The sequence below is a fragment of the Pseudochryseolinea flava genome (assembly GCF_003286915.1).
Classification (GTDB): domain Bacteria; phylum Bacteroidota; class Bacteroidia; order Cytophagales; family Cyclobacteriaceae; genus Ohtaekwangia; species Ohtaekwangia flava.
Map to the genome: position 1 here is coordinate 1 of NZ_QMFY01000015.1, position 57,671 is coordinate 57,671.

Annotated in this window: 57 protein-coding genes (1 of these 57 running past the window's edge); 39 read left to right on the forward strand and 18 right to left on the reverse strand. The window is 43.5% G+C overall.

Going from position 1 to position 57,671, the window contains the following annotated elements; all coding sequences use genetic code 11:
• Positions 1-314: 314 nt before the first annotated feature.
• The 6 genes from DQQ10_RS21950 (at position 315) to DQQ10_RS21975 (ending at position 6,991) form a co-directional block, all read left to right on the forward strand.
• Positions 315-1,151 (forward strand): sigma-70 family RNA polymerase sigma factor, encoded by an 837-nt coding sequence (locus DQQ10_RS21950; RefSeq protein WP_112749083.1) that lies wholly within the window; start codon positions 315-317, stop codon positions 1,149-1,151.
• A 48-nt stretch (positions 1,152-1,199) separates the two neighbouring features.
• Positions 1,200-1,664: a carboxymuconolactone decarboxylase family protein gene (locus tag DQQ10_RS21955; RefSeq protein ID WP_112749084.1), complete on the forward strand. Its 465-nt coding sequence runs from the start codon at positions 1,200-1,202 to the stop codon at positions 1,662-1,664.
• Between the two features lie 186 nt (positions 1,665-1,850).
• Positions 1,851-2,183, forward strand: coding sequence for a PadR family transcriptional regulator (locus DQQ10_RS21960; protein WP_112749085.1), 333 nt, complete (start codon positions 1,851-1,853; stop codon positions 2,181-2,183).
• 2 nt (positions 2,184-2,185) lie between these two features.
• Complete coding sequence (locus DQQ10_RS21965) at positions 2,186-4,873, forward strand: ABC transporter permease (RefSeq protein WP_245970502.1); 2,688 nt, start codon at positions 2,186-2,188, stop codon at positions 4,871-4,873.
• Positions 4,874-4,993: 120 nt separating this feature from the next.
• Positions 4,994-5,827 carry an endonuclease/exonuclease/phosphatase family protein gene (locus DQQ10_RS21970; protein ID WP_112749086.1) on the forward strand — a complete coding sequence of 278 codons (834 nt, stop codon included), beginning with the start codon at positions 4,994-4,996 and terminating at the stop codon, positions 5,825-5,827.
• A 231-nt stretch (positions 5,828-6,058) separates the two neighbouring features.
• A complete protein-coding gene (locus DQQ10_RS21975; protein ID WP_112749087.1) occupies positions 6,059-6,991 on the forward strand; it encodes a hypothetical protein in 933 nt (310 codons plus the stop codon).
• A gap of 9 nt (positions 6,992-7,000) precedes the next feature.
• Here DQQ10_RS21975 and DQQ10_RS21980 read toward each other — a convergent pair whose 3' ends face one another.
• On the reverse strand, positions 7,001-7,387 hold the full coding sequence (locus tag DQQ10_RS21980) for a RidA family protein (RefSeq protein ID WP_112749088.1): 387 nt from the start codon (positions 7,385-7,387) through the stop codon (positions 7,001-7,003).
• Positions 7,388-7,441: 54 nt separating this feature from the next.
• A complete protein-coding gene (locus DQQ10_RS21985) occupies positions 7,442-7,921 on the reverse strand; it encodes a DinB family protein (RefSeq protein ID WP_112749089.1) in 480 nt (159 codons plus the stop codon).
• A gap of 151 nt (positions 7,922-8,072) precedes the next feature.
• Between DQQ10_RS21985 and DQQ10_RS21990 the strand changes: the two genes are divergently transcribed.
• Entirely contained in the window at positions 8,073-9,977 is a 1,905-nt protein-coding gene (locus DQQ10_RS21990) for an adenylate/guanylate cyclase domain-containing protein (protein WP_262511777.1), read from the forward strand.
• Positions 9,978-9,983: 6 nt separating this feature from the next.
• Here the strand turns inward: DQQ10_RS21990 and DQQ10_RS21995 are convergent, their stop codons facing one another.
• Both DQQ10_RS21995 and DQQ10_RS22000 read right to left on the reverse strand, forming a co-directional pair.
• On the reverse strand, positions 9,984-10,262 hold the full coding sequence (locus tag DQQ10_RS21995; protein WP_133259724.1) for a hypothetical protein: 279 nt from the start codon (positions 10,260-10,262) through the stop codon (positions 9,984-9,986).
• An 8-nt stretch (positions 10,263-10,270) separates the two neighbouring features.
• Complete coding sequence (locus DQQ10_RS22000; RefSeq protein WP_112749092.1) at positions 10,271-10,765, reverse strand: anthrone oxygenase family protein; 495 nt, start codon at positions 10,763-10,765, stop codon at positions 10,271-10,273.
• Positions 10,766-10,898: 133 nt separating this feature from the next.
• Between DQQ10_RS22000 and DQQ10_RS22005 the strand changes: the two genes are divergently transcribed.
• A complete protein-coding gene (locus DQQ10_RS22005) occupies positions 10,899-11,222 on the forward strand; it encodes a hypothetical protein (protein ID WP_112749093.1) in 324 nt (107 codons plus the stop codon).
• Positions 11,223-11,376: 154 nt separating this feature from the next.
• Positions 11,377-11,826 carry a response regulator gene (locus tag DQQ10_RS22010; RefSeq protein WP_112749094.1) on the forward strand — a complete coding sequence of 150 codons (450 nt, stop codon included), beginning with the start codon at positions 11,377-11,379 and terminating at the stop codon, positions 11,824-11,826.
• A gap of 1 nt (position 11,827) precedes the next feature.
• Here DQQ10_RS22010 and DQQ10_RS22015 read toward each other — a convergent pair whose 3' ends face one another.
• Entirely contained in the window at positions 11,828-12,556 is a 729-nt protein-coding gene (locus DQQ10_RS22015; RefSeq protein ID WP_112749095.1) for an acetolactate decarboxylase, read from the reverse strand.
• Positions 12,557-12,633: 77 nt separating this feature from the next.
• Positions 12,634-12,984 carry a hypothetical protein gene (locus DQQ10_RS22020; RefSeq protein WP_112749096.1) on the reverse strand — a complete coding sequence of 117 codons (351 nt, stop codon included), beginning with the start codon at positions 12,982-12,984 and terminating at the stop codon, positions 12,634-12,636.
• 327 nt (positions 12,985-13,311) lie between these two features.
• Here DQQ10_RS22020 and DQQ10_RS22030 point away from each other — a divergent pair, with 327 nt between their 5' ends.
• The 15 genes from DQQ10_RS22030 (at position 13,312) to DQQ10_RS22100 (ending at position 29,101) form a co-directional block, all read left to right on the forward strand.
• Positions 13,312-14,757 carry an alpha-L-fucosidase gene (locus DQQ10_RS22030; protein ID WP_112749098.1) on the forward strand — a complete coding sequence of 482 codons (1,446 nt, stop codon included), beginning with the start codon at positions 13,312-13,314 and terminating at the stop codon, positions 14,755-14,757.
• 291 nt (positions 14,758-15,048) lie between these two features.
• The gene (locus tag DQQ10_RS22035) at positions 15,049-15,393 is read left to right on the forward strand and encodes a DUF6686 family protein (protein ID WP_112749099.1); all 345 of its coding nucleotides are present in this window, start codon (positions 15,049-15,051) and stop codon (positions 15,391-15,393) included.
• 120 nt (positions 15,394-15,513) lie between these two features.
• Positions 15,514-15,792: a VOC family protein gene (locus tag DQQ10_RS22040; RefSeq protein ID WP_112749100.1), complete on the forward strand. Its 279-nt coding sequence runs from the start codon at positions 15,514-15,516 to the stop codon at positions 15,790-15,792.
• A 68-nt stretch (positions 15,793-15,860) separates the two neighbouring features.
• Positions 15,861-16,499 (forward strand): response regulator transcription factor, encoded by a 639-nt coding sequence (locus tag DQQ10_RS22045; RefSeq protein ID WP_133259725.1) that lies wholly within the window; start codon positions 15,861-15,863, stop codon positions 16,497-16,499.
• A 251-nt stretch (positions 16,500-16,750) separates the two neighbouring features.
• A complete protein-coding gene (locus tag DQQ10_RS22050; protein WP_112749102.1) occupies positions 16,751-17,617 on the forward strand; it encodes an STAS domain-containing protein in 867 nt (288 codons plus the stop codon).
• Between the two features lie 4 nt (positions 17,618-17,621).
• The gene (locus DQQ10_RS22055; RefSeq protein WP_112749103.1) at positions 17,622-18,023 is read left to right on the forward strand and encodes an STAS domain-containing protein; all 402 of its coding nucleotides are present in this window, start codon (positions 17,622-17,624) and stop codon (positions 18,021-18,023) included.
• 7 nt (positions 18,024-18,030) lie between these two features.
• Positions 18,031-18,417 carry an anti-sigma regulatory factor gene (locus DQQ10_RS22060; RefSeq protein ID WP_112749224.1) on the forward strand — a complete coding sequence of 129 codons (387 nt, stop codon included), beginning with the start codon at positions 18,031-18,033 and terminating at the stop codon, positions 18,415-18,417.
• A complete protein-coding gene (locus DQQ10_RS22065; RefSeq protein WP_112749104.1) occupies positions 18,410-19,426 on the forward strand; it encodes an anti-sigma regulatory factor in 1,017 nt (338 codons plus the stop codon). Before DQQ10_RS22060 ends, DQQ10_RS22065 begins: the two co-directional genes overlap by 8 nt.
• A 1-nt stretch (position 19,427) precedes the next feature.
• A complete protein-coding gene (locus DQQ10_RS22070) occupies positions 19,428-21,086 on the forward strand; it encodes an ATP-binding protein (protein WP_112749105.1) in 1,659 nt (552 codons plus the stop codon).
• Positions 21,079-21,477 carry a response regulator gene (locus DQQ10_RS22075; protein WP_112749106.1) on the forward strand — a complete coding sequence of 133 codons (399 nt, stop codon included), beginning with the start codon at positions 21,079-21,081 and terminating at the stop codon, positions 21,475-21,477. Before DQQ10_RS22070 ends, DQQ10_RS22075 begins: the two co-directional genes overlap by 8 nt.
• A gap of 148 nt (positions 21,478-21,625) precedes the next feature.
• The gene (locus tag DQQ10_RS22080) at positions 21,626-22,195 is read left to right on the forward strand and encodes a biliverdin-producing heme oxygenase (protein ID WP_112749107.1); all 570 of its coding nucleotides are present in this window, start codon (positions 21,626-21,628) and stop codon (positions 22,193-22,195) included.
• A complete protein-coding gene (locus DQQ10_RS22085; protein WP_112749108.1) occupies positions 22,179-23,693 on the forward strand; it encodes a GAF domain-containing protein in 1,515 nt (504 codons plus the stop codon). Before DQQ10_RS22080 ends, DQQ10_RS22085 begins: the two co-directional genes overlap by 17 nt.
• A gap of 3 nt (positions 23,694-23,696) precedes the next feature.
• Positions 23,697-28,169 (forward strand): chemotaxis protein CheB, encoded by a 4,473-nt coding sequence (locus DQQ10_RS22090; protein WP_112749109.1) that lies wholly within the window; start codon positions 23,697-23,699, stop codon positions 28,167-28,169.
• A 2-nt stretch (positions 28,170-28,171) separates the two neighbouring features.
• Entirely contained in the window at positions 28,172-28,561 is a 390-nt protein-coding gene (locus tag DQQ10_RS22095) for a response regulator (protein WP_112749110.1), read from the forward strand.
• A 51-nt stretch (positions 28,562-28,612) separates the two neighbouring features.
• Positions 28,613-29,101, forward strand: coding sequence for a CinA family protein (locus DQQ10_RS22100; protein WP_112749111.1), 489 nt, complete (start codon positions 28,613-28,615; stop codon positions 29,099-29,101).
• Here DQQ10_RS22100 and DQQ10_RS22105 read toward each other — a convergent pair.
• Complete coding sequence (locus tag DQQ10_RS22105) at positions 29,095-29,490, reverse strand: response regulator (protein ID WP_112749112.1); 396 nt, start codon at positions 29,488-29,490, stop codon at positions 29,095-29,097. The two genes, DQQ10_RS22100 and DQQ10_RS22105, sit on opposite strands and share 7 nt — an antisense overlap.
• A gap of 497 nt (positions 29,491-29,987) precedes the next feature.
• Between DQQ10_RS22105 and DQQ10_RS22115 the strand changes: the two genes are divergently transcribed.
• A complete protein-coding gene (locus DQQ10_RS22115) occupies positions 29,988-30,266 on the forward strand; it encodes a hypothetical protein (RefSeq protein ID WP_112749114.1) in 279 nt (92 codons plus the stop codon).
• A 71-nt stretch (positions 30,267-30,337) separates the two neighbouring features.
• Here DQQ10_RS22115 and DQQ10_RS22120 read toward each other — a convergent pair whose 3' ends face one another.
• Positions 30,338-33,055 carry an ATP-binding protein gene (locus DQQ10_RS22120; protein ID WP_112749115.1) on the reverse strand — a complete coding sequence of 906 codons (2,718 nt, stop codon included), beginning with the start codon at positions 33,053-33,055 and terminating at the stop codon, positions 30,338-30,340.
• Between the two features lie 355 nt (positions 33,056-33,410).
• Here DQQ10_RS22120 and DQQ10_RS22125 point away from each other — a divergent pair, with 355 nt between their 5' ends.
• Positions 33,411-34,868, forward strand: a complete 1,458-nt coding sequence (locus DQQ10_RS22125; RefSeq protein ID WP_112749116.1) for a glycoside hydrolase family 30 protein — start codon at positions 33,411-33,413, stop codon at positions 34,866-34,868.
• Positions 34,869-34,951: 83 nt separating this feature from the next.
• On the forward strand, positions 34,952-35,713 hold the full coding sequence (locus DQQ10_RS22130; protein WP_112749117.1) for an SDR family NAD(P)-dependent oxidoreductase: 762 nt from the start codon (positions 34,952-34,954) through the stop codon (positions 35,711-35,713).
• Here the strand turns inward: DQQ10_RS22130 and DQQ10_RS22135 are convergent.
• A complete protein-coding gene (locus tag DQQ10_RS22135) occupies positions 35,710-36,603 on the reverse strand; it encodes an alpha/beta hydrolase (RefSeq protein ID WP_165824053.1) in 894 nt (297 codons plus the stop codon). The two genes, DQQ10_RS22130 and DQQ10_RS22135, sit on opposite strands and share 4 nt — an antisense overlap.
• 303 nt (positions 36,604-36,906) lie before the next feature.
• Here DQQ10_RS22135 and DQQ10_RS22140 point away from each other — a divergent pair, with 303 nt between their 5' ends.
• Both DQQ10_RS22140 and DQQ10_RS22145 read left to right on the forward strand, forming a co-directional pair.
• On the forward strand, positions 36,907-37,317 hold the full coding sequence (locus tag DQQ10_RS22140; RefSeq protein ID WP_133259726.1) for a helix-turn-helix transcriptional regulator: 411 nt from the start codon (positions 36,907-36,909) through the stop codon (positions 37,315-37,317).
• A gap of 86 nt (positions 37,318-37,403) precedes the next feature.
• On the forward strand, positions 37,404-38,240 hold the full coding sequence (locus DQQ10_RS22145) for an HAD family hydrolase (protein WP_112749120.1): 837 nt from the start codon (positions 37,404-37,406) through the stop codon (positions 38,238-38,240).
• Here DQQ10_RS22145 and DQQ10_RS22150 read toward each other — a convergent pair.
• The 5 genes from DQQ10_RS22150 to DQQ10_RS22170 all read right to left on the reverse strand — a co-directional run bounded on the left by DQQ10_RS22150 (position 38,230) and on the right by DQQ10_RS22170 (position 44,427).
• Positions 38,230-38,997, reverse strand: a complete 768-nt coding sequence (locus DQQ10_RS22150) for a metallophosphoesterase family protein (protein ID WP_112749121.1) — start codon at positions 38,995-38,997, stop codon at positions 38,230-38,232. The two genes, DQQ10_RS22145 and DQQ10_RS22150, sit on opposite strands and share 11 nt — an antisense overlap.
• 2 nt (positions 38,998-38,999) lie before the next feature.
• Complete coding sequence (locus DQQ10_RS22155) at positions 39,000-39,746, reverse strand: nucleotidyltransferase (protein WP_112749122.1); 747 nt, start codon at positions 39,744-39,746, stop codon at positions 39,000-39,002.
• 173 nt (positions 39,747-39,919) lie between these two features.
• Positions 39,920-40,342, reverse strand: a complete 423-nt coding sequence (locus tag DQQ10_RS22160; RefSeq protein ID WP_112749123.1) for a response regulator — start codon at positions 40,340-40,342, stop codon at positions 39,920-39,922.
• A gap of 818 nt (positions 40,343-41,160) precedes the next feature.
• A complete protein-coding gene (locus tag DQQ10_RS22165; RefSeq protein WP_112749124.1) occupies positions 41,161-42,813 on the reverse strand; it encodes a sensor histidine kinase in 1,653 nt (550 codons plus the stop codon).
• A 123-nt stretch (positions 42,814-42,936) separates the two neighbouring features.
• Positions 42,937-44,427 carry a PAS domain-containing sensor histidine kinase gene (locus DQQ10_RS22170; RefSeq protein ID WP_112749125.1) on the reverse strand — a complete coding sequence of 497 codons (1,491 nt, stop codon included), beginning with the start codon at positions 44,425-44,427 and terminating at the stop codon, positions 42,937-42,939.
• Positions 44,428-44,578: 151 nt separating this feature from the next.
• Between DQQ10_RS22170 and DQQ10_RS22175 the strand changes: the two genes are divergently transcribed.
• Positions 44,579-45,901: a DUF418 domain-containing protein gene (locus DQQ10_RS22175; RefSeq protein ID WP_133259727.1), complete on the forward strand. Its 1,323-nt coding sequence runs from the start codon at positions 44,579-44,581 to the stop codon at positions 45,899-45,901.
• Here DQQ10_RS22175 and DQQ10_RS28020 read toward each other — a convergent pair.
• A complete protein-coding gene (locus tag DQQ10_RS28020) occupies positions 45,894-46,067 on the reverse strand; it encodes a hypothetical protein (RefSeq protein ID WP_165824054.1) in 174 nt (57 codons plus the stop codon). The two genes, DQQ10_RS22175 and DQQ10_RS28020, sit on opposite strands and share 8 nt — an antisense overlap.
• Positions 46,068-46,260: 193 nt before the next feature.
• Between DQQ10_RS28020 and DQQ10_RS22185 the strand changes: the two genes are divergently transcribed.
• The 6 genes from DQQ10_RS22185 to DQQ10_RS22215 all read left to right on the forward strand — a co-directional run bounded on the left by DQQ10_RS22185 (position 46,261) and on the right by DQQ10_RS22215 (position 52,526).
• Positions 46,261-48,009, forward strand: coding sequence for a cellulase family glycosylhydrolase (locus DQQ10_RS22185; RefSeq protein ID WP_112749128.1), 1,749 nt, complete (start codon positions 46,261-46,263; stop codon positions 48,007-48,009).
• A gap of 5 nt (positions 48,010-48,014) precedes the next feature.
• Entirely contained in the window at positions 48,015-49,646 is a 1,632-nt protein-coding gene (locus tag DQQ10_RS22190) for a M1 family metallopeptidase (protein ID WP_112749129.1), read from the forward strand.
• A gap of 565 nt (positions 49,647-50,211) precedes the next feature.
• A complete protein-coding gene (locus tag DQQ10_RS22200) occupies positions 50,212-50,580 on the forward strand; it encodes a hypothetical protein (protein ID WP_112749131.1) in 369 nt (122 codons plus the stop codon).
• A gap of 164 nt (positions 50,581-50,744) precedes the next feature.
• Positions 50,745-51,053: a hypothetical protein gene (locus DQQ10_RS22205; protein WP_112749132.1), complete on the forward strand. Its 309-nt coding sequence runs from the start codon at positions 50,745-50,747 to the stop codon at positions 51,051-51,053.
• Positions 51,054-51,569: 516 nt separating this feature from the next.
• Complete coding sequence (locus tag DQQ10_RS22210; RefSeq protein ID WP_112749133.1) at positions 51,570-52,016, forward strand: hypothetical protein; 447 nt, start codon at positions 51,570-51,572, stop codon at positions 52,014-52,016.
• 132 nt (positions 52,017-52,148) lie between these two features.
• A complete protein-coding gene (locus tag DQQ10_RS22215; protein WP_165824056.1) occupies positions 52,149-52,526 on the forward strand; it encodes a TerB family tellurite resistance protein in 378 nt (125 codons plus the stop codon).
• A gap of 2 nt (positions 52,527-52,528) precedes the next feature.
• On the opposite strand, the gene DQQ10_RS22220 is transcribed toward DQQ10_RS22215, so the two are convergent.
• Positions 52,529-53,233 carry an FRG domain-containing protein gene (locus DQQ10_RS22220; protein WP_112749135.1) on the reverse strand — a complete coding sequence of 235 codons (705 nt, stop codon included), beginning with the start codon at positions 53,231-53,233 and terminating at the stop codon, positions 52,529-52,531.
• Between the two features lie 14 nt (positions 53,234-53,247).
• A complete protein-coding gene (locus tag DQQ10_RS22225) occupies positions 53,248-53,640 on the reverse strand; it encodes a hypothetical protein (protein WP_112749136.1) in 393 nt (130 codons plus the stop codon).
• Between the two features lie 123 nt (positions 53,641-53,763).
• Here DQQ10_RS22225 and DQQ10_RS22230 point away from each other — a divergent pair, with 123 nt between their 5' ends.
• Positions 53,764-54,054, forward strand: a complete 291-nt coding sequence (locus DQQ10_RS22230) for a hypothetical protein (protein ID WP_112749137.1) — start codon at positions 53,764-53,766, stop codon at positions 54,052-54,054.
• Here the strand turns inward: DQQ10_RS22230 and DQQ10_RS22235 are convergent.
• A complete protein-coding gene (locus DQQ10_RS22235; protein WP_221409776.1) occupies positions 54,040-54,834 on the reverse strand; it encodes a mechanosensitive ion channel family protein in 795 nt (264 codons plus the stop codon). The genes DQQ10_RS22230 and DQQ10_RS22235 overlap by 15 nt on opposite strands.
• A 203-nt stretch (positions 54,835-55,037) precedes the next feature.
• Here DQQ10_RS22235 and DQQ10_RS22240 point away from each other — a divergent pair, with 203 nt between their 5' ends.
• Positions 55,038-56,117: a glycosyltransferase family 4 protein gene (locus tag DQQ10_RS22240; RefSeq protein WP_112749139.1), complete on the forward strand. Its 1,080-nt coding sequence runs from the start codon at positions 55,038-55,040 to the stop codon at positions 56,115-56,117.
• Positions 56,104-57,671, forward strand: the 5' portion of a protein-coding gene (locus tag DQQ10_RS22245) for an amylo-alpha-1,6-glucosidase (RefSeq protein WP_112749140.1). 616 nt of this gene lie beyond the right edge of the window; the window shows 1,568 of its 2,184 coding nt (coding positions 1-1,568); its start codon is at positions 56,104-56,106; its stop codon lies off the right edge, out of view. The genes DQQ10_RS22240 and DQQ10_RS22245 overlap by 14 nt, the downstream gene beginning before the upstream one ends.

Below are 57,671 nucleotides of genomic sequence, written 5' to 3' on the forward strand. Positions count from 1 at the left end.
TAGCGCACAATCTTGCAAAAGCGACCGCATGAGTGACGAAGATTTCACGCGCCTACATTTTTCAAACTAGATTAACCCAAAAAAAACAAAAAAAGCCGCCTCATGACTTTTGAGACGGCCTCTTTTTGTTATGCTATCCTATAACAACGACATCGCGTTATGGAGAAAGTTTTTCTTCATGCTCGCTACGCCCTCTCATTTCAACATCAGTTTTTTGAAAGCGATAACGTGTAGCGGGATTGGGCGATTTGGAAATCTATTGCCCGATTCTTTAGTTTGATATGAAAATGCCATAAGACGCATTCTTACAAGAGATGGAAGACTTACGACCGCTGCTTATCGTTTACGCCTATAACATCATCGGAACATACGATGAAGCAAAAGACATTGTGCAAGATGTCTATTTGAAATTTACGTCTGTTGATCAATCTTCTATTATCGACAAGAAGGCATACCTCGTGCGCATGGTAATAAACTTGGCCATCGACCAAAAGCGAAAGCAAAAGAAACTCCGTGAGCAATATCCCGGCGAGTGGTTGCCGGAACCAATCTATACGGATAGCGCAGAACACACCGTCTTCAAAGGACAAGTGCTTTCATATTCAGTAATGGTCTTACTCGAACGTTTGAGCAGTAGGCAGCGGGCTGTTTTTATTCTGAAAGAAGCGTTTGATTACGAGCATGAAGAAATTGCAGACGTGTTGGGCATTACAGTAGAAAACTCACGACAGCTTTTGAGTAGAGCAAAAAAGGATATTCATGCAACCACGGTACAACCTGGTAAAATGGAAACTGCCGTGTTAAACCGGTATCTGGCTGTTTTGCAGAATGGTGATGTAAAGGCGCTTGAAAAAATGTTGCATGATGAAATCACAATGATATCGGATGGCGGAGGAAAGGCTGCTGCGGTGGTCAATACATTGCATGGCGCTGCGACGGTCACGAAATTACTACAGGGTCTTCAGCAGAAAGTTTACGGTCGTTGGCAATTGAAACAAGTTACGCTCAACCATCAGCCTGCAGTGTGTTATTTCAATGAGGGCCATTTAGAATCGTGCCTAGTGTTTGCTATCGTTGGTGATTGCATCCAATCGATCTACACCATTCGAAATCCAGATAAATTAAAAATTCTAGAAAATTCTTTGCGATAGTGTCACGTTTTGCCGGAGCAGTTCGTCTTTAGCGAAATTTTAAGCAACATGGAAAGAATTTCATATCAAGAGTTGCCTAAGGGCTTCTACAATGTCCTCATGAAGGCACAAGAATATGTCGACAATGCTGGACTTGACCATTCCTTACTGGAACTTATTAGAATGCGCGTGTCGCTCATCAATGGATGTGCCTATTGTATCGACATGCACTACAAACTTGGTCTTCACCTTGGCGACACGGCACAGCGATTGACGTCGGTGAGTGTTTGGCGAGAAGCTCCATATTATTCTGAAAAAGAGAAAGCGGCTTTGGAGTTTGCGGAGCGTCTAACGAAAGTTGATAGCGATCATCATCCTGAGACGCTACACGATGCCATCAACAAATATTTTTCAAAGGAAGAAATAGCATATCTAACACTGGCCATTATTCAAATTAACGCGTGGAATCGCCTCGTGCGTTCTTTTGGAACCGTCGCGGGTAATTTCAAAGTTCCCGAAAAGGTCAATGCTTAATAATCTTTTTTAAGCTTATCCATCAGGGGCGCGTGGCATGAGGCTACGCGTCCTTCGCCCATTTAATTCCCGCGCTAACGGCATTCCCGTGTCATTTTGCAGGGATGAATAATTTTTTTGTAATTCCATGCAACTGTTATGGAGTTTTGCCGTCTTATACCTAAGATTGTTATGTATTAGACAATTATGCATTCACCAGAATTACTAAAGGGGACCCTTCAAATGATTATTCTTAAGGTATTGAAGGACCATGGAAAAATGTACGGCTATGAGATCACTCAGCGCGTAGCGGAACTTTCCGATGGGAGAATTCTACTTACAGAGGGAGCACTTTACCCATCACTTCATAAACTTGAAGCGGAGGGGTTTCTCAAAACGGAGGTTGTCAGTATTGGAAAACGCGTGCGAAAATATTATACGCTTACGGCTGAAGGCAAAACCATTGCCAAAGACCGTGTAAGTGAATTTATGGATTTTATCAAAACAATGTCGTCAGTGCTGCAGGTGCAAATGTCATAACAATGGCACAACTCACGAATGACCATATCGACTACATTTTAAAGGACATCAACTATCGAGGTGTAGTCCTTGATGGATTCCAAGATGAAGTTGTGGATCACATCTGTTCCCTGGTGGAGCAAGAGATGTCTAACGGTGTACGTTTTATCGATGCTTACCACCATGTGCTTCGAAAATTTGGCCATACGAATGGTCTTCGTCAAACACAAAAACAGGTTCTTCTATCTGAAAATAAAAATGCTCGGCTTATGTTTAGGAATTATCTCACCATCGCTTTTCGAAATCTAAATAAACACCGCTTCTTCAGTGCCATTAATATTGTTGGGCTTGCTATCGGTGTAGCAGCATGTTTGATTATTACGCTTTTTATTTTGCAAGAGTTATCCTACGATAGACATTTTGCCAATGCCGACCGTATTTACCGTTTGGATGCTGAAATAAAATTCAATGGTAATCATCACCGGTTGGCCGTGATGCCAGCGCCGACAGCAGCAGCAATGCAAAGTGATTTTCCTGAAGTCGAAGCGTCTATGCATTTTCGTCAATCACCGTGGAAACGTGTAAAAAGGACAACGGAAAATTTCAAAGAGCAATTTACAGGCTATGCAAGCAACGGAATATTTAAAGTTTTTTCTATTCCTCTTTTGAAGGGAAACACAGCAAATGCGTTAACAGAACCGAGAACACTTGTGATCAGCAAAAGCATGGCTGATAAATATTTTCCAAATGAAGAAGCCTTGGGACAAACATTGATTGTCGATAATCAAGACTTATACAAAATCACAGGTATATTCCAAGACTTGCCTACCAATACGCACTTTAAGCTCGACTTCATCCTTTCGATGGAAGGCCTTGAGGAATCGAAAGCGAATAATTGGCTGAGTAATAACTTCAATACTTACGTGCTCCTTCGTGAGGGAAACACTGAGGAAGCATTAGAAGCTAAATTTCCGAAATTCGTAAACACATATGTTGGTCCGCAAATAAAGGAGTTCCTGGGCGCGGACGTGACGATGGAGAAATTCTCGGCAAATGGTGATAAGCTTGAATACAGTTTAACACCGTTGTTAGATATTCATTTGCATTCAGATCTCACGGCGGAAATGGCTGCCAATAGCGATATCACATATGTATATCTTTTTGGCGCGATTGCATTATTCATCTTGGCAATTGCCTGCATTAATTTCATGAACCTTTCGACCGCGCGGTCTGCAAATCGAGCAAAAGAAGTCGGTGTGCGTAAAGCTTTGGGTTCGTTACGCGCGCACTTGGTTCGTCAATTCTTAATGGAGTCGATCATGCTTAGTGTCGTATCTTTTGTGATTGCGTTGATGTTAGCTTACGTCGCCTTGCCGGGATTCAATATCCTTGCTGAGCGAAATCTATCGATTCCGTTTAGCGAGCCTGTGTTCATCGCCACGTTCGTCGTGATGTCTTTGTTCGTGGGTGTACTTGCAGGATTGTATCCATCACTGTTCTTGTCGGCATTCAGGCCCGTAAACGTGTTGAAAGGAAAACTGTCTCTTGGTATGAAAAGTGGTGCCGTGCGAAGTTCTTTGGTTGTATTCCAATTTATGATCTCAATTTTTCTGGTTGTCGGAACGATCACCGTACAAAAGCAATTAAGTTTTATTCAGAATACGAAAATCGGTTTCAAAAAAGATCAAGTTGTTATTCTCCATAATACGGAGCTGTTGAGTAGTCACGACGTTCTGAAGAACGAGTTGTTAAAATATCCGGGCATTACAAATGTGTCTGCTTCGGGATATATTCCGATTTCAGGGTGGGGAAGAAGCAATACGAGTTTCTGGCCAGAAGGGAATCAGCCTTCGCAGGATAATATGGTCTCGATGGAGTATTGGCATGTAGACCACGATTATGTTCCTACGCTCGGAATGCAGATAAAAGTAGGAAGGAATTTTTCGAAAGATTTTCTGTCGGATTCTACGGCAATCATATTAAATGAAGAAGCTGTAAAACGATTTGGTTTTAAAAACCCGATCGGTGAAAAATTATCAACGTTCGCTGTGAGTAATGGTACGATTCAACAAGATAAAGTGGATATGTATACCGTTGTAGGTGTGGTTGAGAATTTTCATTTCGAGTCGCTTAAACAGAACATAACACCGCTTTGCTTACAGCTCGGTAAAAGTGGATGGAGTGTCCCGATTCGGTTTTCGAGTGCGGACACAAAAGCGGTTCTGGCACACATTGAAAAAAGTTGGAAAGCCGTTGCGCCAGGGCAACCGTTCGAATACACATTTCTCGATGATGCTTTTGGGAAGATGTATTCATCGGAGCAGCAGCTCGGACAAATATTTGCTGTCTTTGCTGGGCTCGCCATTATCATCGCTTGTTTAGGGCTGTTTGCGCTTACGGCATTTACAGCTGAGCAACGCACTAAGGAGATTGGTATCAGAAAGGTCCTCGGTGCATCTGTCGGAAGCATTGTGCTGTTACTCTCGAAAGAGTTTGGAAAGCTTATCATTTTTGCGTTTTTACTTGCAGCACCGCTTTCTTATTTGGCCGTTGGTAGGTGGCTTGAGAACTATCAATACAAAACAGAAATAGGTATCGCCGTATACATCTTGGCGGGCGTGTCTGCATTTGCCGTGGCGTGGTTAACGATGGGCTTCCAGTCGATCAAAGCCGCACGCGGTAATCCAGTATCGGCGTTACGCAGTGAATAATGGGTACGGCTCCCGTTATCGGCGCCAGAAAGCTTGTCATTTCACCGCACATCACTATTTGGGTGGTGATCATTCGGCAAATTGATTTCATTTATTGCGCAACAACTTAATCTGTGAGCTATGAAGCGCAATGTGTTATTCTTTTTTCTAGCGTCAATTGCAATTTCCGCCGTGGCGCAACCCGCAAAAATTGCTACGTACAATATGCGTTACGACAATGTACAAGATACTGTCAACGCTTGGGCTAAGCGCGTACCAATAATAGGGCAAGTGATACAGTTTCATGAAATAGAGTTGTTCGGTGCGCAAGAACTCCTGGATCACCAAGTGAAAGATGTCAAGAAGCAATTACCAATGTTTGATTGGATTGGTGTCGGCCGTGATGATGGCCAGGCGAAAGGTGAATACGCTCCAATATTTTATCATGCTGACAAATTTAAAGTGTTAGACAAGGGAAATTTTTGGCTCTCGGAAACCCCTGATCAGCCGACAAAAGGATGGGATGCCGCACTCCCGCGTATTTGTTCTTGGGGAAAGTTTCAAGACCTGAAAACGAAAAAGGTCTTTTTTATTTTCAACACACATTTCGATCACAAAGGGGAGTTAGCAAGAATTAACAGTGCCAAACTTATCCTCGACAAAATAAAAACAATTGCGGGTAACCAACCCGTTGTGTTGATGGGCGACTTCAATTTCGACCAGCGCCATGAAGGTTATCAGACGCTGCAATCGTCAACTTTAAAGGATGCGTTCGGCTTAGCTCTATTCAAGCTAGCCAATACCAGTACCTTTAATGGCTTTGATATCCGAACCGCTGGAGATGCACGCATCGACCATATTTTAGTTTCACCACAATTCAAAGTTTCGAAGTATGGTATTCTCACCGATAGTTATCAAGGGAAACTTCCATCCGATCATTTTCCTGTAACAATATCTCTTTCGCTGTCTAAGTAATTTCCGCTTTTCAATGGTTTTCGTTCCTAAAAGCTAAACGCCGTAGCTTTGAATGCATTCTTTTTTCACTTAAATCTTACAGCATAGTGAAAGAAGCGTTGGTGTGAAGACTTTTAATTTCCTGGCTTGTAATTTCGCGTAGGCATTAGTCGTTACTGGCCCCAAGGCGTCCATAGTAGTAATGTAAGTGATTTGTGCCGCTTAGAATTTCTTCGATGATACGCTAAAAACATGAAGAGCTTACATACCGACACGGCGGTAACCATTGCACAGGTTTCCGATGATGCATGGCGAAGCGCGCTTGCGGAAAATACACGACGATTCCATGTTGTGGCGGCTTGGGCTGCCATCATCTTCGACCCAATCTTTGCCATTACGGATTATTTCAACATTCCAGAGAGCTGGCAACTGCTCCTCTATACGCGCCTCAGTGTATCATTGATTTCGCTTATCACGTTGTTTGCTCAGAAACGATATCAATTTCCGGCCTATTGGATCGTGGTTGTACCGTTTATGCTCATCTCACTTCAGAATGCTTTCACCTTTAGCCTCATTGGTAGTGAAGATCTTTTAGGTCACAACTTGAACTACATGGCTTTGTTAATCGGCGCAGGTATGTTCTTAGCTTGGGACTGGCAATTTTCGGTTGGCGTACTTACGCTATCGGCTATCGCGACAGCAATTTTTATTCAATTGAATCCGGCGATTACTGTCGACGCCTTTTTCGTGAAAGGTGGATTGCTGCTGATGAGTGTTGCTGCTTTCATGTTTATTCTCATCAAGACAAGATATAATCTTACCGTGAAGGAAATCAAAGCGCGATTGGCACTGCAGATCAGCAACGAAGAGATTCAATCACAAAACGAAGAGATTTCGGCGCAAGCAGAAGAAATTCGTGGTATCAATGAAAATCTTGAGCAGATCGTCAACGCGCGAACGAAAGAACTCGAAATGAAGAACAAAGCGTTGCAAGAGTACGCCTTCATTAACGCGCACAAACTGAGAAGGCCGGTAGCGAGTATTCTCGGACTGGTAAACATAGCGTCGAAGATCGATCTTCCGGAAGAGGAACGTTCTATCATTTTCCATCTTGAAAAATCAACGCTTGAGCTAGACGAAATCGTTGCGTCCATCACGAAGACAATTGAAAAGGCTGACGTTTAATGGATAACGTTAACGCGCGGCAATAACTTCCACTTCTAGTTTCCACTTTTTCTCTAGCAACTGACAACAGATGACCGTGAGTGACGGCCGGTGATTGCCAAGATATTTCATTCGTAGTTTTACATTGACTTCATCAAAAGAAGGATCGGCGAGATAAGTACGGATCGAGACAATATGCTGATACGTTAAACCTGCCGAAGAAAGGATGCTGCCAATGTGTTTCCAAATTAGCTCACCCTGTTCTTCAAAAGATTCAGGCATCGTTTGTCCGTCGTGTTCATAACCGTTAAGCCCGCTGATGAAGAGTATTTGCGAATCGCCTTTTACTTCGACTGCATGGCTATAGTTTCGGTAAGGTGGAAATACATTTTCTGGATTGTGTAGTGTAATCGGCATAACGTTGCATTTATCAGCCCAAGATAACGTATCCAAATGCCAAGTCAACTCAGACTAGCTGCGATCATAAAACGCAGGAGGTTCAATGCCCAACGAGCGCAGATAAACGTAACCTTGTGCGCGGTGATGGATTTCATTGTCGATCCAGTAGAAAACGATCCAGTGAATAGGGCCGCCCCATTGTCCGAATGCCAAGTCTTCTTCTTGAAAGCGATCTGCAGGAATCTGTGACCATAACTTGGTGATTTCTTCCGTTGCGCGATCCCACGCTTTGAGGAGGTTTTCTTTTGTATTGAGTGCATCACTTGCCGGCTCATAGTTATTCCACTTGCGCGTTACAACGCCCTGCATACCTGGCACGCCCATGCCCAGCATCTCGAAAACCAATTCAGCAAACGGCCTCATGCCGCCGACGGAGTAACTAAATAGTTTGTCTTCTGGGAATGCTTCAATTGCACGACGTGTAACGCGACGGTGTCCCAGCCAATGTTCGAGTAGTTGCGCTGGTGTAATGACAATGGATGCTGATTTCATAAACAATTAATTTTTGATGATGCAGCAAAGTAAAAATGGCGTTATGACAACAGTATGTCAGCAGTGTCAAAGAATTTTAAAAAAGTTTCTCGCCAATGCGTTGCATTGCAAAACGTAGTATTTTTACCCCATGCGTCAATTGGTTGCCATAATGTTTGCCGACATGGCTGGATACACTGCTATCATGCAGGAGAATGAACAGCTCGCTCGGGTTAAACGCAAACGGTTTAAAGAGGTGTTGGATGAATCCGTACTGGCTTTTCAAGGAAGGATACACCAAAACTATGGCGATGGTTCGTTGATTATTTTTAACAGTGCTATTCAAGCTGTTCTTTGCAGCATTGCCATTCAAACCCGGCTGCAGGAATCACCTCGCGTTGATGTTCGTATTGGTGTGCACACGGGCGAGGTAATCATTGAAGATGAAACTATTTACGGCGACGGTGTAAACATCGCCGCACGTGTCGAGTCTACCGCGGTTCCTGGAAGTATTTTGGTTTCTGAGAAAGTTTTTGATGAAATCAAAAATCAAGAAGCTATTAAAACACATGAGCTTGGCTACTTTGAATACAAGAATGTAAAGCACCCTGTGCGCGTATTTGCGATAGCCAATAGGGGTATCGTTGTACCAGGCCGCGACTTACTTCAAGGGAAGCTGAAAGCAGGTGGTAATCGGATTGCGGTACTTCCATTCGTCAATATGAGTGCTGATCCAGAGAATGAATATTTCAGCGATGGCATTACGGAAGAACTACTTAATGCATTGGTGAAGATCGATAATATACAAGTTACGTCACGCACTTCGTCATTCTACTTTAAAGGAAAAAATATCGACATCCGCGACATCGGCATCCAATTGAACGTGGATAAAATTCTTGAAGGGAGTGTTCGGAAAGCAGGCAACAGGGTACGCGTGACAGCGCAGTTGATTAATGCCGCCGATGGATATCATATTTGGAGTGAAAACTATGACCGTGATTTGCACGACATTTTCGCTTTGCAAGATGAAATCAGTATGATGATTGCCAATAAATGCAGGGAAAATCTCTCAACCATCGACCAAGTTAAAGTTCGCCCGGCGTCACCTGTGCATGGCGTCGAGGCTTATACCGCTTATCTACGTGGATTACACTATTGGAATAAGGTTAACCCTGCAGATGCACGACAAGCCATTGTTTGTTTTCAAGATGCCGTTAGACTCGAACCCGACTATGCGCAGGCTCATGCCATGATCGCCATTGTGTTCGGTTACCTGGGCTCGACTGGGCAAATGCAATCAGCAGATGCGTTCAATCATGTGCATCGTCATGCAGACCTCGCGTTGCGTATAGATCCACAACTTCCAGATGGCCACATCGCAAAAGGAACAGCTTATCTCATGTACGATTGGCATTGGAAAGCAGCCCACGATGCGTTGCACAAAGCGATCGCACTGAATCCTGCAGCGATCACGGCTTATAATCAACTCGCATTCTATTATGTGATCATTGGCGACAAACAAAAGGCCTTGGAGGTCATGGAAACTGCATCGCAGCTAGACCCGCTTTCGCCGTTTGTAAACCATCAGCTCGCCAATATGTATGTACTGGTCGAACGTTACGACGAGGCTATAGAACGCGCTGAGAAGTTGCTTGAAATTAATCCAACGATGCGGGCTGCACTCGATCTGAAAGGATGGGCGCTGGTCATGAAAGGACAATTTGATAAAGCGTTGCCGATCTTTCAAGAAGTACATCGCCTCGTCAATCATCCATTGAAAGCATTGATGGGCCTCGGTTACTGTTACGCGCTGATGGGCGAGCGCGATAAAGCGATGGACTGCGTCCATAAAATAGAACAGCGACAACGCGAAGAACCAGATGCTGTTTTAGATGGTGACCTGATCGGGATTTGGTACGGTCTTGGCGACTATGATAAAGTGTTTCACTACATCAATGAATGCATTCGAAAAAGGATATCACCGCCAACTTTTTTCTTAGAGTATCCACCTTTTAAGTCCCTGAAAAATGATCCGCGTTACGAAGAAGTAAAGCGCAAAATCATGGGGCCGAATTGACGACTATCATTGTCGTTCGTCAATCCATGTCTTCAAGATTTTTCGCTCCGTTTCATTTAAAGTAATTTCATCTCCCTTCGGCATTCGCTTCAATGTAAAAACTTGAAACTTAATTTTTCTCGCGTGGCGCGCCATGTTCTCAGTCGTGAATACCATGCGTGGATTCTGTTTCCGATGACACACATTGCATTTCTGTTGAAGAATGACAAATGCTTTCTCTTTCATGTCTTTGTCGGGCGTGTAAATGATCGATAGCACTACCGTTGCGACGACTAGTATTTTCATAGCTGATGTTAATTTTTGTCTCGTAAACATGCGATGATCACCAAAGCAAGCGTGGCAATGCTGCAATAGGTACGGATGGTGTTCAGAAAATTCCAGCGTGACTCGAACGAGATACGTTGTTCCGCAATTTGTGATAAGCTAGCCGAATCGACATCGAAAGCAGCAAGGGATTCGTTCATCGGAACATTGCCGGCAACCGTTGTCCCAAATACGCCAAGAAAATAGAGCACTGTAGCACCAACAAGCAAGTAGAATTTTGGGATGTCATTTCCATAGTTAGTCCATGTTGCCAATGGAAGCAATACGAGTGAACCCATGAATGAAATAAAGAACATGGGGTTCAGGATTGCCTTATTCATCGCTTGAAAAGCCAGAACATATTCTCTGTCAGCCAACTTATGAAGTCCGGGCGTCACCGATATTGTCCAACTGTAGAACAATCCGGCAACAAGTCCTGTAGCAAGTGCTGTGGCAAAGAGGAATGCTTGCGATAATTTGATCATGCTGTTAATTTTACTCAAAGCTATCGCGGAGTAAGCTTGTGTAATTGGATAAAACCGACAGCAGGGAAGAAAGGGTGATGTAGGTTTGGTCCGCAGTTATGATTATTTTCGCCAGTCGATAGTTTGTTTGTATATGCCCTCTACCCAAGAATTATACCTGGTAATTCTTTATGACCACTCAACGTCTTTGCCCGCTGCGCAAATTCCATTTCAGGATTTTCAGAAATTGAGTATCGATTTTGTAGATGATGTAGCGTTACTACTGCCCTTGATAAGGCAGCGTGTACCCAATGCTTTCGTCATCTATAAGCGGCCTGAAGATGATGAGGTCATGACGCGGGTGAAATATCTTCGAAGTTTGCTCCACATTGATGAAGTACCAATTATGGTACTCGACGCGAATCCGAGTCGCGAAGATGTTGAAAACTTGTTGAGCGTACTAACAACCAACAGCTGAGTGGTTTGCTTTGGGGATTTTATACCACAATACATTTTATCTTATAAGGTTATTAAAGGAATTTCGAATTGTTTACTTTGCGGGTTTAAACATCATAATTACAGTTGGTGTTTAATGAGATAGGGAACGTAATCAATTCAGAAAATTAAGTGGCATGCAGACGCTGAACCAAGAAGCAACACATGTGATGTTAGCTGATGATGATGAAGATGACTATTACGTGTTTTCGCTAGCGGTAGCGGAGGTACCGGTAAAAGTATTGCTTACTCGTGCAGAGGATGGCGAAAAGCTTATGCGCTTGTTAGACGAAAAGCTCCCTGACATTTTGTTTCTCGATCTGCAAATGCCGATTAAAGATGGGCACGCATGTCTTCGCGAAATCCGTGCTGATAAACGATTTGACAAGTTGCCAATCGTCATCTACAGCTCTTTGGAAGATCTTAAAAATATAGAGATGTGTTATCGCGAAGGCGCTAACCTGTATTCGATAAAGCCATCATCGCTGGGCGATCTTACCGCTATTCTCGAACGCATCTTGCTCGTCGACTGGAAGAAGATGTTGTATTTTCCGACGTTCTCCCAGTTTGTCGTCCGAGCATCTTGACCTACTTTTTAGTTGTATTAAGATCGATATGCTTAATGCTTTCGCGTGATGGTAAATGAATTGTCGCAGCTTGTGCGTAGTCGATTTGAATTTCCATCATGCGTAGTACAGCTGCCTTCAAATGACCCCCGGTTTCTCGCGCTTCATCAATGAAATGAAAGTGGTAAGCAGGGCTGTTCAACACTTCCGCCGACTTTGGTGTAAAAAATCCCACAATGGTACCGCGAATGTTCTCTTTTGTAAAAACCGTCTCAGTAATATCTGTAATTGGTTTGTATGGCTTTTGTTGTTCTTCGAACGACCGGAATATCGCGTGGTCGAACGTGGCATCCACGCGAATGGCCGAGAACGCATTTACATCGATAATTTTGCTAAGGTAATTTTGTAATTCTTCCAGTGTGATAGGCTTGTCGAATCGAACAGTCGTGTCGGGAACAAACTGCTTGAGGGCGGCAAAGGCAAGTTGATCGTCACTCTTTAGTTGTTCTACTTTTCCACTCGCAGGAATCTTGTAAAACTTCCCGTCAAGCACCACAACTTCACTCTTCAGTTTCTCTTCGCTGCCGAGTCCAAAATTGGCAAGTCCCTTCACCCAAGATACAGGGCTAACACCATCGAATTGACCTTCATGAATGGCATGGTTGAGCGAAACGTAGTGTATAGCTTCGTCAGGTTGTCCTATTGTTCTGAATACGATAAAAATGAGCAGGGTGGTAAGAAATGTTTTCATAAAATTGGGTTGTTTAAAAACAATAAAAGAGGCTGGATTCAATCCAGCCTCCGTAATAATTATGCTTAGGCCTAACGTTACTTCTTATCTTTTTCTTTCACCACATTGCCCTGCGCATCAAACTTCACTTTCTTGGTTTCGTTACCTTTTTTCAATTCTACTGCGTAGAAAGTTTTTCCTTCTTTCTCTTTTCTCCAAGCTTTGTTAGCTGTCCAGCCCGAGTAGCTTGTACCTTGGAGTTGTGTTGAGATTGCTGCAGGAAGGTCACCAATTGCGATCACTTCTTTTTCGCCCCATTCATCGCCTTGTTGTGTATTGTATGATGAAGAAGGTTGTGTTGCTGGTGACTGTGTTGATGTTGTGTCTTGAGCGTTAACTGCTACGACTGCTCCAAACATGAAGCAAAATGCGACCAATAATTTTTTCATAACTGTAATCAATTTTTAAGGTTTATTAATTTCTACTCACATCCATATAATCAAATGCCCGCGTCTACAGCTGTTGGGTTTATCGGTTGTCGCGGCTTTACACGAATTAAGTTTCGATGATTTTGACAAATTTTAAAGCTGATGGGTTGTTGTAATGTCGATTACGTCAATAGCAATTGGGTAAAACTGTTGATGTGAGGTGTAGAAGAATTCAACAACTCTTGGTCTACACGCGCATGATCTCTTACCGTTCTTGATCGCGCTCGCCGTGATGTTTGTTTCGGATGTCCTGTTTTGAAGAACGATTTCAATCTTGTAATTTTTCACATGGTCAAGTCCCAGCTTACAATCGCCTCGATGGTGGTGTCGCTTTTCGCCTGCACAAAGGAAGTGTCGCCCCCTGCACCGGTTAATCCGATTCCCACCGCGGCGCAACTTGCGTGGCACGAAATGGAAACCAATGCGTTTATCCATTTTACCATTAATACATTCACAGACAAAGAGTGGGGCTATGGTGACGAATCGCCCGCGTTGTTCAATCCGTCTCAACTTAACGCGGACCAATGGGTTACGACGTTGAAGGAGGCAGGCTTTAAGGGTATCATCTTGACCACGAAACATCACGATGGCTTTTGTCTGTGGCCATCAAAATTCAACGAGCACAATGTAAAGAATAGTCCCTATAAGAATGGTGAAGGTGACTTGGTGAAAGAAGTTTCGGATGCGTGTAAACGTCATGACTTAAAATTTGGAATCTATATGTCACCGTGGGATCGGAATCACCCTCAGTATGGAACGCCAGCCTATGTTCAATACTACCGAAATCAGCTTCATGAATTGTTTACCCAGTACGGTCCCGTGTTTGAAATGTGGTTCGACGGTGCGAATGGTGGCGATGGTTTTTACGGTGGAACAAAGGAGACGCGTCGAATTCAAGGTGCGACCTATTATGATTGGCCTACGACACTCAGACAGGTTGAGAAACTCGAACCCAATGTTATTTTTTTTAGTGATGCTGGACCAGGAGTACGATGGGTTGGAAATGAAAGAGGCGTTGCTGGTGAAACAAATTGGAACACGATCACGCCAGATACCTTGTTCGCTGGCAAGGCGGGAATTGAAGACCTGTTACAGCGAGGACATCCCGATGGAACAACATGGATACCTGCAGAGGTAGACGTCTCTATCAGACCGGGATGGTTTTATCATGCGAAAGAAGATTCCCTTGTCAAGTCGGCTGAAAAACTCTTTGACATATACCTGACTTCTGTCGGTCGAGGGTCGACGTTGTTGTTAAACGTTCCGCCGGATAAACGTGGTTTAATTCATGAACGCGACATTGCAGTGTTGCGCGCATGGAGAAATATGATCGACAATGCTTTCAAAACGAATCACGCGCGTCATGCGAAAGCCTCTGCAACTAATGTGAGGGGACAGATGTCGGATTATAACGCCGACAAAATTGTAGATAACAATAAGGAAACATATTGGGCAACCGACGATAACGTGACCGCTGCCACTGTTGAATTGGAGTTAAATGAACCCGTCATTGTAAAGTTCATTGTGATGCAAGAATTTATTTCGTTAGGACAGCGGGTGAAGAAATTCAAGATTGAAGCACAACAAAATGGTAGCTGGCAAACGATCGGATCAGGAACTACTATTGGGTACAAGCGAATTTTAGAAGTTGATCATGCGAACACAAAGCATGTACGAATCACAATTGAAGCGTCGCGTGCCTGCCCGTTGTTAAGTAATGTGGAAATCTATTAATCTCCTATTGACACCCCTAGCGTAATTCATCATGCCCGACGTCGGCTACTTTCAATACCCTTGGGAGGCGATGCACTTAACTTGCTCGTGGTAATTTTTTCAAATTCTCACGGAAAACTTTTTTTCTCAACGGCATGCCGTTCATCTTTGATCACTTTCAAAACAAAGCGCGTATTTGTTGAGTGAGGTCAACGTACGTGTTCGGCAAAAATGGGGAGCGCTTGTCATCCAGTCGGGAAGGGAGCGACTCACCCACCAAGCCAATATTTTCAACCGTTAAAGTTTATTTTCATGGGACACGAAAATTCGCGATTCAAAATTCTAAGTGAGAATGTCGATGGTTACATTGGTGTATGTGAGTGTTGTCAACAATTTAATTTCGCATACAAAACCGTATTACTAACTTTTTCGGAGGATGAATTTCATCGATTCTTCGAATGGATCATTGCGAACCGTTACACGCCCCAGTATTACGCCCCGTTACACCACGGAAGAACGAGAATGTATTCGAGCCCACATTCCAATTTATTCTTGGTTTATTCCGACGAAGAGCTTGACGCTGTTACACATCTTTACCAAGAAACGTTGCTCATTTTGGAAGCACAAAAATTGTTACTGTCAAATCGAATGAATTAGTGCAGTTATGATTCTCAAACTTGTTCCGCAATTGCCATCGCTTGACTTCGATCGGACGATTCGGTCGTACACAGAAAAATTAAAGTTCACATTGAATCATCGCTATCATCGCTGTTAATCATGTCGAACGCCGATCTCGAGTTGCACTTTTGGCTTTGTCATGGTTCCGCCATCCCGCAGTCGTCAAGCATCTACATTCGTGTTGCAGATATTGAAACACACTACGAGGATCATGAGCGTTTTGGAATTGTGCACCCCAAGGCCACCTTAGAAGACAGGCCGTGGGGAATGAAGGAATTCGCATCGGTTGACCCTGACGGAAACCTTCTGAAATATGGGCAATCATCGTCAGTGCCTAGTTACTTTAGAATACTTCTAAATATAAGTTTGGCCATATAATCCAATTTCGCATATTTGTGATTATTTAGAATTTTTCTAAATAAATAATTGGATAAAGAGGCTAAAAGGTGGATATAGTTATAGCTGATAATCAGTCGCTTACTGCCGCAGGGATGCAATTTATATTGGGGCAGGATAAAACATTGCGAATTGCCGCCATGGTTTCGCCCGAGGATTCATTTCTTGAGCTGGTGCTTAGTCATCGACCTGCATTGCTCATCGCTGACTACAACTTACAGGGCTACATCAATAAGGAAGATATTGCAGAAGTTCACCGGAATGCACCCCATACACATGTGCTCATTGTTTCTTCGGATGATGACCGCGCCGAAATTCTCGACGTCTTGCGCCTCGGTGTCAAAGGTTATATCACGAAGGACTGTGGCGTTCAAGAGGTGATCAACGCGGTGAAAACTGTTGGCAGCGGCGGAAAATATTTCAGTCAAAAGATTCTCAACATCATTCTGGAAAGTAGCATTACGCCTGAGCCGGAACTTAAGAGAGGAAAGACAATGTTGTCGGAACGCGAACTGGAGTTACTGAAGCTTCTCGCAAAGGGTTATTCAACACACCGCGCAGCAGAGACGCTTAATCTGAGCCCGCACACCATCCATTCACATCGTAAGAACATTATCAAAAAGCTTAACATTAAGTCTCCAACGCAGTATGTGCTACACGCCATTGACTTGGGCTTAATTAAGGCTTAGGTGACTTTCTATCTTATTCCGTTAGGGAATAATTTCCCCAAATTTATTTTGATATTTTTCAATTCCCTGTAAATCTGCATTATATAACCAGACAGGCGAATATATGTGGTTTATATTCCCCACTGTGATAAAGGCATAGCTTTTTCTTTGGGAAAGGCTGACCGGCATCATCTACAAAAATATGGGAAGCACTCTCCCTGTTTCTACATGGCGCGAGGCACATTAAGCAAGAGCATATTTAATCCTCCCATATGAAAAATCAATCCATCAAAGTTCTCCAGGGTAAAAAGAAGCACGTTCTCGAGACCTGGATGAAATTCCAATTGTCCGACGAAAGTTTGCGTGAAGACTTGATGAGCAACGAAGAATTACGCATTCAATCAGAAGAACTACTCGATGCATTCCTCACAAATTTGAAAGATGACACAATCGATGATCCGAAAAGTTCGGCATTCGAAGCAGTCGTCGATATTCTAAGTGGCATTTCGATATCACGCGCAAAGCAAGGTTTTACACCGAGGGAAACTGGGATTTACATTTTCAGTTTAAAAGACGCGCTGCTTAATATCCTACAACAAGAAATAAAAGATCCTCAAGAGCTATATGTTCAGAGCCTTAAAATCAACAAACTGATAGACAGTTTTGGTGTAGTAACATTTGAAACTTTTATTAAAGGGCGTGAAGAAGTAATCCTCCGTCAGACAGATGAGATATCCGAAATTTCAACGCCTGTGATTCGCGTGTGGGATGGTATTCTTGCGCTGCCCATTATCGGAACGCTCGACAGTTCTCGTACTCAGGTGGTGATGGAAAGCTTGTTGCAAGAGATTGTAGAAACAGGAAGTAGTATTGCTATTCTCGACATCTCTGGTGTACCTGCAGTTGACTCGCTCGTTGCTCAACACTTGATCAAAACAGTAAGCGCGACACGTTTGATGGGAGCCGAGTGTATCATCAGTGGTATTCGCCCTGAAATTGCGCAGACCGTAGTTCATCTCGGGATCGACTTGTCGCAGGTTATCACAAAATCTTCATTGGCCAGCGCACTGCGAGCGGCATTCCAGATGCTTCAATTAACAGTCGTAAAAAAACAAAGAGTTCAATCTATAACGGAGTAATTCGATGGAGAAGATTCCTATCCTCCGAATGGGTGACCTGTTGTTGGTTACCATTCAAGTGGATTTATATGATCGACTGGCAGAAACGCTTGAGTCGGACCTTGTACTTATGATAAAAAAAACGGGGGCACAAGGCGTGCTTATAGACATATCAGCAGTCAGTATCATCGATTCGTTTATGGGACGCATCATTGGAAACATCGCGACGATGTCGAAAATTATGGATGCAGAAACGGTCGTCGTAGGGATGCAACCTGCAGTAGCCATCACGTTGGTGGAATTGGGATTGCCGCTGAATGGCGTTCTGAGTGCACTCAATGTAGAGCGCGGTATGGAGTTGCTTAAAGGTAAAATTGCGCTGAAAGGCGCTTCGTTCGAGGACGACGAAGATGGTTATCCTGAATAAAGAAAAGATGACCATCGTTCGCGAAATCGACGTTATTCCGTTTCGAAATCGCTTGAAAGAAATTGCGATCAAGATAGGAATGAGTTTGGTGAATCAAACGAAAATCATCACCGCTGCAAGTGAGCTTGCGCGAAATATGCTGAAATATGCGAACGGCGGAAATGTTACTATTGAGGTCGTGAGTAAAGGACGCGAAAATGGTGTAAGACTCGTGTTCGTCGATGAGGGACCAGGGATAAAAGATATTTCGTTGGCGATGAAAGATGGATATTCGACAGGGAAAAGTCTTGGCCTGGGGCTTCCAGGAACGAAGCGATTGGTAAGTGAATTTCAAATAGAATCGGAGGTTGGTAAGGGAACGAAAGTAACCGTGACCAAGTGGAAGAATGGGTAAACCTTTTGCGAGTTACATTATCGAAGACAGAAGTTATGTGTCTTATGTAAAACGGTCCATTCACCTGGAAGCATCGCTGATGACATTCTCTCCGCAGCAAATCGGTGAAATAGATATCATAGTCGCAGAGATCACATCCAATCTTATCAAACATGCCGGTGGTGGCGAATTACTCTATCGCATGAAGAAGGATGAAGATGATCACTCCACTTTTGAAATAATTTCTTTGGACAAGGGACCCGGAATGGCCGATGTAGCGCGCATGATGAAAGATGGTGTGTCGACGAAGGATACCTTGGGGCAAGGCCTCGGCGCGATTCAACGACTAAGTAATTTTCTTCAGCTATACTCTATTCCTGGTTGGGGAACCATTCTTTACGCGAAGGTGCAGACCAACGTCGACACCTACACGCGAAAACGAGATGTTGAACTGGAAATACGTGCGCTCTGTGTGAATAAACCACGTGAGACAGTATGTGGCGATGGATACCGAATAAAAAAAACAGAAACAGGTTTTCAAATATTTTTTGGGGACGGATTAGGTCATGGTGAATTCGCGAAAGCTGCTGTCGACAAGGCAGGAGATTTTTTCATGCAGTCGCCAGAAGAAGATCCTGTGGAAATCATCAGAGGGATTCATGAAAACGTCAGGAGAACCAGGGGACTGGTGGCTACCGTAGCCAATTGCAATTTGGAAACAAAAACATTTTCAATTTGTGGTGTTGGAAATATTCTAACAAGACTTTACCACGGCATCGTTTACAGGAATCATATGCCATATAATGGTACCGTCGGATTGAATATTCCCACCTCCATGAAAGCATCAGAATATAAATTAGAGAAGAATCAATCGCTAATCATGAGCAGCGATGGGATTAAAACACGCTGGGATATCAATAAATATCCGGCCGTACATCGGTTCGATCCCTTTGTTCTCGCCACCAGTATTTACAAAGATTTTACGCGTGGCAATGACGACTCCTCTATACTCATCGCAAAAGTAATTTGATATGAAGGAAATCGTGCGCGTTAAACTCGAGAATGAAATGGACCTGATCTTGGCCCACAAACGCGCCATGAAATTGTGTGAGCTAACAGGATTTTCGCTGATGGTTCAAACCTCGCTCGCAACGGCCGTGTCTGAAATTGCACGCTGCGCAATCGAACATGGTCAAAACGCCGTGTTAATACTCGGCATCGATGTGTTAACGGGGGGACGGAAAATTCTCAAGATTGTCGTACAAGATCCAAGCGACTTTAGTGGCCGCGCCACGGAGGCTATCTTCTACGCAAAGCGTTTGGTGGATGAAATCGAAACCATAAAGTCTTCGAAGGAAACTAAAATAATTCTCAAACAGCAACTCAACTTTGGCGGAACCATTACCGATACAAAGGTCGACACGTTCGTGAAGTATTTTCAAAATGAACCACCACTGTCACCTTACGATGAGCTGCGTCGGAAAAATTTATTACTACAAGACCTTGCCGATAAGCTCAAGGAAAGTGAATCTGATTATCAGGTTCTAACCGACACACTTCCAATCATGATGTTTTCGGTCAATAACCGCGGGGTGATATCGTATACAAATCGCTGGCTTCAGGATTACCTGGGCGCTACACCCAAAGAATTGACAAATGTAAGCTGGCAAAATTTTGTCCACACATCAGACTATTCGCAATTCTCAAAAGATTTGAGCAATGCTATTCAACGTCAGGTAGCGTTGAAAGGACAATACCGCTTCCGTGAAAAATCAACGGGCGAATTTTTGTGGCATATCCTGTCAGTGATTCCGCTGAAGAATGAAAAAGATATTGTAACACGCTGGATCGGTTTCATCGCTGATATCAACGCACAAAAATTGGTTGAGCAAACCCTCAAGGATAATCGTGGGTTGAAGGAAGCACAGGAGCAGTTATTTATCAATCAGCGTGAGTTACAGCAGAAGATCATTGAATTGAATAGAAGTAATTATGAGCTTGAGCAATTCGCGCATTTAGCGTCTCACGATCTGCAAGAACCATTGCGTAAGCTCTTCTTTTATTCTGACGTGCTACGGAAACGATATGCGACAATCATCGATGATGCTGGCGTGACCATGATCAACAATATGAACCTCGCCGCCAGTCGCATGAAGGAATTGATCAGCGACCTGCTGAGCTACTCGCAGCTACAACAACAAAAACTTGAGTTCGAGCCCGTTGATCTTAATGCCGTAATGGAAGAAATTATGCGAGATCTTGATTTCATAATTCGTGATAAGAACGCGAAGATCGAAGTCGATGCGCTACCGATAATCACGGGAAACAAATTGCGCCTCCGACAACTATTCACGAACCTGATTTCGAATGCGCTGAAGTATTCGAAGAAGGACGTGCACCCGATCATTAAAGTTTCGATTGTACTTCCAGAACCTGATCGTGTGTTAATCAACGTGCGCGACAATGGCATCGGGTTTGAAGATCAATATCGAGAAAGGATTTTTGGTCTGTTTGAACGCCTGCATACACGTGACCAATTTCCAGGAACAGGAATCGGACTATCAATTTGTAAACGTATTGCTGAACTACATCACGGAACGATTGCAGCTTCTTCGATCGTGAACGAATACGCGCTCTTTGAAGTGACTTTACCGGTGAACCAAAATTTAAACTTAGCGCTGAATGACTGATCATTGCCAAATCTTGGTGGTCGACGACGACGTAGAAGATCACCTTATACTCTCCGAATATTTTAGAGATATCGGCAAAGAACGCTGTGTCGGATTTATCGAGAATGGACAGAAGGCCCTTGATTTTTTGTCAACCATTCCTTCTGAAGAACCACTACCGAAGCTGATTGTCCTTGATCTTAACATGCCCATCATGAATGGATCACAGACATTGCTGAACCTCAAGCAAACGTCGCGGTTCAAAAATATTCCCGTCATCATCCTGTCAACATCACAGAACGAGAATGAAAAACGTAAGTGTCTTAGCTTCGGTGCGGTAGACTATATGGTAAAGCCATGTACGCTGGAGGAAGGCCGAACAATCGTAGACCATTTCGTTACCTTCATTTAATTTTAAACATACTGACGATCGCTGGCACGGAGTTTTTATAAATTCCTGTGGATTATTATGCTCACTTTTTAGCCTGGCTAAATAAACATCAGCGACATTCGTTTATGTGCGTGAAAACAAATAATTTGAAAGTTTAATTATTTCGTCGATGTTACATCAGCAGTTGAAGGAACAAACTAAAGAAGCTCACCAGGCATTGGAGCGAAGGATGGTGGGGCTTATCAAACAAATTCATAGCGAAGCACAATACGTTCATTTCCTTAAGCTGATGTATGGATACTATGCCTCACTTGAAGATAAACTAGGTGAGCAGTTGTCAACCAACGATGCACTCGATTTTAATCAGCGAAGAAAAGCATCGTGGATTCTTGATGATATGAATTATTTCGGTTCAAAGGAAAAACCTTCGCGCTGCCAAGCCTTGCCGCCCATTGATTCTTTTCATACCGCGTTGGGCGCAATGTATGTACTTGAAGGGTCGGCACTCGGTGGAAAGATTATCGCGAAAATGATCGCGTCACAAATCGGATTGGGTGATGCTCGCGGACTAACTTTCTTCAATGGCTACGGCGACGAAACAATGAAGATGTGGGAGTTGTTTAAAGAGAATCTCTCGCAGTCATTTGATCCGCCTACCACCGAGACAATTATAACATCAGCCAATCAAACGTTTGATACTTTTAAAAACTGGATTGAAAGCCATGCAGCAGCCTGTTAATTATGATTCTGACTTTTGTGGAAGTCTGCCAATTCACCTCACCAATTTGATTCAGTCCTATGGATTACTCTTAGTGATCGAACCTGTCAATTATACGATTGTTCAGGCGAGCGAAAATACAACAGTGGTTTTTGGAAGCCGTGCACAAGATTTGGTAGGCAATCCGATCGCCAGTTTTATTAGCGAGAAGAGTAATGCAGATTTTTTACAAAGGTTAACCGATGGTGCAAACACGGTGATACCGATGGTTTGGGAAGTAGGACAAAATAATTACGTTGTCCTCATCCACCGTAAGGAGAAGTTCCTTGTTATTGAATTGGAGTTGAAAGCGATCAACGAAAACTCGAATGAGCGTTTTATTGACGTGTACCAGGAAATGAAGTACGCGATGTCTGCGATAGAAGCCACACGCACTATTGAGGAAACGTGCACGCTTGTAGCCCGAGAGCTCAAGAGGATTTCTGGCTTTGATAAAGTGATGGTGTATCAATTCGATGAACAATGGAATGGACACGTATTGGCAGAAGCGAAGGAATCAGACATGGAGTCATACTTTGGATTTACTTTCCCAGCGTCTGACATCCCTAAGCCCGCGCGCGATTTGTATCTACGAAATTCCTTCCGGTTAATTCCCGATAGAAATTATACACCGGTTCGGCTACATCCCGTGATTAACCCGATTACAAATTCATTCATTGACCTTTCTGATTGCAACCTACGAAGTGTTGCCGCGGTGCATGTAGAGTACCTCGGAAACATGGGCGTTACAGCATCCATGTCGACTAGAATATTACACCACGACGCACTTTGGGGCTTGATCGCATGCCACCATAAAACACCGAAATATTTATCGTATGCCATGACGTCGATGTTCGAGATGATGTCTAGTATCATTTCGGTGAAGATCACATCGCTTCAAAATCAGACTTTACATGCCAGCCAAAGTACGCTAACTGCTGGATACGCTGAATTGATTGAAGCCATTTACAAGAAAGAAAAGTTGGACAGTACCATGTTGTCTGCTACGGGGCTGATGAATCTTTTTGAATGCTCTGGCATGACGATATCGCGTGGTGGAAAGTTTACATCAGTTGGTGAAGTTCCTGCTGTCGGAGATTTGGACGAACTCATCTTATGGCTTCACACGAGAGCGCTGAAAAAGGTTTACACCACAGACCGACTTTCGCAAGCATACGAATATGCCAAGCTCTTCGAAGATATTGCAAGTGGATTGATGGTGATCCCGATCAATGCAGCGATAGATGAGTATGTGCTGTTGTTCAGACCGGAAAAAGTACATGTGATCCAATGGGGCGGAAATCCGGAAGAGCGCATACAATTTGAGCAAGATCAGCGTACATACCATCCACGACATTCGTTTAAAGTATGGCAACAAACCGTTCGCGGTATTTCTTTGCCATGGCGCGCGGAGCAAACAGCGGCAGCGGAAGCGCTTCGAAGTTTTATCTATGAATACGAAACTACTTTGGTAAGATAATTCATGGCCGCCAAGTCTTTTCATCGAGATGAATTTGTAGTTGCGATCGGTGCCTCTGCGGGAGGCCTGGAAGCAATCCATGATTTTTTCGACAACATGCCCGAACAAAGCAACCTTTCGTTTGTCGTTATTCAACATCTGTCGCCCGATCACAAAAGTCTCCTTGTTGAATTAGTTGCTCGCCATACCAATATGAAGGTTTATGAAGCAGAACATAATCTTCAGATAAAAAAGAATTGTATTTACATTATTCCGAATAATAAGTTCATTACGATCAGTCAAAATCGGTTGATCCTTTCTGATAAGTCGCGACTCACGTTGCCCAACAATGCGATTGACGTTTTCATGTCGTCACTTGCGAAAGAACGACGCGAGAAAGCAATCGCCGTGGTGTTATCGGGCACGGGTACGGATGGAACAAAAGGGATTGCCGCCATAAAGGACGCAGGCGGACTTGTTATTGCGCAAGAACCTACTTCATCAAAGTTCGATGGTATGCCTAACAGTGCCATCAGTGGCGGCAACGTAGACTATATACTTCCTCCAGCAGAAATCCCACAGCAAATCGTTAACTACCTGGCCGATGTTAATTGGGAGGAAGATGTTTCGATCGATGACGATGTGTTACAAAGGATTTTTGTTGAGATTCAAACACATGCAGGATTTGACTTTCATTACTACAAGACGCCTACGATCGTACGACGCGTTATTCATCGTATGAAAAAAAGTGGCTTTGATAACATCGAAGCGTACTACAATTTTTTAAAGAATGATGCAGGGGAGGCCAAAAATCTAGGAAAAGAGTTTCTTATTAATGTCACCCGTTTTTTCCGTGATAAGGAACCTTTCGAAGTATTGAAGCGTGATGTGTTTCCCAATATCGTCGCCGCAAAATCTTCCGGTGACCAAGTCAAACTATGGATTTGCGCTTGTAGCACGGGCGAAGAAGTTTACTCACTTGCAATATTATTAGATGAAGTGTTGCAGGAACAAGGTATCGATAACCTTACCGTAAAAATTTTCGCAACGGATATTGAAAAGTCGAATATTGATATTGCGTCGAAAGGGGTGTATCCACAAAGTATTGAGGAAGACGTCGATGAAAACCGTTTAAAGAAATATTTTGTAAAAGGAGAGAAGGACTACACCATCATTACGCGGATTCGAAAGCAAGTTGTATTTGCAGTCCACAACGTTATCAAAGATCCTCCGCTTATAAAGAATGATCTGGTAAGCTGTCGCAACATGCTGATCTATATGAATACGGCATTACAACAGCGCGTTTATTCGGTGCTTCTATTCTCGATCGTGCGCGAAGGTTATTTGTTCTTAGGAACAACAGAAAATCCCAATCCGATACGTCCACACCTCGCAGATGTTAGCGCGCGCTGGAAAATATTCAAGAAAGTATCAGACGCAAAACTTACACCGTACCTCGTCGACGTAGGCGTACGTCTGGACAAAGGTAATGGTAAGGTGATCGCTGATAATAATGACAGGCTTAAGAAACGCCGCGGTATTGCTGAGGAATTTAAGGATGCACTATTCAGTGATTTTAATTTCGCCGCTTTTTATATCGACAGAAATTTTGAGATCAAAGAAGCTACAGGGAATTTTGATCGTCTGCTTACACTGCCGCGGAAAACGCTCAAGTTGAACTTGCTTCGAATGTTGCCGTCATCTTTGTCTACGCAGCTTATTACGGAGATAAAGAGCGTGTGGGCGAGCAATCAAAAACGTATGCTCAATAACATTCACTTGGCGCAAGAAAAGGGATCGCTTTCGCTTCAAGTGCTGATCAAGCCTGCAACCATCGATACAGATTACACCATGGTTGCGTTTCACTTTTTAGATATCGAAAAATCGGAACCACATGTTCTCGCGAAAGATGATGTCTCTGCAAATGACTATATCATCTCATTGGAAGAAGAGTTGAGCGATACCAAAGCGCATTTGCAGCATGCCGTAGAAGACTTAGAAACAGCCAATGAAGAATTGCAATCTACAAATGAAGAGCTTTTGTCGTCGAATGAAGAATTGCAAAGTTCCAATGAGGAATTACAATCTTTGAATGAAGAGCTCCATACGCTCAATACAGAACACCAGCTAAAGATTACGGAGCTCATCGAGCTTAACGATGACTTAAATAATTATTTCCGTAGCAGTAACATCGGTCAGATTTTCCTGGATAAAAATATGATCATCCGAAAATTTAACCCGGCATCTGCGCGGATGATCAATTTTATCGAATCAGACATTGGTCGCCCGATTACGCATATCTCCACCAATATCAAATATCATGGATTAATCAGTGACATTGAGGCCGTGTTACGTTATCAAACCACGGTTGAAAGGGAAGTGCAACTGCATAACGGGCTAAATTTACTGCTGCGGATTATGCCATACCTGCGGCAGGATCAAAAAGCGTCAGGCGTTATCATTTCCTTCATTGACATTACCACCATTACGAACCTAAACAACATCATTCGTGGGGTGTTCAATTCGAGTTTGAGTAGTATCGTTGCCCTCGAAAGTGAAAGAGATCATAAAGGTAATGTTGTAGACTTTTCAATTTTGGCAGCGAATCAAGCCGGCGAAAAATTGTTGAGCAAGGACGTTGACAATTTAAAAGGGCTCTCCATTAAGAAGAATTTGAAGACCCCATTCCTCGATACGTTGTTTTCTCAATTTGTTGATGTCGTCCAAAATGATGTGCAACTGCATACCGATATTTTTGTTGAGTCGGAAAAGCTTTGGTTGGAAGTGAGCGCCGTAAAAATGATGGATGGACTTGTAGTGACGCTAACAGATGTGACGCAGAAGCGTAATGCAGAAGAGCGGTTGAAGAAAAACTACATCGAACTCGTGTCGGCGCGGGAAAATCTTAAAAAACTTAACGCCGAGCTGGAGGCGACTGTGTTAGACAGGACAAAACTTTTGGCGGCAAGCGAAGAACGTTTCCGTTTGGTGTCACGTGCTACCAACGATGCCATTTGGGATTGGGGTCTTGTGAATAATCAGATTTGGTTCAGCGATGCTTTCTATCTTCAATTCGGTTATGACCGCAACGAACACTTCGATAGAACCACGTGGCTCGCGAAACTTCATCCAAGTGATGTCTCGGAAGTTGAGCGTAGTATTCAGCACGCAATCAACACGGGGCAAAAGCAATGGACGCGCGAGTACCGTTTCAAGAAAGCAGATGGCGACTATGCACATGTGTTAGATCGCGGATATGTTTTGCAAGATGAGTACGATACACCATACCGCATGCTCGGGTCGATGTTTGATCTGACAGCGTTGAAGAAGGCGGAGCGCGAAGTGGAAAGTAATATATCCCAACGTAAGTTCTTAGCGGAGTCGATGCCGTTTATGGTGTTAACTGCGGACGAGACTGGCGCGATTGATTTTGTGAATAGTCAATTTGAATCGTACACGGGTATTCGCCAATCAGATGCGCTTCAATCAGGATGGAAACGTATTGTTCATGCACAAGACCTAGCGCGACTCGATAGACTTTGGGCGGAGTCTGTTAAGTATAAGGGAGATTTTCAAGATGAAGTCCGACTTCAGTTGTACGACGGCACATACCATTGGAACTTACTGCGCGCGAAAGCGAGAAAAGATAGTGATGGCAAAGTGATAAACTGGGTAATCACCACAGTGGACATACACGACCAAAAGCAGTTGAATGAAGTGTTAGAGCAGAAGGTGGAAGAAAGGACGCTGCAGTTGAAAAAGATGAACGAAGCGCTCGAGGTCAGTAACAATGATTTGCAACAGTTCGCGTCCGTGGCGTCTCACGATCTGCAGGAGCCTCTGCGCAAAATACATATGTATGCGAACATGATTAGTGATCGTTACTATGGCGTCCTTGGTGGGGGCGCAACGTACTTGAAGAAAATTTTGCAGTCGTCAACAAGGATGAAATCAATCATCAATAATATTCTGAGTTATTCTAAATTGTCGGCCGATGACGTTACTTTCGTGCAGACTGATGTGAATCAAATTATCAACGATATACTGATTGACCTTGAAGTACTCATTGCAGAAAAGAAAGCTGAAATTGTGGTTGATAAATTTCCCCTCGTGGAAGCAGTGCCAGGGCAAATAAACCAGGTGTTTCAAAACCTGATAGGAAACGCATTGAAGTTTTCAAAGCCTGATGTTCCCCCTGTGGTCCAAATTATGGCAGAAGAAGTAAATGGAATGGTGAATGAAGATCTTAAGGGAGAGGGGCCATGGTGCAAAATCGTGATCAAAGACAACGGCATCGGATTCAATGAGAAATTTGCAAATGAGGTGTTTATTCTTTTTCAGCGTTTACATTCCAAAGATGCTTATGAAGGAACAGGCATTGGTTTGGCTATCGCGAAAAAAATTATTGATAAGCATCACGGTGCTATTTACGCGACCAGTGTTGAAGGAGAAGGAGCGATTTTTACTATTGTTATTCCTATTCGCCAAAATCGATAGCCATGAAGAAAATTTATTTAGCAGAAGATGATATCGACGATCAGGAAATTTTCCGCGAGATTATCGATGCGTTGGATCATGGAATTCAACTCACCATTTTCCATAACGGCGAAGAGTTGATCAAGGCACTTAATGTGTTGCCAAACGACGAGCTTCCTGATCTCCTATTGCTCGATCAAAATATGCCGCGGTTGAAAGGCAGTGAGACAATTCAACAAATACGTAGTGAACCGCGTTATAAGCCATTGCCTGTCGCCATTTACACAACCTATCATGATGCCAACTTTGCGCGTCTGTGTAAAGAAGAAGGGATTGAACTCTTCCAGAAGCCCGATACGTTCGACGAACTTAGCAAGCTCATTCATCGGTTGGTGGCCATGTATATCAAATAGCGGACAATAGGTAACGCGGTGTGCAGGCACTAGTTTTTTGGCTGATATGCCATGTACGACGCAAAAGTCATCAGCGGTATTAAGAACACATTGATAAAGCGTGGTGAGACCATCGCGGTAGCGGAGAGTGTCACCGCTGGTCATTTACAGGCGGCAATATCACAAGCCGATTTTGCGAAAGATTTTTTTCAAGGGGGAATCACCGTGTACAACATCGGCCAAAAATCTCGTCATCTGTGGATTGATCCGATTCGTGGAGAAGCGTGTAATTGTGTGTCTGCTGAAATTGCCGGGCAGATGGCAACTGGAGCGTGCAAACTGTTTTCTTGTGATTGGGGCATATCGATTACAGGATACGCTGCGCCGGTTCCTGAATTGGGCATTGAAAAACTATTCGCATTTTACGCTGTTGCTTTTCGTGGCGATGTGAAAGAAGTAAAGAGAATTAAATCATCTGGTTTGTCACCCGTGGATACGCAAGTTGATTACACAAATGCCGTCTTGAAACGCTTCCAAAAAATGCTCCGTGACAATCATTGAATAATACCTATAGACGTGAGAACTTCCTTCACGCTACCTTCCGAAATTGGTTTTGTTAAGTAATGGGTTATGCCCAATGATTTTGCTTTTGCAAGATCTTTAGGGTCTTGTGAGGAAGATACGATGATGATAACTGAATGGTCTTTATACGGAATTTCTTGTTTCTGTAGTGCTTCGATGAAAGCAAAGCCGTTCATAATCGGCATGTTGAGGTCCAAAAAAATTACATCTGGGCCATCTTGTAAACTCCGTGACCTGATGAAATTTAAGGCTTCCTGACCATTGCGTGCAGTGTGTACACCAGACGTTATGCCTAATCGTTGCAATAGCCGACTGCTTAATAGGTGAAATACGTCGTCGTCGTCAACTAGTAAAATGTTCTTTTCCATGGCTAACGCCTTCTTATTAGGTAATCCCGAAACAGATTCTCAGCATACTCGCTTAACAGATATCGCGGCTAGTTGTTTCGGAAATAAAAGCCAATATAATGAACACACCCGAAAATTCAAGATGGCGGCTGCCCTTTTCACTTTTCCGCACGAAATAATGAACGATACTTTAATCAAACTCGAACCAACGGTTGCTAATCTTTTACAGCTGCGAATTTCGTCAGCTGATATGCCTTTATCCGCTTTCGATACAACGGTATGGCTGTACGCAGATACGCTGTGAAATTGAATCAACGCGTTCCTACGACGGATAAAAAAGAATGCATTTATCTTAAAATAAATGGAAAGGGTGATAAAAAATATCAATCCCTTTCTTAACTTAGGTAACACACTTTCTCCCGAAACCTTCTTTAGATCAACGTTGGAACAATGGCCCATTAAGGGAAATTTATCCTGGCATAAGAATAATAGCTGAATAACTCTTTAACCGTTTTCCTATGCAATATCTCAACGAAGTAATGCCCACGGAAGAACTATCTTCCAACAGTCAAGTGATGATCCGTGTCTGGGAAAATTTTCTCGATCATCGTCAGAACTTATCAGAAATTCTGGGAATCTATTCCCTCACTGACGTATGCACTGATCTAGATTTCCGAGGCACTGTAACATTTAACTTTACGTTATTCGATTGGCAGCGTACATTAAAAGCGATGCTGGAGAAAAATAATGTCCCCTACATACAAGGGAATATTTCCAATCAAGCCTCGCTTAATTAAACTAAGCTGCAATGCAATAGAAGAAAGGCGTATCGATTGTACGCCTTCTTTTTTTTGGTAGCGCACCTGATCTATGTTGTTTGGCGCATCGCCCTGAATAGCTGTTCCGTGGTCTTATTGGTAATGACGTCGTATCGTTGCGTCATCGCGATGAGGTCACTATGATCTCCAGCGAGCGCTTTTTCGCGTATCGTTTCTACGAGATCTGTCAAAGCATCATCACCTAAAATGGCAAGCGACGTCTTGACTTTATGCACTGCCCGTTTAAGGTCGTCTAAGTTGTCTGTCTTCCCAATGAAATGAATGGCACCTTGCAGTTCCTTTAAGTTTTCCACAATCAGACCCGCAAGTTCCCGCTTGAATTCGATATTCCCATCTGCATATAGATCGAGCTTGGTCGAAAGGTCTTTAGTATCGGTTTCATCGCGGTCGCCGATCGTGATAAGCGAACGAATCTTTTCGTAAAGCTCGGCCGGATTGAACGGCTTTGTCAATAGGTCCGTCATCCCACTCGACAACGCGCGGTCGCGAACTTCACTCATGGCTGAAGCAGTTAGCGCTAAAATAGGAATGCTCTGAAAATATGTCTCCGGCATTTTTCGAATTGTCATAGTCGCCGTGTAACCATCCATCTCTGGCATCTCAAGATCCATCAGCACGAGGTCATAGGCTTTACTTCTTATTTTTGCGACGGCCAACGCGCCATTGTCAACACAGTCTACGGCAATATTCCAGTTCGTTAGAAAACTCGTCGCAACAACTTGGTTAACATGATTGTCTTCCACCAACAATATCTTACGCTGCCCGATAGAAGGCGAGGTAATACTGGTCTTGGTGTGCTGTGTTTCTTCAAAGCGACCTTCTTCCATCACGAGACTAAATGTAAACACCGAGCCTTTGTTAACGATACTTTCCACGGCAATATGTCCGCCCATCATGTCTGCGAGACGTTTCGAGATTGTAAGCCCTAGACCTGTTCCGCCGAATTTTCGTGTGATCTCGTTGTTTGCTTGGGAGAAGCTTTCAAAAATAGTGAGCAATTTTTCCTTCGGTATTCCTACACCTGTGTCTTTTATGATGAAGTGCACCTTGAATGACTTTTCGTGCACTTCCGCATTCACGATGAGCTTAACAGAACCATAGTTGGTAAACTTGATGGCATTGCTTAGTAAGTTCGTAATGATTTGATTCAAACGTACCGGATCGCCCTGAACAACGGTCGGTGTATTATTGTCAATATCAAAATCTAAACGAATTCCTTTGTCACGCGCTTTGGTGATGTTGATATTCACAATCGTTGACACAAGGTCGTGCAGGTTGAAGTGAATATTCTCCAATGAAAGTTTTTCCGCTTCAATTTTACTGAAGTCGAGAATGTCGTTGATGATCGTGAGGAGATTCTCGCCGGAAAATTTTAACAGATTCAAATTATCGACCTGATCCTTTCGGGGGTCGTTTTGCAGCAGTAGATGCGTTAGCCCAATTACGGCATTCATTGGCGTTCGAATCTCGTGGCTCATTGTTGAAAGAAACTGAGATTTTGCTTTGGTAGCAGCTTCAGCTTGTTCCTTGGCGTTGATCAATTGTGTTTCAAAATCTTTCTGTACGGAAATATCTCTCGCTGAAGTTTGTATCGAAACCACTTTACCCGTATCGTCGATAATGGGCTTGGTGTAAGACTCAACCCAAACGTAATCACCGTCTTTTTTTCGCAGTCTGAAGCGAATGTTCAATAACGTTTTTCCATTCAATGCATGTTGGCGTGCACCACGAATGCTTGCTTCGTCGTCAGGATGGATAATGCCAATGCCCGTGGTTCCCAGAATTTCGGAAGGTTCGTAACCTAATATTGTCTGCACGGATGGTGAAACATAGGTGTACGTCCCATCCGGTAAGTATAGGGCAATAAAATCTTGAGAATTTTCTGACACCAACCTGTATAAACGTTCATTCTCTTCAAGCCTGTTTTTGACTTCCAGTAATTGGTCCAAGCTTGATTTAAGTTCTTCTTCCGAAGCTTGTAACTCTTCATTCAAGGCTGTCAAATCATCATTGCGTGTATGGAGATCTTGATTAGCTTTTTTTATCGCCATGGTTTGTTGCGCCACTCGGGTCTCGAGATTTTTGTTCAGGTCTTGAAGGGAGTTAAAAAGTGTGATGTTTCTTTTGTTGACGCGCAGGATGGTTATGAAAGCTAAAATTGAGATGAGTGTCACGAGGGTCAACGACGCATAAATCATTCGCTCGGTAAAATTGCTTGCGGACTTGAGATGTGCTGTTCGTTCTTTGAGCAGATCCTGCTCGCGACGGATCATGAGTGTTATATTGCCTTGCAGGGTGTCGAGTTTAGAAATTCCACGCGCAAAATCGACGATGGATTCTTGGAATTTAAAATTCGAGTTCTGTGCCCGCATAATCGTTTGGTTGATTTCACCAATCCGATCTTCGATGATGGGTTTTATTTTCTTATCGAGGAGGTAGGTTTGTTGTTCGTTGTCGACGGTAAGGTCGCGGAGACTGTTTACGGATTCTCGCAGGTGTTTTACGGCAACACTATAGGCATGTAGATAGGCAGTGTCTTTCGTGATCAAATATCCACGCTGTGTCGTTTCAGTTTCCTTCAGCATGGCCAATAGCTTAATCGTTGTGTCGATGACGTTGTTGGTGTGATCAATCCAAGTTTGGGCCTCACGCTTTTCTTCAAAGCCTTTATAAATGGCTATGCCGGTAAGAATACTCAGTACGACCGATACTATTAAAAGTCGCGGAACTTGTTTCGCTCTTGTCATCGAAATCCGTGGTTTGGGCTTAGTTCCATCGCTCAAAGGTTAGCTCTGGGATGGATAGGTTTGTCACGAAGATAGCCAGAAAATCGGAGCAACGTTGCGTCTGATCGACGCGCTTAACGAACAATTCAAAAGCTTGTTAAAGTGTAGAAAGAACAAGTGAAACTGGGTATTTGCTTGAGAAGCAAGGGATAAAAGCCCATGACGTGGACGTGAAGTAGTGAATTTCTACTACTTCTTAATTTCGCTTGTCGTGAATTTCGGACATGGTCACGATTTTAACGTTGCCCGGTGCAAGCGTTTACGGTATTTTCGAGTCAAACACCCCGATAGTTTAAATACCAATTAGATCAATCAAATGAAAAAAACGTTTTTGATGGCTGCCGCATTCTTGGCTGGCCTCACCGTGAAGGCGCAACAATTGAACATTCCACCGTTGCCAACACCAACAGAAGGAAAAACCGCATCTGTTTACACAACGGCCGAAAATACTGATCTTCGGTTGTCTTCGACTGGCACGTTAGAGTTTAAACCTGCAGGCCAACCGTTGGAGTCTGAAATTTCAATCTTCGTTAATCCTGAAATTCATTTCCAGAGTTTCATCGGAATTGGTGGTGCGATCACCGATGCCTCCGCGGAAACATTTGCAAAACTGACAAAGGAACAACAGACCGAGATTTTAAAGGCGTACTACGACAAACAAAGTGGCATCGGTTATACGATCATTCGTACCAACATTCACAGCTGCGATTTTAGCAGTGGGAGCTACACCTACGTCTCTGATGAAAGCAAGGATTTAAAATCTTTCAACATCGACCACGACAGAAAGTTTCGTATTCCGATGATTAAGCAGGCGACGCAAGCCGCTGGCGGTAGCATCTTATTGTATGCGAGCCCATGGAGTCCGCCGCCGTTCATGAAAGACAATAAACACATGTTGAAGGGTGGTAAACTTTTGCCAGCATATTACGACGCCTGGGCAAATTATTATGTGAAGTTCATTAAAGCATATGAAGCTGAAGGTATGCCGATCTGGGGAATTACGATCCAGAATGAACCGATGGCAACGCAGCGTTGGGAATCTTGTATTTACACCGCAGAGGAAGAAAGAGATTTCTTGAAAAATCATCTTGGCCCTGTGATGCACAAGAACGGCTTTGCGGATAAGAAGATCGTTGTGTGGGATCACAACCGCGACCTGATGACCTATCGTGCCAATGTCATCTTCTCCGATCCTGAGGCAGCAAAATATGCGTGGGGTATGGGCTTTCATTGGTACGAGACTTGGGCTGGCGGTCAACCCATGTTTGAAAATGTTGGCAACGTAAAGCAATCTTTCCCTACAAAAAATCTGCTGTTCACAGAAGGTTGTGTAGAACGTTTTGATCCTGCGAAATATCAGCTGTGGGCAAATGGTGAAAGATATGGTCGGTCAATGATCAACGACTTTAACAACGGAACTACGGGTTGGACCGATTGGAACGTACTACTTGATCAGACAGGTGGTCCAAATCACGTGGGTAATTTTTGTTTTGCACCAATCCACGCCGACACCAAAGAAGGGAAAGTTATTTACACTCCATCATTCTACTACATCGGTCATTTCTCAAAATTCATCCGTCCGAATGCAAAACGCATTAGTTCTACCAGCAGCAGAAGCCCATTGCTCACAACATCTTTTGTGAACGAAGATGGCAAATTTGTTACGGTGGTTATGAACCAGAGCGACGATAAGGTTACGTATAATCTCTACAAGGCAAATGAGAAAGTTGTGGTTACGATTCAGCCACATGCTATTCAAACGTTGGTGTACTAAGATAACCCTACGATCATTAACAAAGTCAGCTTCTGCGAGGCTGACTTTTTTATTGCGCATTTTTGTTTTACTTTTTAAGTACGATGCGAAGATTTGAAAACAAAACTGTCATAGTAACGGGCGCAGGTTGTGGAATTGGATTTGCCATTGCAAAGCTGATGGCGGACAATGGCGCTCGGGTTGTGCTCAATGATCTTGATGAAGCCTTATGCAATCAAGCAGTAGCGAAGATCAATGCAGAACAAGGTACATGTATTGGTGTGGCTGGAGATGCGGGAGACATTGTGTTTATAGAACATCTTGTACGTGAAACAATAAAGCAATATGACGCGATTGATGTGGTGGTCGCGAATGCTGGTATTACCTTGTTTGGTGATTTTTTTGATTACCCACTCGAATCTCTCTACAAAGTGTTGCACACCAATATCGGGGGAACCTTTCTCCTTGCACAGCGGTGCGCGCGCGTGATGAAAGATAAACAACGCGGTGGATGCATTTTGCTGATGTCGTCTGTCACTGCACATCAAGCGCACAAAAATCTTGCGGCCTATGCCATGACGAAGGCGGCTATCGAAATGCTGGCGAAAAATCTAGTGATAGAACTTTCGCCTTACAAGATTCGTATCAACGCGATCGCGCCGGGCGCTACGGCAACAGAAAGAACACAAACGGATGCTGATTATGTGAGCAATTGGTCGGCATACACGCCCTTACAACGACCGGCTTCGAGCAATGACATTGCTAACGCGGCGCTCTTTCTCGCCTCTGATGATGCACGTCATATCACGGGCCAAACATTAGTAATTGATGGTGGGTGGACTGCGATTAGCCCGTCACCATATTAATTCCTACGCTTCAAGTACGCGATACTCTCCGACACAATTATGGTTTGTGCTTCTTCACTAAAATCATGTCCCTCATTTTCGATAAGCTCAAGTTCATTGGCAAGTTTGTTCCATTGTGTGAGCTGCTGAAATAGAATTTCTGATTGCTGATAAGGAACAGATTGATCTGACTTACCGTGAATAAAAAATGTAGGAACAGATGATGGGCTCACATGGTTAATAGGACTCGCGTCTTTGAATTTTTCTAAGTCGTCGCTCCCTACCAAATTATATAGCAACGTTGGGAAGACATCGTTTTCGAGCAGGCCTTCAAGGTCTGTTGGTGCCGATAGCGAGATAACAGATTTCACTTGCCCGCGCGGATTGTTGCGATATGCATAGAGCAATCCAAGGTGCGCACCTGCGCTATGACCGAAAAGATGTACACTGTTACTGTTGTAAACGTACTGCGAAGCATTTTCTGATAAGAATTTCAAAGCCGTATCGATATCGTCGAGAAGTTGAATGTAATTGATGTTAGCCTCTACGTTGGCAGGGCGATAGTTAATGGCAGCTGCTACAAAACCTTCGTCAACAAAATCATCGACGATAGCGGAAAATTGTTCTTTCGACCCTTCACGCCATCCACCACCGTGAATGAATAGTACTATCCGCGTTTCTTTTGTACGTCCCGCAGGTAGATAGAGATCCATCGTGTTGTACGTGTCTGGACCGTAAGATAAATCATTCAAGGTAAGCTCTTCTGCCGTATTTGTGCGCGCATCCTTGTCGTCTTCGTCGCAACTGGTTTGTAGAAATGTAATGCAGATCAATGCGAATACAACCGACATTGCTCGTTTCACTAATCTTTTAGGAAGTGCCGGTTGCTCTTGAAAATTTATATGCGCCATTGGATAAAAGTTTCTTGGCAGCACGTTTAAAAATATCTTGCCAACAACCCCTTGAAACGTGTTATTCATGTAGTAAATGCAGATTTCAAGAGTGAACAATCGATAGAAACAATTTATTGGAAGCTTGTTTTATCACGCGAATAGTAAGCATATTTGAGAAAAATCCTCCTACTTTCGAGTTTAACCTTTAACCGGCCGGCTTGTTGATGTGACATCGTCAAAGGTGCTGTTACACTTCTTCCATGAAATCGCTAATTTTTATTTTGCTACTCTGCGCAGTGTCGTCGCTATCCAGTGTTGTTATTGCGCAACCTTCCGAAATCATTCATAAGAATATCATTTTTCAACAACTACCCGAGAAGCGTAGCCTTTCACAAAGTTCGATCAATTGCGTTCTGCAGGATCGAGAGAAACTTTCGTGAAGCAGGCGTTGGAAACTATGCTGTAGAAGATCTTGGGAAAGATGCTGGGATGAGTCGAACGCAGCTGTATCGAAAGTTGAAAGCGATTACAGGACAATCAGCAAATGAGTTTATCCGGACGATGCGTTTAAAACGTGCAGCGCAGTTGCTTGAGCAACAACAACTCACTGTCGCCGAAGTAACGTATGAGGTAGGATTCACAGATTTGCAGCACTTTCGAGAATGTTTTAAAAAACTCTTCGGTGTGACCCCGTCGGAATATGCGCAGCGCGGACCGGAGAATCCGGCATAACAACTGCGTATTATTAGACGATATTTGGTAGTTTTACTTTTTAAAGTCGCATCAACGCGACAATCATTCAAGCGTAGTATAAGAACATGTCATTAGAAATCAGCGCGATTTGTACCGATATCGATGGTACTTTACTGGATAGTCAGCGACAACTTTCGCAACAAACAATTGCCACGGTAAAAAGATTAGAAAATAAAATTCCATTTGTTTTGGCGTCGTCGAGAATGCCTGCAGCGATGCGTCATCTCCAGGCTGAGTTGGGAATTCTGAAAGATCCATTGATTGCCTTTAATGGCGGCTATGTCATCCAGTACATTGAGGGAAACGATACGCCGGTAGTCTACGATTCAGTTGAGATTCCTGTGTCGATCGTCGCGGCGATTGTTGAGCTTACCAATGGAAGGGAAGTTAGTGTAAGTCTTTATAATCGTGATGACTGGTACGCGCCAGCGCGCGACTACTGGACAGAGCGTGAGGAAAAGATCACCAAGGTGACATCAGTAATTAAAGCGCCCGCAGAAGTAATCGAACTTTGGAAAACGAATGGCAAAGGCGCGCACAAGGTAATGTGTATGGGTAAGGAGCAGCAAATTGATTTTATCGAGCGCGAGTTGAATAACCGTTTTCCGAACGACCTTCATAACTATCGATCAAGACCAACCTATCTCGAAATTGCGCCCAAGGCTATATCGAAAGGGAGTGCATTGGAGATGATCATGAAAAAGCTTTACGGTAAATCGCTAGAACGAGTCATGTCTTTCGGCGATAATTACAACGACATCGAAATGCTGCGGATGTCTGGAATAGGTATCGCCGTGTCTAACGCGCGTCGAGAGGTGCTCGATGTGGCCAGTGAAGTGACCGACAAAAGCACGGATGACGGTGTTGCAAAAAGCATCGCTAAATATTGCTTTAATGCGTAACTTCTAGCGGTACTTCCTTCAATTCATACAAGAAGTAAGGCACGGCATAGCCAGCTTTTGCCAATATCGGTTTGGATACATTATACACTTCTGTTCCGTTGGCCGTCTTTCCTTCTAACGTTCCTGCATGTGCATGGCCGTGAAAGGCAGCTGTTACTTTAATTCGCGTCAATGGTTCGGCTAGGCGCGAACATCCGAGGAAGGGATAGATCGCCTCTGGTTCTCCAACGACAGTTTGCTTTATGGGAGCATAATGGAATACGGCTATTTTATGAACAACATTATGCTGGGCGTCTAATCGTGTCAGGGCACGTTCTAAGTGCAAAGCTTCATCAACCGCTTCTTGAACAAACGCTTTCATGGCACCTTCGCCGAACATCGACAGCATGTGATTGTCGAAACCACCACCGAAGCCCTTCACACCTGCAAAGCCTACATCTCCAATCACAACAGCTTCGCCGTCTAGCACGTGTACACGTTCATTGTGCAACGCTTGACGGATGAGCTTATGTCTTCCTTTTTCAAAATCGTGGTTACCCAATACACACACCACAGGAATCGTACAAGCTTTTAATTCATCGGCAAGTACTTGGGCTTCTACCTCGTCACCGGTGTCAGTAAGATCGCCGCAGATCACAAGAACATCGGCGTTCTTCGAAATGTCTTTGAAGTAGTCAATCCATTTTCCTTTATCAGTATCGCGCACGTGCAGATCGCCAACGGCCGCAATACGCGCAATTCTATTTTCTCCATTCATGTCTATACAGTTTTTATGGTTGTCACTTTGTAATCCCATTCTTTGATATCCACCATGTATTGTGTTTGGTCAATGATAGGTCCGCGACAAACACGTTCAACAGGTGGTGGTAATGCATATTGATCGTGAGCCCGTGACATAAGTTCTTCGAAGATCCACGTTGGAATGATCTGATGATATTCTGACGGATACACAAATTGGAATACCAGGATGTGCGCTAGCAGCAAGTGCCAATGCTGATCCATCCGAGATAGCAATCTTTTCCAATCTAAATTCTTTCCTTGCTTCAGCAACAAGTGATTTACATCCGCACCGTCGAATCGTTCGCGGTTTTGAACATAGATTTTGCACCACAATAGTTCTACAGCTGGGATGTATTTTACTTTTCTTCCTTCGAGTTCATCGTCGGGAGCATTGTCGAGCCACGTGTCATCGACGCGGCAAATGTTGTTCACAGTATCAAATATGATATCAATGAAGTGATCGTCTTTAAAGATTTTTGCGAGCCATCGTACATCGGTGAGTTCAGTTTTGTAACCCTTGTCGGCAAAGAATTTCAAAATCTTTGGATAATCGCTAGCCTTACAAAAAATGTCGAGATCCTTTGTGTCGCGTTGTATTCCTGTGTAAAACGCCTGCGCAAAACCACCACCCAACATGTACGGTATGCCCGATTCGTTTAAGAGGTCAAGTGATTCGTGATAAAAACCACGCGCCTCCGCCTTTTTCTCTTCCGTCATTATCTCCATACCAAGAGCATTTAAAAGACGGTGCCAGTAAAAAAGTTTGGTCTTGAATCGATTGGTGACGCTTTCGAAATCGGTTGGTAATAAAATAACCAACCCTAAAAAGTAGCGATGGCAACTTTAATATTGATAAGTTGCCTGTCAACACAGCTACCCATAATCTCAATGGATGTTGATTACAGTGCGCTTCCGCCGGTGTGCGGCACCATGCCGAATACAACTTTCTTTAGTACGTCGATGGTAACAGGTTTTACCAGGTATTCTTTTACGTCCTGAAGTGACCCCGCACGATTAACGTCTTTGGGATGATTGGAAGAGCTGATAATATAAATGTCTATCTTCTTTAAAAGCTGATTTTTAATAGCGGAATATTCCTGCAAAAATGTCCATCCATCCATCTCTGGCATGTAGATATCAAGCAGTATAACGTCGGGAAGGTGTTCAACAGATTTTTTGTGGTGCAGTAAATACTCCACGGCACCATGGGCGCGATCATAAATCGTGATGATATTCGCCAACTCTCCTAGCTCGGCCAGTCGCTTAATGTAAAACGATGACATCGGGTCGTCGTCAATTATCCAGAGGTTAGCAATTTTCATCGATATTGTGATTGAAAAATTCCTCAAGTTTACAGAATTCGCGGTCGATGGTATCTATTGTCACAGTAAGGAATGTGATTCATGTATTGTTTCGCCGCAAATTCAATTATTTAGGTGTCAAATTGAGGGGAAAAAGCACTTCTTGGTCAAAATTCCATTGTCGGTGACCGTAAAAGTAGCCCTATCAACTAAATCGGTGTAGCAAAATGAGCTACATCTCCCTGTTTAGGACTCCACCTTCATGGGGTCAGCCTTATAACAGTGTCTAACAGAAAATAATTGTGCCCCGTTCCCGATACCTTTTGCAACCTCAGCGGTACTACCTGCATCTTTCAGCTGCTATGTTCAAAAATTACGTACTCATCACCGTTCGGAAAGATCTTTAAGAGGGACTATTCATTCATCAATGTCGCCGCCTATCAATTGGTATCACCTGCAGCCTGTTGATTTTTACTGTGGTCTTCGATGAACTTTCATTCAATAGATTCTTGAGTAAATCCGATCGCTTAATGTCAAATGAAGTACGGATATTGCCGGTCTGGTAGTTCCCAATCTGGAAAAATATAATGATTGATTGAAATGTGAATCAGGATCGATGCCTTCTGGGATGCATGAAGGTATAGTCATTCACCAGAGTAGCTGGCTTACGTTATACAATGTAAGTACAGGATGAGTACAGGATAAGTACAGGATAAGTATAAGATAAGTGCAGGGTGAGTATAAGATCTCGCATCCATTAATGTAGAGTGATTGGCGGATACAGCGCGCGCGGAGGTTGAGATCAATCCAGAATTGGGAAATTTGAGCGGGAAGAAGTTTTATCCCGGAAAACTTATTCGAAATCTACTACCAGAATTCACATGGCTTTCTACTTCTATTTTTCCTTTAAGGGCTTCGACGCGTGCCCGTACCAAATATAGTCCTAAGCCGCGACCTTCCACGTGTAAGTGAAAACGCTTATAAGGCATAAACAAATTCTGCTTATGCAGCTGAGTGTCGATACCCAGTCCGTTGTCTTCAATTTCTATGGTAAGTTCGCCGTCGGCCTTATACGTGCTAATGGAAATGACCAATGGGCGTTCCAAGCTTCGATATTTCAATGCGTTTTGGATCAAGTTGAAAAAGATGCTTTCGATGTATGCTGGGAGCGACCGGATTACATGCTCGCGGAAATTCGTGTGAATGATCGCACCTGATTTTTCAATATCAACCGAAAGTGATTCAATAATTTTGTGAACAAGATCTCCGAGGTTGATCGATGTAAATGCATTTTCATTAACGTAGGGAATATCGATCATGATACTGAGATCTTTGATGACGCGGTCAAGGTCCAATGTTGAGCTCGACATTTTCTTTGCGAGGTCTTGAATATCTTGTGGTGTAGCGGCGAGGTCCATGATGGATGATAATCCTTGAATTCTTGACAACGGTCCGCGCAAATTGTGGGAGATAATGTAAGCGAATTGCTCCAGTTGTGCATTACGTTCCTTTAACGCCGTGTTTGCACGCGACAAGTAGGTTGTTTGATTGTCGACTTCGTGTACCAGATCAGTGTTATGTTGAAGGATGGTGCTGTGTTGCTGTTCAATTATTTTTTTTGCCGATTTGAGTTCCTCGTGTTGCTGTTGCAATTGCGTATGCTGTTGTTCGATCTGCTCGCGTTGCATAACCAATTGTTCGTTGCTGGTGATGATCTCCTCATTTTGTGTGGTGATCTCTTCGTTCATTGACAGCAGTTCGTGCGTGCGCAGTTGCACTTCCATCTCGAGCTTTTGATTTTGGTTCACCAATATATCGGCCTTCTCTGCTTCTGCTTGATGAAGACGTTTGGCGAACGTGAGTGATTTACTAGAATAATAACCGAGATAGAATAACGTGGGCACGGTAATGAAAAAGACAATCGTTTGGAGGATGGAGTTGAAGCGTACCGCGGCTTCATATTTCGATTTGGCGCGTTGTGCTTCAATTTCTTCAAACTGACGCAGTTCGGTGATGAATGCTCGAAATACTTTTTGCAAACCAAACCCGGGATCGGTTTTGAAGATTTCCATGAACTTGTCTGTATCACCACGGTCAAGATGTTGACGCATGCGCTCGGCGATGCTGAAGTATCGATCGACCTGTACTTTAAAGGAATCATAATAGTGCATCGGAAAGTTCTGTTCTTTCAAATTCACTAAGAGCGTATCCATCAAGCGAGGTCTGCGACGAATCGCGGAGTCATACGGAACGGCCAATTGTTTATTTTCTGGAAGTAACGCATAGCCTCGTAACCCAAGATCAACCGCGTGCAGCGCACGTATCATTTCGACGGCCGTAAGTTGAATGAGTTCTGTGCGATGTTGAAGTTCCTTGTGATGTGTGATCACCTTGTTATTTTCATACACAATAATCACGTTGCAGAGCAGCAAGACAGTGATGAGAATAATCGTCCCGAAGATGAATTTGCGGCTAAAATTTATTCTATGCATAACGAATAACTATCGGATCTCTTGCGGATGCGGCCGATCTGCTAAGGGATCGTGGTCGTTGAATCTAACGATTTCTTGTCGTTTTTAAAAGCGCGCTGCCAACGCTTGGGCTACTGGTAGCGGCTACTTTTTTCGAAGGTTAGGGATCGTCACAACGAAGGTTGTGCCTTCATTGTAAGTAGAAGAGACCTGAATGTTTCCGCCAATCTTTTCAATCGCTTCTTTCACAATGTATAATCCTAAACCCGAACCGGGACCTTTCCCTGAAGCGCGGTAAAACATGTTGAAGATTTTAGGCATAGCATCCTGCGGAATACCTTCTCCATTGTCGACCACACTAATGGTAGCCTTTTCTTGTGTGCATGTAACCTCAACACTTAAGAAAGGATCTCTTTTTTGAAGATCAGCATATTTGATCGCGTTCGAGATTAAATTATTGAGTAAGATGTCAATGCGTGTCGTTGAAGAGTAGAAATGTTCTTTTTGATCAATCGAAATCACTTTCCTGATCCGTCCTACATTTTCCATAAACTGGAGTTGCTCAAACGTCGCTTGAATCATTCTTTCAAAGTTGATCTCTTCTGGTTCGATTTGCAATCGCAGGTTTCGTGAATGATCAACAATGTCTTTGATAAAGCGATCCATTCGCAGCAAGCTTTTCTTTTGCAGTTCTAGCAATTGAATGATCGCGTCGTGATCACGTTCAAGACGCGCAACTTCAATGAGGCCGAGTAGCGAGGCAAGTGGCGCACGCAAGTCATGCGAAGCAGAATACACAAATCGATCAAGCTCGGCATTGATCTTTACGAGTTCTTCATTGCGATCGAGTAATGCTTGCTGCGTAGCTTTTCGTTCTGTGATATCGGTTTCTACCGCGATGAATTGTATAGCGCGACCATCTTTATCGGTGATGGGCTGAACACCGATGGCTACCCAATAAGGCTTGCCTGTTTTGGTGTGTTTAATAAGTTCAATCTCTTTGAAAGCTGTGCCTGCTGCAATATGTTCATCGATCAAAGATACGATCGACGCGTTCGTTTCTGGTCCACATAAGAAGTGGATATTCTTTCCAATAGATTCTGAGAGTGTGTAACCTGTTACTTTGGTGAATGCCGGGTTAACCCATTCGATCAAACTTTGCGGATCAAAAATAACGACCATGTTCGTAGTGGTATTGGCAACCATCGCCAGGCGTTTGTTCTCAGCCTCCGCGCGTTTACGTTCACTTACATCACGAACGATAGCCTGAAGCATAACTTCTCCTTCTAGATCGAGACGGTTCAACGACACTTCGGCGTCGAAAGGTGTTCCGTCGTAACGAATATGCCGCCATTCAAAAGATTGAGGCTTGCCACTGAGGGCAGCATTGATGCGCTCCATGGCAGAATCTTCTGATAGCCGTCCATCAGGCTGCATGAACGGAGAGAAACGGTAGGGTGTTTGTCCTACGATTTGTGCACGCGTGCATTGAAAAATTCGTAACGTTGCTTCGTTGCAATCAACGAATGTTCCATGATTCATGGTAAAGATGGCGTCATGCGCGGAGTTAAAGAGCGTGCGCATCCTGAACTCACTTTTTCGAAGTAGCTCCTCGGCGTTGTTGGTTTCGATCACGGTGGAGGCTTATAAAGTTGGCTATTAAATCTACTAAATTATTAGATCACCTTGTGCGATAGCGCCCATTGAAATCATCGCTTTCTTTTCATGTTTTACGAATGGATATAAAATCGTAAGTTGAGCGTTGCTTTAGAAAAAGTATTGCGATTTGAACCCTAATCTTATCACCCCCACATCCCTTCGTGATCGTATCACGCTATTGGATGCACTTCGAGGTATTGCCGTTTTTGGTATCCTTGTTATGAATATACCGGGTTTTTCGTTACCCTACGCCCAAATTTTCGATCCGTCGCTAAAGGGTGAAATGCGGGGCGCGAACTTTTACGCCTATTACATTCCAGAACTTATTTTTGAAGGCTCTCAACGTGCGCTGTTCTCAATGTTGTTTGGTGCTGGCGTGTTGTTGTTTGCTACTCGCCTCGGAAAGAAAATGGATGGCCTACTCGCTGCTGAAATTTTTATGCGCCGTCAATTATGGCTACTGGTATTCGGTCTCTTCAATGCCTATATATTGTTGTGGTTTTGGGACGTGTTGTTTCACTACGCGATTTTAGGTGCTGCGCTTTTTGCCTTTCGCAGCTGCTCACCAAAAGTATTGATCGCAGCGGCAATCGTCTGCATGTTTTTTTCGATGGTGCGCGAAAACCTACAACCGTTTCGCGATCATCAAACGGTGGTGAAGGGACTGGCCATTGAGAAACGCGATACAACAAAAGTAAAGCTTACCCCCGAACAAAGGGATGTGTTAAGCGATATGCAAGCCATTCGATCGCGAAGTGAAAGTAAAGCGAAGTTGCAACGCGTTGAAGAAAATATTGAATCTGTACGCGGCTCGTATGGTGATCTGTATTTTACGCACAGCTCCCGCAGCTACGAAAATGAAACCGGTGGATTATTTTACTTTTTTGTCTGGGATGGATTGCTCTTCATGCTCTTAGGGATGGCGTTCTTCAAGATGGGAATATTGACGGGGGAAGCATCGCTGCGAACTTATATTATTCTTTGTGTAGTAGGGCTGAGTATAGGCATTACGTTGTCGTATTGGAGATTACACCCGATGATTCAACATTCATTTAACTATTTCGACATGGTGAAGGAAGGTTATCCGTTGTTTTATCAATTGTCGAGGGTTGTGCGCGCGTTGGGAATTTTAGGTTTGATTATGGTGCTTTACAAAACGAGCGTTTGCGCTTGGTTTTTCAAGCTATTCCAGCCAGTGGGGAGAATGGCTTTTACAAACTACCTGTTGCAGTCGCTCATTTGTGGATTCATTTTTTACGGCGTCGGGCTCGGATACTTTGGCAAGTTGCAGCGGTATGAGATATTTTACGTCGTGCTGGGCGTTTGGATTTTTGAATTGATCCTAAGTCATGCATGGCTGCGCGTATTTCAATACGGCCCCATGGAATGGGTCTGGCGGTGTTTGACCTATTGGCGATTTCACCCTTTCCGTAAACGGGAAATCAATTAGCATTCTCCTTAGGCTTCGTGTTCTGCGCCACGACGGAGTTTTCAAGTCGACGCTTGTTTTCAACATTTTTCTTATCGGTCACCTGTTTACCCTCAATGAAAGATTCGAGTGGATAAGGACTCCAATCTAACGACGGCAGTTCACGTTGTTGCATGGTGTTTCTCATGTTATTTGAATGTGCGGAAGCAATTGAAAATGTAGTGCCTTTGCCGAAATCGATAGCTATCACAAGCAGATACGTAGATATGACCATGAATATCCACAACAGAAGCGCTGAAAATTTTATAAGCGGCTATTGAATACCATTCAAAAAATGCCTTCGCTATCTATATTGCAAACGATTTTTAACACCAATCCAAATGAAGAACTCAAGATCCATCATCTTGTCTGTTGTAATGTTATTGTGTGCCGTGTACACAGCGCAGGGACAAGGCTTTCTGAAAGCAAACGGAAAAATTATCGTTAACGAAAAAGGAGAGAAAGTAATTCTTCGCGGCATGGGCCTCGGCGGCTGGATGTTGCAAGAGGGATACATGCTTCGCGTTCACGGTATCGGGCAACAACAACATGTGATTCGTGGTAAGCTTGAGGAATTAGTAGGAAAGGAAAAAACGGATGCATTTTATAGCGCATGGCTTGCGAATCATTGCCGGAAAATCGACATCGATTCGATGAAAGCTTGGGGCTTTAATTCTGTGCGTTTGCCTATGCACTTTAACCTCTATACGCCTCCCGTCGATCAAGAGCCTGTGCCTGGGCAACAGACGTGGTTGGAGAAAGGATTTGCAATGACCGACAGTCTTCTGGCATGGTGCAAAGCCAATCAGATGTATTTGATTCTTGATCTTCACGCAGCACCCGGTGGGCAAGGTAACGATGTTAATATATCGGATCGTGACCCTTCGAAACCGAGCCTATGGGATAGCGAAGCAAATCTTCAAAAGACAATCGCGCTATGGCGAAAACTTGCTGAGCGATATGCAAACGAACCATGGATAGGTGCATACGATATCATCAATGAGCCAAACTGGGGCTTCGTTTCACTCGATGATAAGAACGGTTGTGCGGAAGATAAAAACGAACCACTGCGAAAATTAATGATGGATATTACGGCTGCGATTCGTGAAGTGGATAAAAAACATATCGTGATTATCGAAGGAAATTGCTGGGGTAATAATTACCGCGGCGTACTTCCACCGTGGGATAACAACATGGTGCTCAGCTTTCATAAGTACTGGAACTATACCGATCAACAGTCTATTCAAGGAATGCTTGATCTCCGTAACCAACATAACCTTCCGTTGTGGTTGGGCGAAACGGGCGAGAACTCGAATGTGTGGTTCACTTCTACCATTCGCCTCGTCGAGAGAAATGATATTGGGTGGGCATGGTGGCCATTGAAAAAAATGGGGTTCAATAATCCCATGGAAATAAAAGTAGCCGCTGGGTATCAGAAGATACTTGATTATTGGGCCGGCCGTGGAGAGAAACCGGCAGCAGAAGAAGCGTGGGCAGGTCTCAAGGAGCAAGCTGAAAATTTGAAGCTGGAAAATTGCATATACCACAGTGATGTTGTTGACGCCATGTTCCGTCAAACACGCGAGAATACGTCACTACCTTTTACAAAACAGATTGTAACAAGCAAAGCAACGATTCCCGCTGTAAATTATGATCTTGGTCGCATCGGTGTAGCGTATCATGATCTTGATTCAGGTAATTACTACATCTCTACAGGCAAAGAGCGTACTCCTTGGAACAAGGGCCATGTGTATCGTAATGATGCTGTCGATATCACCAATAAGAATGGCAACTTCTTCATCGATAATTTTGAAAAAGGAGAGTGGTTGAAGTATACCTTGCATATTGCAAAGAAGGGTAAGTATACCGTTAAGTTGCTGGTGGCATCCGAGGAGGCTGGCGGTAAAATTTCAGCAGCGTTGAATGCAGCAAAGACCACGCTTGATGTTCCTGCAAGTGGTAGTGCCGAATCTTTTAAAGAGGTCGTTATTCCAAATGTCACGTTGAACAAGGGAGCTAACATTTTAATCGTTGAAGCGCTTGTAGGTGGATTTACTTTTAAAGAAATTCAAATTTCATCTGGCAAATAATATTTATGAAACACGCGTTGCTTTGGGTTTGCATACTATTAAACGTTAACACTTTTGCACAGTCTTTTACACGTGAAGATTCTTTGCGTGGTTCTATTACAAAAGAACGGGCATGGTGGGATTTGAAATATTATGATCTTGAGGTGAGCGTGTTTCCGGAAACCCAAACAATAGGTGGACGTGTTGTTGTGAAGTATCAAGTATTGCAGGCCCACCAGGTGATGCAAATCGATCTTCAACCACCGTTGAGCATCAGTAAGATCACGCAAGGCGATGAGAATTTATCTTTTACGAAAGATGGACGCAACGCTTATCTCATTGCACTAAAGAAAAGACAACAGGTCAACAATATAGAATCATTAACCATTCATTACAGCGGGAAACCCGTTGTTGCGAAGCATCCACCATGGGAAGGCGGAATACAATGGGAGAAAGATGCGCAAGGCAATGACTTCATCGCGACGTCGTGCCAAGGATTAGGGGCTAGCGTTTGGTGGCCGTGCAAAGACCATATGTATGATGAACCGGAAGGCATGACCCTCAAAGTGACAGTACCGAAACACCTCATGGATGTGTCGAATGGCAGATTAACCAAGGTTACCGACAACAATGACAATACAAAAACCTATGAATGGACGGTTAAGAATCCGATCAATAACTACGGTGTGAATCTCAACATTGGTAATTATGTTCATTTCGCCGACACGCTGAATGGCGAAAAAGGAAAATTGGATTTGGACTTTTACGTGTTGCCAGAAAATCTTGAAAAAGCGAAGACACAATTTAAACAAGCAAAGTTGATGTTGCGTGCTTTCGAGCATTGGTTTGGTGCATACCCGTTTTATGAAGATGGATATAAACTAGTGGAAGTGCCGTACCTCGGCATGGAGCACCAAAGTTCCGTTACCTACGGCAACAAATACCAAAATGGATACCTCGGAAAAGATTTTTCAGGAACCGGCTATGGGTTAAAGTTTGATTTCATCATTATACATGAGTCGGGTCACGAATGGTTTGCGAACAACATTACCTACAAAGACATGGCCGACATGTGGATTCATGAAAGTTTTACCAATTATTCCGAAAGTCTCTACATCGAATACTACTACGGAAAAGAAGCTGCGGCGGCATACATCATCGGAAACAGGAAAGGCATTAAGAATGATAAACCTATTCAAGGGCCTTATGGCGTCAATGAAAGTGGTTCGGGCGACATGTACGTTAAGGGCGGTAACATCTTACATACGCTGCGGCAGGTGGTACAGGATGATGCGTTATGGCGAACCGTTCTTCGCGATATGAACAAGACGTTCTATCACGCGACAGTTGATGGAAAAGACATAGAGCAATTTATCAGTAAGAAGGCAGGTCGGGACCTATCAAAAATATTTGATCAATATTTGAGAACAACGCAGGTACCCACACTCGAATATTCTTTTCATCGGGGCAAGATTTCTTATCGATGGGTTAATTGCGTGAAAGGTTTCGACATGCCTGTTCGAATTCGGTTAAAGGACAAAGGCAGTAGGATGATTACACCATCGCCAGATTGGCAAACCACACGAATGAAATCGAAGGAGATTGACGTGGACCCTAATTTCTATGTAAACGTGTCGCGAATCGAACACGCCAAGTAATATCGTTTACATTCGTTCGATATTGTTGCTAAAAAGTTGTAGCTTCTATTCCTGATACGTCAGTGACGCGATGCGATAGGCATTTCTTTTTGACAAGAGTGGTTCAATCGAACGGTATGCAAAAAATAATCTTGGCTTGGCTACTACTGTGTTTTTGTTGGGGGTGTCAAACCACTCAGCAAGGCACTACCGGTGCGCCTGTGCGCGCGAGGAAGAAGCCTGCCATGGTGTGGCTGGATAAGAGCCCTGGAACACAAAAAATACGCCTATTTAAACGGAAGGACCCTAAACCAAAAGAGCTTAATATCTCAGCAGAACAATGGGACTGTCCCCAAGACCCAAATCGCAAAATGGTACCTTCGTCAGTCAAAAAGAATATCAAAAGGAACAAAAACATCATTCAAAACGAACCTTACTAGGCCGTTGCACAACTAACAAATTGCAAAATCTCTGTTAGTTGCGATGAATTCGTTGTAAATTAGTAAGACCACGTTCAAGAAATAAGTGCTTTTCTTTGACGTTCTTCCATTATTGTCCTTCAGTATTCAGTTTAATAACACCTTCGATGATGAGACTGATGCTTTCAAAATTTCTTGTATTCGTTGTTTTGATTGGTATGGGCTGTAGCAGCGGGGTCATTCCATGTCCAAAAGCGAAAACGGTGAAGATGCGTAAGACTAATCCGAATAAACGATTCTTCCTGCCGTCGGAGTCGTTATCCGCAAGCGCAGAAGAAGAAAAGCCCGTGGCCAAACGAAGTCGGGTCGGTGATCAAAAGACGATTCAGAATGTTACCCTGGAAGAGTGGGATTGTCCGAAGCCAGGAAAAAAGAAGTATTTGCCTAAAAAGGTGAAGGAGAATATTCGCAAGAACATGGAGCGCGTGAATGCTGCTCAGAAGGATTCCCTCGGTGTTAGTACTGGCAATCGCTAGTTGACAGCTTACTATTACAATGTAAGAACCGCGCGACGAAAGCGTTTTTTTTAAGCGCGACGCCCTGTAATTTCGATTACATGAAAATGCGATGGAAAACTATATCGCCTCTGGCTTCTAGGTTGCTCTGCATCCTGATGGCTTTCCATTTGTTTAATATCAGCATGGATTCGAAAGACCAACTTCCTGAATTTCTACCGGAAGATCTTTCGCATAACGACATTGAAAGTATCTCTGAGTTCGTTTCGGAAGTCATGTTCGGGGCTGAAAATACTTTTGCAGAACACGAGGAAAACGACGGCGATTGTAGCCATGAACAAACATCGAAAAATGTGATGATCAGCATCGCGCCCACCGCGCTAGAGTTTTCTTTCGAGACAGCTTGCGTTCGTTATTATGTAATGAATTCACGTTTCGTTAACGATATATATACGAAGATCAAAGTTCCGCCGCCCCAACGTTCGCATAGTTAATTAGCAGTGATGCGTCTGCCGGAGCGATGTGCTCCAACTCACAAACAAAATACTATCTTATGAATATCAAGCGAATGAATATCAAGGGAAGGTTTATATTCAATTTAATTTTTATTGCACTGTTTGCACTCATTGGACTGGTAACATTAGTGCTTTCAATTTTCGAGTAAGAAACTTCCGTTCGGTTATTTGTCATCACTGCTTTGAAAAGCAGTATGTGCTTGTTGCATGCCGCGATGATGACAACCTAACAGCAGTATTATTGCTTTTGGACGGCTTCTGTCCATATTCGTCTACAAAATCTGGACAACCATTGTGTGTTCTGGCTTCTTCACCTTGGCATTGAAGTAATGATATGCTACAGAAAAAAGTCTGTAGTTATGGATACCGAGAGAAGAGGAACGAATACCACCGAATGGCTTATCGAGCTGGTGACGTGGGCAACGTTAGGTGCATTGTGTTTTTATTTCTAAGCACAAAGCCAAAAGAAGTTAGGACAACATAAACGGAAGAGTTATGGAACTGAAAAATGCAGTGGGAGGATTGGCTGGTGCAGCCGCATTAACGCTCATCAACCAAGGGGTAGCGAAATTTGATAAAGATGCTCCGAGACTAGATCTGTTAGGCATGAATGCCGTTGCAAAATTTGCAAAACCAAAGTTACCCGTATTAAAAAACTTGTTTCCATTGGCCATCGGTGGAGATCTCATCAGTAATTCGCTTTATTACGCGATGGCAAAAGGAGATACACAACAGTCTACTTATTTACGTGGTGCTTTACTTGGATTGGGAGCAGGGTTAGGCGCAATCACGCTGCCTCAAAAATTAGGGATGGCCAGTGGTGCCGTGTCGCGAAAAACGCAAACGAAAGTGATGACTGTTGCGTGGTACGTAATCGGAGGTTTGGTGGCTGCAGCGGCAATCAATCTACTAAACAGGGGCAACCGAGTACACACCGCCTAAGTAGTTGTACGTAGGCACTATGGTGTATTTTGTGGTTAAAGAAGCTATTACGACACTTCTTCAATCGAATTGCTTTTATAGCTGAGAAAATCTTTGGTTCTTTAACATAGCTTTAATCTAATGTCTATAGTTATGGATCTGATGAAAATCTTCAAGACCGACACCGAGGGAATACGTCGGAGTCACGTTAAAAATCTCGTAACGGTTGCCATGGCCGACGGCGAAGTTGATCGTGATGAGTGGAGTTTACTCGTTACAATTGCCAAACGTCTTGGTGTATCGGAAGATGAGATTACAACCATTCGCAACAATCCCGATGGCGTTCAGTTTGTGCCACCGAAAAAGTACGAAGACCGTGTTCAGCAACTGCAAGATCTAGTTTCCGTCATGACCATTGATAGCCTGATCAATCTCCGTGAACTCGAGCTTTGTAAGAAAATATCACTGCGATTAGATATTCTACCGCAGATGGTTGACGAGATACTCGAGCGAAACTTTAGCAGAACGTAGTACTAAGCGCCCAAGAAAATCCATTCAACATATTTGGCAAGACCATCGATGTCGGGATACATCGTGGCTGAATTCACGCCATATTGGTGTAGACGTTTCTTGCATTCTCGGAATGCACGATGTTCAATCTTTATTTTAAAAAGTCGGTTGTTGTATCGCGGATTGTGCTCGAAAGGAATAAACTTATTGTCAGGCTCTTCTTCGTGAATGGTGAACCATCCGAGCTGAGCCGAAATTCTTTTGGTGATGTGATTCGGACTGAAGATTTTTGTTCCACCAACCTTGAATGGATCAGTAGCATTATCGGCTTTTACAATATCTTCTTTGGGTACATTAAATCCCCAAACAACAGCATAGTCTTCACTTCTACTATCTTTTTCAAATATCGAAAACCACATGGCGCTCAATGGATTCTCTGACCAGTCTAAAAGACGTGTAGCCATACCGTGGTGCTGCGCAAGCGCCAACCAATCCCACCAATTTCCAGGGTAGTGATCAATGAGGTGAACGCTTCTCCGCTTAAAATCTTCAAGCATCTCTCGCTCTACCGTTCTGACATCTTGCAAATTATACCGTGCGATTTTCGGGAGTAACGGCTTATCAGAAGGTTGTCCACGGTAAAGCGTGAAAGCATCAAGCGGAATATCCATGATAATGTCTTGGTATTCGCGAAATCCCGACACAGTAAATTCTTTATAACCTGACATGGTAAGCGGATTAGTCAATGAATGGGAATCACAATGTCTCTTAGTCCTTGTTGACTTTCGAAATTGAAAATCAGTTTTCGTATTGGTTTAAACGAGTGGGCATTAACCTTCACGATGTGTGCTTTGTTAAAAGCATTCACACCAGTGTACCGTTCGTGAAAAATAATTGTGTTCCCTTCGACAATAGAAACATTGACAGGTGCTGTAGTTTTAAAGAACTCGACTTGCGAAGGTATTGATGATGTTATCTCCAAATATAAACTGTCGCCAGGGTGTACGGTTATTCCCGTCTTCTCTTGTAGAATATTGGCGGAACCCGCATGTACCAGCACAGCTTGCATGATGATTTCTTGTGGAAACAAGTAAACGGTCATTTGAGCGATAAGCAGAATGAGTGTAAATCCCATAGTATTAAAGATAAGTTAATTTGGCGATCTGTAAATCACTTGAAGGATAGAAAAGGGATGGCCCATTGGCGTTCATGAAAGTGGCACTTATTTTTGGTTACTCCCGATGTTAAAAGCTACAGTATGAAAAATCTAGTTTACAATTTGAATAGTGTTGAAGCATCTTATGGTGAATCAACATTGACATCTGTAGTTCAAATTTTTGAACGCCTCGATGAGATTCACAAACAGTTAAAACAACAAGATCAAGAACCACTCAACGACTTCTTGAAAGAGGAGTACACTGGCCGACTTGAGAAATTGTTAGAACTGAATATGCGTATTCAACATGAGCTGCAAGCACAAGAAGAATTGATTCAAAGAACCCGTGCAAATCTTCAGGTTTCGAAAAACCATTTGTTAAGTCCCCGGTAGTTTTAAACCTGCTTTCTTTAAGTCGTCTACTAAGTTCTTTTGAAATTGGAGTTTCAATTGGTTGTGGTTTAACGCTTCGACCCACGCATGAATCATAATCTTGTATCCGTCTGGATCGAGTACAGATACGCCAACATAAGGAGCAGGGTCATCTCGCAATTCAGCACAATGCTTTACGCAATTTTTTACGACTGCCGTGACTTGCTGTAAATCGATGCCGAAAGAGAATTTCATTTCTACCTCCATTCTTCGAATACCTTGTCTGCTGATATTCACAATCACCTCATTCGACAGCTTACTGTTAGGGATAATCACCGTACGATTATCTTGCGTGGTGATAATGGTGTAAAATATTTCTATTGAATCAACTATCCCATCTTGTCCTTGTGCGATGATATTGTCGCCGACGCGAAAGGGCTTCAATAAAAGAATCAAAATTCCTCCCGTGAAGTTTTGAAGTGTTCCTGAAAGCGCGAGACCAGCCGCCACACCAAACGATGTTACAATCGCCGTAAAGATTGTCATCTTTACACTAAGGATTTGCAGCACAACGATCAGCAACAGTATTTGAAGAATCGTGGCAATAAAACTTTGTAGGAATGGGCGTATCGACTGAGATACTTCACGACGCTCCATGCTGTTGTGAATCCACCGCTTTAAAATGCGGATAATCCACTGTCCGAGAAAAAAGATAATAAGTGCTACAAGAATAGACGGCCCGTGTGCTTCCAACCAACGAAAGCCCATGAGTGATAAATTCTCTAAATCAAATTTCTTCATGTCTTGATATTGTTACGAGTTGATGTGTTTACTTTTTCGATTTCTAATCGCGTACCTGCGCAAAATGAACGTGATTGCCTTGGTGACAATACAGAAATGCTTCTCGTCTGTAGGTTAAGTGGAAGGAGTACCCCATCTACACAGACATGCAGCTGGCATGGATAGAAGAAAAATGTAGGCATTTGATTTCAATCCGTGTTGTTATGAAGAAGTTACGAATTGCTCAAGTTGCGCCCTTATATGAAAGTGTGCCCCCAAAATTGTATGGTGGCACGGAGAGAATAGTTTCCTTTCTAACGGAAGCATTAATTAGCATGGGGCACGATGTCACCTTATACGCGAGCGGAGATTCACTTACCGACGCACGACTGATACCCGTGATTCCTGCTGCACTAAGGCTTGATCCGAACAAAGTGGATCAAATTGCCCCGCACATAACGATGGTGCAAATGGTGCAGAACGATAGGCGGGAGTATGACATCATTCATTACCATATCGACTATTTACATTTTCCTGTTTCCCATTGTTCTAAGAAACCTCATCTGACGACGCTTCATGGGCGGCTAAATATTCCGGAGCTTCAAGCCCTTTACAACATCTATCGGGAAGTGCCGGTGGTGTCTATTTCAAATTCACAACGTATTCCGCTCCAGCAGGCACATTGGACCGATACGGTGTATCATGGGTTGCCAGAGAATCTTTTTAAACCTGTTTACACGCCGGGCCATTATTTGGCTTTTCTCGGACGCATATCCCCCGAGAAAGGGCTAGACGATGCCATTGAGATAGCGAAACGTGTAGGCATACCGTTGAAGATTGCCGCAAAGATTGAAGGTGCGGACCAAGGCTACTTTCAGAATGTGATTGAACCGTTGCTAGATCACCCACTGATAGAATTTATCGGCGAAGTTAACGAGAGCGAAAAACAATCCTTCATTGGTAATGCGATTGCCCTTTTGTTTCCCATCAAATGGCCGGAACCATTCGGTTTGGTAATGATTGAATCACTTGCTTGCGCCACACCTGTAGTAGCGTATGCCAGTGGTAGTGTCCCAGAGATTCTCACCAGTGGTGTAGATAGTTTTATCGTGAATGATTTAGCGGGAGCCGTTGCATGTATTGACAATATTAAAACGATTGACCGTCATTCATGCAGGGCGTCATTTGATCGCAGATTCACAGCGAAGCAAATGGCAGAAAATTACCTGAAAGTTTACCAGGAAGTAATTGCATCGAAAAAGGAATCTTTAATCATAAAAGAAACCGACCATGAGTATAATTGAAATTGAAAGTCAATTTTATATCCTTGCCACATCATCCTTCGCAGATGATAGAACTGTTGTGCTCAAACAAGGTGATACTTTTGCAATCTTAGATCGATTTGGAGATGTTCATCCGATTGGAACGGGCACGCAAGGTATTTTTCATGAAGATACGCGATACATTTCGCGGATGGAACTCTCCATCAACGGCCAACGTCCGATGTTGCTGAGCTCTAGTCCGCGAGAAGACAATCAAATGTTTATCGTTGACCTGACCAACCCTGATTTTCAAACAACCACAGGGCGGTTAATTCAACGCGGTACGTTGCACATCATGCGTTCAAAGTTTTTATGGCAAGGTGCATGTCATGAGAAAATCAAAATTGTGAATTATGGCCTAGAAGCTGTGGACTTTACATTGGAGATGAAGTTCAACGCAGATTTTACGGACATCTTTGAAGTACGCGGGATTCACCGAACGAAGAAAGGAAAGCAACGCACACCGAAGCAGGATGAAGGTATGCTCAAATTTGTCTATGAAGGCCTCGATAACACGAACCGGATTACAACCATTCAATTTGCTCAACCTCCGGAATCATTTTCAACAAAGTCTGCGTCCTACAAATTTCATTTGCTACCGCGACAAGAGACAGATATCGAAGTGAACGTTGGTTTTGGCAAAGAGAAGAACGTAACAGAACTGCTTGGATTTGATGTTGCGCGAAACAACATGAATGCATATATGGAAAAGACCCGGCAGTATTGTGCCGATGTGTTTACAAGCAATGCGCAGTTCAATGACTGGATTAATAGATCGAAGTCTGACTTAATTACCATGGCGACACCGACGCCACATGGGCTTTATCCCTACGCTGGAGTGCCGTGGTTCAGTACACCTTTTGGGCGCGACGGCATCATCACAGCGCTGGAGTGTTTGTGGGTTGAGCCGGAACTAGCTAAGGGCGTGTTGCAATACTTGGCATTTACACAGGCGAAATCGTTTAACGATTTTCAAGATGCAGAGCCCGGCAAGATATTTCATGAAACGCGCGGCGGAGAAATGTCGGCATTGGGAGAGGTACCGTTCGAAATGTATTATGGTACGATCGATGCGACACCACTCTTTGTGATTCTAGCAGGTGCATATTTAGAACGAACAGGGGATTTTGCGCTGGTTAGAAATATTTGGCCAAATATTGAGCGGGCGTTAGCGTGGATTGACCAGTATGGCGATATCGATGGTGATGGTTTCGTTGAATACAAAACCAAGTCGGAGAAGGGGTTGACCAATCAAGGCTGGAAAGATTCTCAAGATTCTGTCTTTTATGAAGCGGGAGAGTTGGCGTCCGATCCCATTGCTTTGTGCGAAGTACAGGCCTATGTATATGACGCAAAGGCAAAGGCCGCGTGGATCGCTGAGCTTTTAGGTCTCGAAGACGTCGCTGCGAAATTGAAGAAAGAAGCGGAAGCGTTTAAAGAAAAATTCAACCAAGTTTTTTGGTCTGAAACGAAGCAAACTTATGTGTTGGCGTTAGATGGAAAGAAGAACCCTTGTAATGTACTTTCATCAAATGC

Coding starts and splice junctions, on each gene's coding strand:
- DQQ10_RS21950 (WP_112749083.1), top strand. CDS start 315: ATGGAAGACTTACGACCGCTGCTTATCGTTTACGCCTATAACATCATC.
- DQQ10_RS21955 (WP_112749084.1), top strand. CDS start 1,200: ATGGAAAGAATTTCATATCAAGAGTTGCCTAAGGGCTTCTACAATGTC.
- DQQ10_RS21960 (WP_112749085.1), top strand. CDS start 1,851: ATGCATTCACCAGAATTACTAAAGGGGACCCTTCAAATGATTATTCTT.
- DQQ10_RS21965 (WP_245970502.1), top strand. CDS start 2,186: ATGGCACAACTCACGAATGACCATATCGACTACATTTTAAAGGACATC.
- DQQ10_RS21970 (WP_112749086.1), top strand. CDS start 4,994: ATGAAGCGCAATGTGTTATTCTTTTTTCTAGCGTCAATTGCAATTTCC.
- DQQ10_RS21975 (WP_112749087.1), top strand. CDS start 6,059: ATGAAGAGCTTACATACCGACACGGCGGTAACCATTGCACAGGTTTCC.
- DQQ10_RS21980 (WP_112749088.1), bottom strand. CDS start 7,387: ATGCCGATTACACTACACAATCCAGAAAATGTATTTCCACCTTACCGA.
- DQQ10_RS21985 (WP_112749089.1), bottom strand. CDS start 7,921: ATGAAATCAGCATCCATTGTCATTACACCAGCGCAACTACTCGAACAT.
- DQQ10_RS21990 (WP_262511777.1), top strand. CDS start 8,073: ATGTTTGCCGACATGGCTGGATACACTGCTATCATGCAGGAGAATGAA.
- DQQ10_RS21995 (WP_133259724.1), bottom strand. CDS start 10,262: ATGAAAATACTAGTCGTCGCAACGGTAGTGCTATCGATCATTTACACG.
- DQQ10_RS22000 (WP_112749092.1), bottom strand. CDS start 10,765: ATGATCAAATTATCGCAAGCATTCCTCTTTGCCACAGCACTTGCTACA.
- DQQ10_RS22005 (WP_112749093.1), top strand. CDS start 10,899: ATGCCCTCTACCCAAGAATTATACCTGGTAATTCTTTATGACCACTCA.
- DQQ10_RS22010 (WP_112749094.1), top strand. CDS start 11,377: ATGCAGACGCTGAACCAAGAAGCAACACATGTGATGTTAGCTGATGAT.
- DQQ10_RS22015 (WP_112749095.1), bottom strand. CDS start 12,556: ATGAAAACATTTCTTACCACCCTGCTCATTTTTATCGTATTCAGAACA.
- DQQ10_RS22020 (WP_112749096.1), bottom strand. CDS start 12,984: ATGAAAAAATTATTGGTCGCATTTTGCTTCATGTTTGGAGCAGTCGTA.
- DQQ10_RS22030 (WP_112749098.1), top strand. CDS start 13,312: ATGGTCAAGTCCCAGCTTACAATCGCCTCGATGGTGGTGTCGCTTTTC.
- DQQ10_RS22035 (WP_112749099.1), top strand. CDS start 15,049: ATGGGACACGAAAATTCGCGATTCAAAATTCTAAGTGAGAATGTCGAT.
- DQQ10_RS22040 (WP_112749100.1), top strand. CDS start 15,514: ATGTCGAACGCCGATCTCGAGTTGCACTTTTGGCTTTGTCATGGTTCC.
- DQQ10_RS22050 (WP_112749102.1), top strand. CDS start 16,751: ATGAAAAATCAATCCATCAAAGTTCTCCAGGGTAAAAAGAAGCACGTT.
- DQQ10_RS22055 (WP_112749103.1), top strand. CDS start 17,622: ATGGAGAAGATTCCTATCCTCCGAATGGGTGACCTGTTGTTGGTTACC.
- DQQ10_RS22060 (WP_112749224.1), top strand. CDS start 18,031: ATGACCATCGTTCGCGAAATCGACGTTATTCCGTTTCGAAATCGCTTG.
- DQQ10_RS22065 (WP_112749104.1), top strand. CDS start 18,410: ATGGGTAAACCTTTTGCGAGTTACATTATCGAAGACAGAAGTTATGTG.
- DQQ10_RS22070 (WP_112749105.1), top strand. CDS start 19,428: ATGAAGGAAATCGTGCGCGTTAAACTCGAGAATGAAATGGACCTGATC.
- DQQ10_RS22075 (WP_112749106.1), top strand. CDS start 21,079: ATGACTGATCATTGCCAAATCTTGGTGGTCGACGACGACGTAGAAGAT.
- DQQ10_RS22080 (WP_112749107.1), top strand. CDS start 21,626: ATGTTACATCAGCAGTTGAAGGAACAAACTAAAGAAGCTCACCAGGCA.
- DQQ10_RS22085 (WP_112749108.1), top strand. CDS start 22,179: ATGCAGCAGCCTGTTAATTATGATTCTGACTTTTGTGGAAGTCTGCCA.
- DQQ10_RS22090 (WP_112749109.1), top strand. CDS start 23,697: ATGGCCGCCAAGTCTTTTCATCGAGATGAATTTGTAGTTGCGATCGGT.
- DQQ10_RS22095 (WP_112749110.1), top strand. CDS start 28,172: ATGAAGAAAATTTATTTAGCAGAAGATGATATCGACGATCAGGAAATT.
- DQQ10_RS22100 (WP_112749111.1), top strand. CDS start 28,613: ATGTACGACGCAAAAGTCATCAGCGGTATTAAGAACACATTGATAAAG.
- DQQ10_RS22105 (WP_112749112.1), bottom strand. CDS start 29,490: ATGGAAAAGAACATTTTACTAGTTGACGACGACGACGTATTTCACCTA.
- DQQ10_RS22115 (WP_112749114.1), top strand. CDS start 29,988: ATGCAATATCTCAACGAAGTAATGCCCACGGAAGAACTATCTTCCAAC.
- DQQ10_RS22120 (WP_112749115.1), bottom strand. CDS start 33,055: ATGACAAGAGCGAAACAAGTTCCGCGACTTTTAATAGTATCGGTCGTA.
- DQQ10_RS22125 (WP_112749116.1), top strand. CDS start 33,411: ATGAAAAAAACGTTTTTGATGGCTGCCGCATTCTTGGCTGGCCTCACC.
- DQQ10_RS22130 (WP_112749117.1), top strand. CDS start 34,952: ATGCGAAGATTTGAAAACAAAACTGTCATAGTAACGGGCGCAGGTTGT.
- DQQ10_RS22135 (WP_165824053.1), bottom strand. CDS start 36,603: ATGGCGCATATAAATTTTCAAGAGCAACCGGCACTTCCTAAAAGATTA.
- DQQ10_RS22145 (WP_112749120.1), top strand. CDS start 37,404: ATGTCATTAGAAATCAGCGCGATTTGTACCGATATCGATGGTACTTTA.
- DQQ10_RS22150 (WP_112749121.1), bottom strand. CDS start 38,997: ATGAATGGAGAAAATAGAATTGCGCGTATTGCGGCCGTTGGCGATCTG.
- DQQ10_RS22155 (WP_112749122.1), bottom strand. CDS start 39,746: ATGGAGATAATGACGGAAGAGAAAAAGGCGGAGGCGCGTGGTTTTTAT.
- DQQ10_RS22160 (WP_112749123.1), bottom strand. CDS start 40,342: ATGAAAATTGCTAACCTCTGGATAATTGACGACGACCCGATGTCATCG.
- DQQ10_RS22165 (WP_112749124.1), bottom strand. CDS start 42,813: ATGCATAGAATAAATTTTAGCCGCAAATTCATCTTCGGGACGATTATT.
- DQQ10_RS28020 (WP_165824054.1), bottom strand. CDS start 46,067: ATGAGAAACACCATGCAACAACGTGAACTGCCGTCGTTAGATTGGAGT.
- DQQ10_RS22185 (WP_112749128.1), top strand. CDS start 46,261: ATGAAGAACTCAAGATCCATCATCTTGTCTGTTGTAATGTTATTGTGT.
- DQQ10_RS22190 (WP_112749129.1), top strand. CDS start 48,015: ATGAAACACGCGTTGCTTTGGGTTTGCATACTATTAAACGTTAACACT.
- DQQ10_RS22200 (WP_112749131.1), top strand. CDS start 50,212: ATGATGAGACTGATGCTTTCAAAATTTCTTGTATTCGTTGTTTTGATT.
- DQQ10_RS22205 (WP_112749132.1), top strand. CDS start 50,745: ATGGATTCGAAAGACCAACTTCCTGAATTTCTACCGGAAGATCTTTCG.
- DQQ10_RS22210 (WP_112749133.1), top strand. CDS start 51,570: ATGGAACTGAAAAATGCAGTGGGAGGATTGGCTGGTGCAGCCGCATTA.
- DQQ10_RS22215 (WP_165824056.1), top strand. CDS start 52,149: ATGGATCTGATGAAAATCTTCAAGACCGACACCGAGGGAATACGTCGG.
- DQQ10_RS22220 (WP_112749135.1), bottom strand. CDS start 53,233: ATGTCAGGTTATAAAGAATTTACTGTGTCGGGATTTCGCGAATACCAA.
- DQQ10_RS22225 (WP_112749136.1), bottom strand. CDS start 53,640: ATGGGATTTACACTCATTCTGCTTATCGCTCAAATGACCGTTTACTTG.
- DQQ10_RS22230 (WP_112749137.1), top strand. CDS start 53,764: ATGAAAAATCTAGTTTACAATTTGAATAGTGTTGAAGCATCTTATGGT.
- DQQ10_RS22235 (WP_221409776.1), bottom strand. CDS start 54,834: ATGAAGAAATTTGATTTAGAGAATTTATCACTCATGGGCTTTCGTTGG.
- DQQ10_RS22240 (WP_112749139.1), top strand. CDS start 55,038: ATGAAGAAGTTACGAATTGCTCAAGTTGCGCCCTTATATGAAAGTGTG.